The sequence below is a fragment of the Pseudomonas sp. NFIX28 genome (assembly GCF_900107395.1).
Taxonomy (GTDB): domain Bacteria; phylum Pseudomonadota; class Gammaproteobacteria; order Pseudomonadales; family Pseudomonadaceae; genus Aquipseudomonas.
This window is the reverse complement of record NZ_FNPW01000013.1, coordinates 56,388-112,004: the sequence shown is the minus strand read 5'-3', so window position 1 is coordinate 112,004 and position 55,617 is coordinate 56,388. Positions and strand designations below refer to the sequence as shown.

At 62.7% G+C, this 55,617-nt stretch carries 53 protein-coding genes and 1 pseudogene (2 of these 54 running past the window's edge); 26 read left to right on the top strand and 28 right to left on the bottom strand.

Going from position 1 to position 55,617, the window contains the following annotated elements; translation table 11 throughout:
- A protein-coding gene (gene dmeF, locus BLV20_RS22875) for a CDF family Co(II)/Ni(II) efflux transporter DmeF (RefSeq protein ID WP_092304721.1) crosses the window boundary here: on the top strand, window positions 1–361 show its 3' portion. 629 nt of this gene lie to the left of the window's left edge; 361 of the gene's 990 nt are visible here — the last part of the coding sequence; its start codon lies beyond the left edge, outside the window; it ends in the stop codon at window positions 359–361.
- A 2-nt stretch (window positions 362–363) separates the two neighbouring features.
- On the opposite strand, the gene BLV20_RS22870 is transcribed toward dmeF, so the two are convergent.
- From BLV20_RS22870 to BLV20_RS22860, 3 genes are all read right to left on the bottom strand, one after another.
- On the bottom strand, window positions 364–1,338 hold the full coding sequence (locus BLV20_RS22870; RefSeq protein ID WP_092304720.1) for an alpha/beta fold hydrolase: 975 nt from the start codon (window positions 1,336–1,338) through the stop codon (window positions 364–366).
- Between the two features lie 89 nt (window positions 1,339–1,427).
- Window positions 1,428–1,775 (bottom strand): antibiotic biosynthesis monooxygenase family protein, encoded by a 348-nt coding sequence (locus tag BLV20_RS22865; RefSeq protein WP_092304719.1) that lies wholly within the window; start codon window positions 1,773–1,775, stop codon window positions 1,428–1,430.
- On the bottom strand, window positions 1,772–2,917 hold the full coding sequence (locus BLV20_RS22860; protein ID WP_092304718.1) for a cytochrome P450: 1,146 nt from the start codon (window positions 2,915–2,917) through the stop codon (window positions 1,772–1,774). The genes BLV20_RS22865 and BLV20_RS22860 overlap by 4 nt, the downstream gene beginning before the upstream one ends.
- A gap of 81 nt (window positions 2,918–2,998) precedes the next feature.
- On the opposite strand from BLV20_RS22860, the gene BLV20_RS22855 reads away from it, so the two are divergent.
- The 5 genes from BLV20_RS22855 (at window position 2,999) to BLV20_RS22835 (ending at window position 8,392) form a co-directional block, all read left to right on the top strand.
- Window positions 2,999–3,772 carry an ArsR/SmtB family transcription factor gene (locus tag BLV20_RS22855; protein ID WP_092304717.1) on the top strand — a complete coding sequence of 258 codons (774 nt, stop codon included), beginning with the start codon at window positions 2,999–3,001 and terminating at the stop codon, window positions 3,770–3,772.
- Window positions 3,773–3,833: 61 nt separating this feature from the next.
- Window positions 3,834–4,331: a P-loop nucleotide/nucleoside kinase family protein gene (locus BLV20_RS22850; RefSeq protein WP_092304716.1), complete on the top strand. Its 498-nt coding sequence runs from the start codon at window positions 3,834–3,836 to the stop codon at window positions 4,329–4,331.
- Window positions 4,332–5,234: 903 nt separating this feature from the next.
- Window positions 5,235–6,644: a circularly permuted type 2 ATP-grasp protein gene (locus tag BLV20_RS22845; RefSeq protein WP_092304715.1), complete on the top strand. Its 1,410-nt coding sequence runs from the start codon at window positions 5,235–5,237 to the stop codon at window positions 6,642–6,644.
- Between the two features lie 3 nt (window positions 6,645–6,647).
- Window positions 6,648–7,598 (top strand): alpha-E domain-containing protein, encoded by a 951-nt coding sequence (locus tag BLV20_RS22840; RefSeq protein ID WP_092304714.1) that lies wholly within the window; start codon window positions 6,648–6,650, stop codon window positions 7,596–7,598.
- Window positions 7,595–8,392, top strand: coding sequence for a transglutaminase family protein (locus BLV20_RS22835; RefSeq protein ID WP_092304713.1), 798 nt, complete (start codon window positions 7,595–7,597; stop codon window positions 8,390–8,392). The genes BLV20_RS22840 and BLV20_RS22835 overlap by 4 nt, the downstream gene beginning before the upstream one ends.
- Before the next feature lie 126 nt (window positions 8,393–8,518).
- Here BLV20_RS22835 and BLV20_RS22830 read toward each other — a convergent pair whose 3' ends face one another.
- The 5 genes from BLV20_RS22830 to BLV20_RS22810 all read right to left on the bottom strand — a co-directional run bounded on the left by BLV20_RS22830 (window position 8,519) and on the right by BLV20_RS22810 (window position 15,121).
- Complete coding sequence (locus BLV20_RS22830) at window positions 8,519–9,538, bottom strand: branched-chain amino acid aminotransferase (protein ID WP_092304712.1); 1,020 nt, start codon at window positions 9,536–9,538, stop codon at window positions 8,519–8,521.
- Window positions 9,539–10,125: 587 nt separating this feature from the next.
- The gene (gene lpdA, locus BLV20_RS22825; RefSeq protein ID WP_092304711.1) at window positions 10,126–11,517 is read right to left on the bottom strand and encodes a dihydrolipoyl dehydrogenase; all 1,392 of its coding nucleotides are present in this window, start codon (window positions 11,515–11,517) and stop codon (window positions 10,126–10,128) included.
- Between the two features lie 18 nt (window positions 11,518–11,535).
- Window positions 11,536–12,825, bottom strand: a complete 1,290-nt coding sequence (locus BLV20_RS22820) for a dihydrolipoamide acetyltransferase family protein (RefSeq protein WP_092304710.1) — start codon at window positions 12,823–12,825, stop codon at window positions 11,536–11,538.
- On the bottom strand, window positions 12,826–13,884 hold the full coding sequence (locus BLV20_RS22815) for an alpha-ketoacid dehydrogenase subunit beta (RefSeq protein ID WP_092304709.1): 1,059 nt from the start codon (window positions 13,882–13,884) through the stop codon (window positions 12,826–12,828).
- Window position 13,885: 1 nt separating this feature from the next.
- Window positions 13,886–15,121, bottom strand: coding sequence for a 3-methyl-2-oxobutanoate dehydrogenase (2-methylpropanoyl-transferring) subunit alpha (locus BLV20_RS22810; protein WP_092304708.1), 1,236 nt, complete (start codon window positions 15,119–15,121; stop codon window positions 13,886–13,888).
- 185 nt (window positions 15,122–15,306) lie between these two features.
- Between BLV20_RS22810 and bkdR the strand changes: the two genes are divergently transcribed.
- Window positions 15,307–15,795 carry a Bkd operon transcriptional regulator BkdR gene (bkdR, locus tag BLV20_RS22805; protein WP_007923098.1) on the top strand — a complete coding sequence of 163 codons (489 nt, stop codon included), beginning with the start codon at window positions 15,307–15,309 and terminating at the stop codon, window positions 15,793–15,795.
- Between the two features lie 58 nt (window positions 15,796–15,853).
- A complete protein-coding gene (locus BLV20_RS22800; protein WP_256577866.1) occupies window positions 15,854–16,972 on the top strand; it encodes an HlyD family secretion protein in 1,119 nt (372 codons plus the stop codon).
- A gap of 128 nt (window positions 16,973–17,100) precedes the next feature.
- On the opposite strand, the gene copD is transcribed toward BLV20_RS22800, so the two are convergent.
- From copD to BLV20_RS22785, 3 genes are all read right to left on the bottom strand, one after another.
- A complete protein-coding gene (gene copD, locus BLV20_RS22795) occupies window positions 17,101–17,961 on the bottom strand; it encodes a copper homeostasis membrane protein CopD (RefSeq protein WP_092304707.1) in 861 nt (286 codons plus the stop codon).
- A 3-nt stretch (window positions 17,962–17,964) separates the two neighbouring features.
- Window positions 17,965–18,327, bottom strand: coding sequence for a copper homeostasis periplasmic binding protein CopC (gene copC / locus BLV20_RS22790; protein WP_092304706.1), 363 nt, complete (start codon window positions 18,325–18,327; stop codon window positions 17,965–17,967).
- Window positions 18,328–18,420: 93 nt separating this feature from the next.
- Window positions 18,421–18,861: an acetyltransferase gene (locus BLV20_RS22785; RefSeq protein WP_092304705.1), complete on the bottom strand. Its 441-nt coding sequence runs from the start codon at window positions 18,859–18,861 to the stop codon at window positions 18,421–18,423.
- Window positions 18,862–19,100: 239 nt separating this feature from the next.
- On the opposite strand from BLV20_RS22785, the gene BLV20_RS22780 reads away from it, so the two are divergent.
- Window positions 19,101–19,721: a TetR/AcrR family transcriptional regulator gene (locus BLV20_RS22780; RefSeq protein ID WP_092304704.1), complete on the top strand. Its 621-nt coding sequence runs from the start codon at window positions 19,101–19,103 to the stop codon at window positions 19,719–19,721.
- 273 nt (window positions 19,722–19,994) lie between these two features.
- On the opposite strand, the gene preA is transcribed toward BLV20_RS22780, so the two are convergent.
- The 3 genes from preA to hydA all read right to left on the bottom strand — a co-directional run bounded on the left by preA (window position 19,995) and on the right by hydA (window position 24,359).
- A complete protein-coding gene (gene preA / locus BLV20_RS22775) occupies window positions 19,995–21,269 on the bottom strand; it encodes an NAD-dependent dihydropyrimidine dehydrogenase subunit PreA (protein ID WP_092304703.1) in 1,275 nt (424 codons plus the stop codon).
- The gene (locus BLV20_RS22770; RefSeq protein WP_092304702.1) at window positions 21,270–22,637 is read right to left on the bottom strand and encodes an NAD(P)-dependent oxidoreductase; all 1,368 of its coding nucleotides are present in this window, start codon (window positions 22,635–22,637) and stop codon (window positions 21,270–21,272) included.
- A gap of 285 nt (window positions 22,638–22,922) precedes the next feature.
- Complete coding sequence (gene hydA / locus BLV20_RS22765) at window positions 22,923–24,359, bottom strand: dihydropyrimidinase (RefSeq protein ID WP_092304701.1); 1,437 nt, start codon at window positions 24,357–24,359, stop codon at window positions 22,923–22,925.
- 624 nt (window positions 24,360–24,983) lie between these two features.
- On the opposite strand from hydA, the gene BLV20_RS22760 reads away from it, so the two are divergent.
- From BLV20_RS22760 to sigJ, 4 genes are all read left to right on the top strand, one after another.
- A complete protein-coding gene (locus BLV20_RS22760) occupies window positions 24,984–26,471 on the top strand; it encodes an NCS1 family nucleobase:cation symporter-1 (RefSeq protein ID WP_092304700.1) in 1,488 nt (495 codons plus the stop codon).
- A gap of 140 nt (window positions 26,472–26,611) precedes the next feature.
- Window positions 26,612–27,886 carry a Zn-dependent hydrolase gene (locus BLV20_RS22755; protein ID WP_092304699.1) on the top strand — a complete coding sequence of 425 codons (1,275 nt, stop codon included), beginning with the start codon at window positions 26,612–26,614 and terminating at the stop codon, window positions 27,884–27,886.
- Between the two features lie 510 nt (window positions 27,887–28,396).
- A complete protein-coding gene (locus BLV20_RS22750) occupies window positions 28,397–28,837 on the top strand; it encodes a carboxymuconolactone decarboxylase family protein (RefSeq protein WP_092304698.1) in 441 nt (146 codons plus the stop codon).
- Between the two features lie 2 nt (window positions 28,838–28,839).
- Window positions 28,840–29,730, top strand: a complete 891-nt coding sequence (gene sigJ / locus BLV20_RS22745; RefSeq protein ID WP_092304697.1) for an RNA polymerase sigma factor SigJ — start codon at window positions 28,840–28,842, stop codon at window positions 29,728–29,730.
- A 327-nt stretch (window positions 29,731–30,057) separates the two neighbouring features.
- On the opposite strand, the gene BLV20_RS22740 is transcribed toward sigJ, so the two are convergent.
- The 3 genes from BLV20_RS22740 to BLV20_RS22730 form a co-directional block, all read right to left on the bottom strand.
- A complete protein-coding gene (locus BLV20_RS22740; protein ID WP_092304696.1) occupies window positions 30,058–30,819 on the bottom strand; it encodes an HNH endonuclease in 762 nt (253 codons plus the stop codon).
- Between the two features lie 187 nt (window positions 30,820–31,006).
- On the bottom strand, window positions 31,007–32,878 hold the full coding sequence (locus tag BLV20_RS22735) for a DUF2075 domain-containing protein (protein ID WP_092304695.1): 1,872 nt from the start codon (window positions 32,876–32,878) through the stop codon (window positions 31,007–31,009).
- Between the two features lie 24 nt (window positions 32,879–32,902).
- The gene (locus BLV20_RS22730; RefSeq protein WP_092304694.1) at window positions 32,903–33,286 is read right to left on the bottom strand and encodes a nucleotide pyrophosphohydrolase; all 384 of its coding nucleotides are present in this window, start codon (window positions 33,284–33,286) and stop codon (window positions 32,903–32,905) included.
- A 254-nt stretch (window positions 33,287–33,540) separates the two neighbouring features.
- Here BLV20_RS22730 and BLV20_RS31125 point away from each other — a divergent pair, with 254 nt between their 5' ends.
- Complete coding sequence (locus tag BLV20_RS31125; RefSeq protein ID WP_139192733.1) at window positions 33,541–34,785, top strand: hypothetical protein; 1,245 nt, start codon at window positions 33,541–33,543, stop codon at window positions 34,783–34,785.
- Window positions 34,772–35,425: a hypothetical protein gene (locus tag BLV20_RS22725; RefSeq protein WP_139192732.1), complete on the top strand. Its 654-nt coding sequence runs from the start codon at window positions 34,772–34,774 to the stop codon at window positions 35,423–35,425. The genes BLV20_RS31125 and BLV20_RS22725 overlap by 14 nt, the downstream gene beginning before the upstream one ends.
- Before the next feature lie 298 nt (window positions 35,426–35,723).
- On the opposite strand, the gene BLV20_RS22720 is transcribed toward BLV20_RS22725, so the two are convergent.
- Window positions 35,724–36,005, bottom strand: coding sequence for a fructose-bisphosphate aldolase (locus BLV20_RS22720; protein ID WP_092304692.1), 282 nt, complete (start codon window positions 36,003–36,005; stop codon window positions 35,724–35,726).
- 572 nt (window positions 36,006–36,577) lie between these two features.
- On the opposite strand from BLV20_RS22720, the gene BLV20_RS22715 reads away from it, so the two are divergent.
- Window positions 36,578–37,552, top strand: a complete 975-nt coding sequence (locus BLV20_RS22715; RefSeq protein ID WP_092304691.1) for a hypothetical protein — start codon at window positions 36,578–36,580, stop codon at window positions 37,550–37,552.
- Entirely contained in the window at window positions 37,552–38,238 is a 687-nt protein-coding gene (locus tag BLV20_RS22710; RefSeq protein ID WP_092304690.1) for a hypothetical protein, read from the top strand. Before BLV20_RS22715 ends, BLV20_RS22710 begins: the two co-directional genes overlap by 1 nt.
- Before the next feature lie 122 nt (window positions 38,239–38,360).
- Here BLV20_RS22710 and BLV20_RS22705 read toward each other — a convergent pair.
- The 8 genes and pseudogenes from BLV20_RS22705 to BLV20_RS22670 all read right to left on the bottom strand — a co-directional run.
- Window positions 38,361–38,816 (bottom strand): annotated as a pseudogene (locus tag BLV20_RS22705) (N-acetyltransferase family protein); the annotation flags it as partial.
- Between the two features lie 68 nt (window positions 38,817–38,884).
- On the bottom strand, window positions 38,885–39,538 hold the full coding sequence (locus BLV20_RS22700; RefSeq protein WP_092304689.1) for a DUF2931 family protein: 654 nt from the start codon (window positions 39,536–39,538) through the stop codon (window positions 38,885–38,887).
- A 78-nt stretch (window positions 39,539–39,616) separates the two neighbouring features.
- Window positions 39,617–40,273, bottom strand: coding sequence for a DUF2931 family protein (locus tag BLV20_RS22695; protein ID WP_092304688.1), 657 nt, complete (start codon window positions 40,271–40,273; stop codon window positions 39,617–39,619).
- 75 nt (window positions 40,274–40,348) lie between these two features.
- Window positions 40,349–41,002 carry a DUF2931 family protein gene (locus tag BLV20_RS22690; protein WP_081002260.1) on the bottom strand — a complete coding sequence of 218 codons (654 nt, stop codon included), beginning with the start codon at window positions 41,000–41,002 and terminating at the stop codon, window positions 40,349–40,351.
- Complete coding sequence (locus BLV20_RS22685; RefSeq protein ID WP_092304687.1) at window positions 41,002–42,579, bottom strand: phospholipase effector Tle1 domain-containing protein; 1,578 nt, start codon at window positions 42,577–42,579, stop codon at window positions 41,002–41,004. The genes BLV20_RS22690 and BLV20_RS22685 overlap by 1 nt, the downstream gene beginning before the upstream one ends.
- Before the next feature lie 206 nt (window positions 42,580–42,785).
- Entirely contained in the window at window positions 42,786–43,610 is an 825-nt protein-coding gene (locus BLV20_RS22680) for a sulfite exporter TauE/SafE family protein (protein ID WP_092304686.1), read from the bottom strand.
- The gene (locus BLV20_RS22675; protein WP_092304685.1) at window positions 43,607–44,884 is read right to left on the bottom strand and encodes an NAD(P)/FAD-dependent oxidoreductase; all 1,278 of its coding nucleotides are present in this window, start codon (window positions 44,882–44,884) and stop codon (window positions 43,607–43,609) included. The genes BLV20_RS22680 and BLV20_RS22675 overlap by 4 nt, the downstream gene beginning before the upstream one ends.
- Before the next feature lie 34 nt (window positions 44,885–44,918).
- Window positions 44,919–45,803 carry an MBL fold metallo-hydrolase gene (locus BLV20_RS22670; protein ID WP_092304684.1) on the bottom strand — a complete coding sequence of 295 codons (885 nt, stop codon included), beginning with the start codon at window positions 45,801–45,803 and terminating at the stop codon, window positions 44,919–44,921.
- Between the two features lie 240 nt (window positions 45,804–46,043).
- On the opposite strand from BLV20_RS22670, the gene BLV20_RS22665 reads away from it, so the two are divergent.
- The 4 genes from BLV20_RS22665 to BLV20_RS22650 all read left to right on the top strand — a co-directional run bounded on the left by BLV20_RS22665 (window position 46,044) and on the right by BLV20_RS22650 (window position 50,110).
- On the top strand, window positions 46,044–47,363 hold the full coding sequence (locus tag BLV20_RS22665; protein WP_092304683.1) for a sigma-54 interaction domain-containing protein: 1,320 nt from the start codon (window positions 46,044–46,046) through the stop codon (window positions 47,361–47,363).
- 576 nt (window positions 47,364–47,939) lie between these two features.
- On the top strand, window positions 47,940–49,439 hold the full coding sequence (locus tag BLV20_RS22660) for a helix-turn-helix transcriptional regulator (protein ID WP_092304682.1): 1,500 nt from the start codon (window positions 47,940–47,942) through the stop codon (window positions 49,437–49,439).
- 135 nt (window positions 49,440–49,574) lie between these two features.
- Entirely contained in the window at window positions 49,575–49,826 is a 252-nt protein-coding gene (locus BLV20_RS22655; RefSeq protein WP_092304681.1) for a CsbD family protein, read from the top strand.
- Between the two features lie 11 nt (window positions 49,827–49,837).
- The gene (locus tag BLV20_RS22650) at window positions 49,838–50,110 is read left to right on the top strand and encodes a DUF1652 domain-containing protein (protein ID WP_092304680.1); all 273 of its coding nucleotides are present in this window, start codon (window positions 49,838–49,840) and stop codon (window positions 50,108–50,110) included.
- 123 nt (window positions 50,111–50,233) lie between these two features.
- Here the strand turns inward: BLV20_RS22650 and BLV20_RS22645 are convergent, their stop codons facing one another.
- Both BLV20_RS22645 and BLV20_RS22640 read right to left on the bottom strand, forming a co-directional pair.
- Window positions 50,234–51,628, bottom strand: a complete 1,395-nt coding sequence (locus BLV20_RS22645) for a sensor histidine kinase (protein ID WP_092304679.1) — start codon at window positions 51,626–51,628, stop codon at window positions 50,234–50,236.
- Complete coding sequence (locus tag BLV20_RS22640; protein WP_092304678.1) at window positions 51,606–52,289, bottom strand: response regulator transcription factor; 684 nt, start codon at window positions 52,287–52,289, stop codon at window positions 51,606–51,608. The genes BLV20_RS22645 and BLV20_RS22640 overlap by 23 nt, the downstream gene beginning before the upstream one ends.
- A gap of 183 nt (window positions 52,290–52,472) precedes the next feature.
- Between BLV20_RS22640 and BLV20_RS22635 the strand changes: the two genes are divergently transcribed.
- From BLV20_RS22635 to hcnC, 5 genes are all read left to right on the top strand, one after another.
- On the top strand, window positions 52,473–52,811 hold the full coding sequence (locus tag BLV20_RS22635; RefSeq protein WP_092304677.1) for a YdcA family protein: 339 nt from the start codon (window positions 52,473–52,475) through the stop codon (window positions 52,809–52,811).
- A gap of 106 nt (window positions 52,812–52,917) precedes the next feature.
- Entirely contained in the window at window positions 52,918–53,457 is a 540-nt protein-coding gene (locus BLV20_RS22630) for a hypothetical protein (RefSeq protein WP_092304676.1), read from the top strand.
- 211 nt (window positions 53,458–53,668) lie between these two features.
- A complete protein-coding gene (gene hcnA / locus BLV20_RS22625) occupies window positions 53,669–53,986 on the top strand; it encodes a cyanide-forming glycine dehydrogenase subunit HcnA (RefSeq protein ID WP_092304675.1) in 318 nt (105 codons plus the stop codon).
- Window positions 53,983–55,392, top strand: coding sequence for a cyanide-forming glycine dehydrogenase subunit HcnB (hcnB, locus tag BLV20_RS22620; protein ID WP_092304674.1), 1,410 nt, complete (start codon window positions 53,983–53,985; stop codon window positions 55,390–55,392). Before hcnA ends, hcnB begins: the two co-directional genes overlap by 4 nt.
- Window positions 55,385–55,617 carry the 5' portion of a cyanide-forming glycine dehydrogenase subunit HcnC gene (gene hcnC, locus BLV20_RS22615; protein ID WP_092304673.1) on the top strand. 1,024 nt of this gene lie beyond the right edge of the window, so 233 of the gene's 1,257 nt are visible here — the first part of the coding sequence; it begins with the start codon at window positions 55,385–55,387; its stop codon lies beyond the right edge, outside the window. The genes hcnB and hcnC overlap by 8 nt, the downstream gene beginning before the upstream one ends.

The window sequence follows — 55,617 nt, the reverse complement described above, 5'->3', positions numbered from 1 at the left end:
GGTCCTGGCCATCGCCGCGTTGCTGGCGGGGCGTTACCTGGGGTGGGTCTGGCTCGACCCGGTGATGGGCATCGTTGGCGCGGTGGTGATCGCTCGTTGGGCCTACAGCCTGATGAAATCCAGCGCGGCGGTGCTGCTCGATACCACCGACGAACAGCTGGCCGGCGAGATTCGCCAGTCGGTGGAAGCCGCCGGCGATGCGCGCATCACCGACCTGCATGTGTGGCAGGTTGGCCCGCAGGCGCGGGCGGCGATCGTCAGTGTGGTGGCGGCCGCCGGCGTCAGCGCCGAGACCATTCGCCAACGCCTGGCGCCAGTCCACGAATTGTCACACCTCACCCTCGAATATCGCAGCCTGTAACGCTAGGCCCCTGTCTGCACCGCAGGCGGGCAGGGGTAATGCCGGCGCAGAAAATCCAGCAGCCGCCGATTGACCTCCGCGGCTTTTTCGCTCTGGATCCAGTGCCCGCAATCCGCCAGCCGATGCTGTTCCAGGCGCGGCACCTTGCCGGGCATGCGCTCCAGGGTCCGGGCTTCCAACTGGCCCACCGGGTCGCGGTCGCCGATCATAAACAGCGTCGGCTGGCTCACTTGCAACTCGCCCAGGTGCGCGGTGCGCTGCCAGTTGCGTTCGAAGTTGCGGTACCAGTTCAAGGCGCCTCGAAAGCCTCGCCCCGCAAAGGTGCGCCGGTACACCGCAAAGTCTTCCGGGGTACACCAGGCGGGCGGTGCGTGGCGCGGCGGCATGCCCTCGAATAATTGGGCCGCCGGGCTTTTTTCATCCAGCAGGCGTTCGCAGTCGTGCATGAAATGCAGCAGGCTGCGGTCGATGTCGGCGTCCAGTTCCCGCTCGGCGACGCCGGGTTCCTGGAAATACAGGATGTAGTTGAAACGCTCGGCGAACAGCTCGCGCATGATCTCCACGGCCGGGCGCTTGGGGCGGCCGGCGAACGGCACCGAGAGGGTCACCAGGGCCGCGACCCGCTGCGGCTCCAGCAGCGCCAGGTGCCAGGCGACCACGGCGCCCCAGTCGTGACCGACAATGCAGGCCCGCTGCTGACCCAGGGCATCCATGGCCTGTTGAATATCCGCGCACAGCGTCAGCACGTCATAGGCCGCCACTTCCTCGGGGGCGCTGCTGTCGCCGTAGCCGCGCATCTGCGGGATCAGCACCCGGTAGCCGGCGGCCGTCAGCGGCGCGACCTGCCGACGCCACGAATACCAGCATTCGGGAAAACCGTGCAGCAGCCACACCGGCGGCCCGTCCAGCGGGCCGTCGGCATGCAGGTGCAGCTCGATGCCGTTGAGCTTCAGGGCGTGTTGGGTCATCTGGCTCATGATCGTGTCCTCAAGTCCAGGCATGACCCTAGCAGAAGCCCGGTGCGCCGCTGAGCACCATTCATTGGTCGAATAGGCGCCCAGCAGCGTCAGCCGGCATGGGCCTGGCGGCTGTCCGCCGGCGCCTGGTCGCGCTCGGTCAGCCCATAGTCGCGCGCCACTTCGGCGACCCGCAGGCGGTAGTCGGCGAACACCTGGGTGCGTCCCAGGGCCTGGGCGCCGCGATGCCGTTCCAGGGTGCGCCAGGCTTCGACGGCTTGCTCGTCGCGCCAGAACGACAGGGACAGCAGCTTGTCCGGCTCGCTCAGGCTCTGGAAGCGCTCGATGGAAATGAAACCGTCGATCTCCAGCAGCAGCGGCTTAAGCGCGGCGGCGACGTCCAGGTAACGCTGGCGATGTTCCGGGTGTGGCAGGGCTTCGAATATCACGGCGATCATCGGTGGTGCTCCGGCAGGGTGGTAAACAGCGGAATGCGCCCGTTGAGCGAGCGCTTGTAGGTCCAGCCGAGGGGCACGTCGAGGGTCGATTGGCGCAGCAGCGCGTCGACCACCGCACCGGCGATGGTCTGGGCCAGGGCCTGGCCGGGGCACTGGTGGCGGCCGCTGCCAAAGCTGAAGCTGCGCCGTGCCGGGCGTTCGAGCAGCAGGCGATCCGGCTGCGGGTTCAGCTGCGGGTCGCGATTGGCCGAGGCCAGCAGCACCAGCACCACTGCGCCGGGCTCCAGCGTCACCCCGGCGATGCTGCAAGGGGCGGCGACGAAGCGCCGGGTGTTCTGCACCGGCGGATCGTGGCGCTGCACTTCGTCCAGCAGCTCGGCGATTTGCTCGGGAGCCGCCCGCAGGTCCGCGAGCAACTGGCGATCGCCCAGCAAGGCGCAGACGGTATTGCCGATCAGCCCGGCGCTGGCCTCGAAGGTCTGGGACAGCAGGCCGATCAGGTTGGCGAGCAGGCCGTCATGATCCTGGGCGCCGAAGCCGGTGACGATGCGCTGTAGCAGCGGGCTGATGGGCGGCTGTTCGAGCCGCGCGGCAAAGTGTCGGGCCAGTTGTTGCGCCGCACGGTGGGCGGCGGCCAGTTGTGCCGGCTCGCTGGCCGGTGACAGGCAGGCGACGAAGTCCGCGGTCAACCTGGCCATTTCCGGCAAGCGGTGCGCGGCAAAGCCCAGCAGCCCGGCGACCACCGCCACCGGCAGGCGGAACTGGCAGGCCTCAAGCCTCGCCGCGGTGTCGCTCGGCAGGTCCAGCAGCAGGGCGGCGACCCGCTGGGTGACTTCCTCGGCGTGCACCTGGTGCAGGCCCGGTTCGACCGCGGCCCTTGGGCAGCGCTGGCGTTCACCGTCGTTCATCCGCATCAGGCGGCCGAACACCTGGCCCGCGGCGCCATCGACGATGGCCCGGGGCACCGGCTCGTGCGGCGGGCGGACCCGGCAGTCGGGGTGGGCCAGCACCGCGGCCACCGCGGCGGCGCTGCTGGCCAGCCATATCCCCAGGCCGGGGTCGAAAACCAGCCCGCCCCGGGCCCGCAGGCTGGCGTAATAAGGGTACGGGTCGGGGTGGGTGACGGCGGTGATCGGGTCCATGGCGTGCGGCCTTATGAGTGGGGGAAAAGTGTTGCTACTATCGGCAACCTGCGAGGGGCACGATTCGTTCGGGAGCGAAATATGAATGCGCAGCAGCACGACAACGCCGTATCCCAAGTCGCCGCGGCCATTGCCGAGCCGGCGCGGACGAAAATGCTCTGCGCGCTGATGGACGGCCATGCGCGTACCAGCACCGAGCTGGCGGCGATCGCCGATGTCAGCGCCTCCACCGCCAGCGCGCACCTGGGCAAACTCAAGGAACTGGCCCTGGTGCGCCTGCATGTGCAGGGCCGCCACCGTTACTACAGCCTCGCCGACAAGCGCGTGGCCCAGGCCCTGGAAGCCCTGATGGTGATCGGCCATGACGCCACGCCCGAATTCAGCCCGCGCACCCCGGACCGCCTGCAGTTCGCCCGCACTTGCTATGACCACATGGCCGGCACCCTGGCGGTGCAGCTGCATGACCGTATGCTCGAGGCCGGCTGGTTGCAGGCGCCGCGAGAGGGGGCTCGGGAATATGTGTTGAGCACCGCCGGCGAAGGCTTTTTTGCCGGGCTGGGCATTGATGCACAGGCCCTGGCCGGCCTGCGCCGGCGCTTTGCCTGCCCGTGCCTGGACTGGAGCATGCGCCGCCCGCACCTGGGCGGTGCGCTGGGGGCGGCGTTGTTGCAAGAGGCAATCCGTCGCCAATGGCTGACCCAGGACCTGGACAGCCGGGCACTGGGCCTGACCGCCCTGGGGCGCAAGGAGATTGCCCGTCGATTCGCCGTGCAGCTGGTTGAGCCGGACACCTCCAAGGCACGCACCGCCAATGCTGCCGGGGCAGGGCGCCCGGACCTCACCCGGGCCCCATAGCCGCTACCTTCGCGGCTGGCGATGCTGCCAGCCTTCCAATACCGCACTTGGAGTCCTTCCCATGCTCATCGTCTTCAGTGGTTTGCCGGGTAGCGGCAAGACCACCCTTGCCCGGGCACTGGCCAGCCAGCTGCGGGTGACTTATCTGCGTATCGACACCATCGAGCAGACGCTGCGCAACGGCGGCTTGGCGGAGGTCGGCAAGGCGGGGTACGAAGTCGCCATCGCCCTGGCCCGCAGCAACCTGGCCCTGGGCAATTGGGTGGTGGCCGATTGCGTCAATCCGCTCGCCGAGAGCCGCCAGGCCTGGCAGGGCGCCGCCGAGGCTGAGCAGCGCCCGCTGCTCAATATCGAGGTGGTGTGCCGCGACGTCGCGGAGCACCGGCGGCGGGTGGAAACCCGTGCAGCGGACGTGCCCGGGTTGCGCCCTCCGAGCTGGCAGTCGGTGCTCGACCACGACTACCAGGCCTGGACCGGCGAACGCCTGACGCTGGACAGTTCGCGGCTGTCGCCGGCGGAGGTGGTGCGGATCATCGTCAGCCGCCTGGAGGCGCTTTAACGGCGGCGTAGGGCGGCGGCGGTGGCTGGTTCGCGAGCAAGCTTCGCTCCTACGGGGCGGGTGGGGATGTTGGTCAATAATGGAATGAAGATTTCGGCGGATAACTTCGGCGATCGTTAATCTTCCACGCATGAATCGGGCAAAGTCGGAAATACCCGGTTCAATGGGTTCGAGACTTTTACAAACTAGCGCTGGCGAAAAGCGGAAATTGCGCCAATAGTTGGCGCTATTGGGTGTTTCGTTCATCGTTGGTGCGTTTTCCGGACCGCTAATGGTGCGCCGTTCTTTCTTTCGGCAGGCCGCGTCAAATCTTGCTTTGTGCCAAGCGATAACAATGGCTTTGGCAAAAATCCCCGTGTCAGGGCAAAAAACCCTTTCTCGACTGTTTCTGCACTTTTTTCGTTCGCGCCAGTGTTGTGCAAGGCCCTGCGGGCGGCTTGCCGGGTAAAACGTTTCAGCTCCAGCAGCAGGTGCAGGCCCCTGGCTGAATGAAAAGTGTCGCTAATCGGTCATTTTGCCGCCCTGGGGGAGTTTATTTGCGCGGGCAGGGGATTTGGGCACAGCGATTGCTAAAGCAGATATATACAGCCTTTGAATTCCTGCGAACTAGGCTGTTGAAGTTTCGGAATACTTTCAGTTTGAAAGTTCATTAAAACCAAAAAGGAGGTGACGAATTCCATAACCGCATGGACGTCATTGCGGGCGATCCATTGCCGCAAAACAGTGCAGGAAGTTTCGCCAAACGACTGGCGTCAACCAAGGGGTAGTTCCGCCAGCTTCCAGTGGAATACGCACAATGAGGTGCTCAACGGAACAGTTTCTATCGCACAGCGTAAGGCCCGATTTATTGAAATACAGAGCTTAAATAAAAAAGCCGTTTAAACCACGGCGAGGAGTTGGGGTATGTCCCGTGCTTTTTTTAACGAAATGTATGATGCGAGTGGTGGCTGCCGCCCACATTACCAGGAGTTCGCGCGCTGGCTGGCGGACACACCACTGGAGCTGCTGGACCAGCGTCGACGCGAAGCCGACCTGCTGTTCCACCGCGCTGGCATCACCTTCACGTTGTACGGTGACGAGCAAGGCACTGAACGGCTGATTCCCTTCGACATCATCCCGCGCAGCATCACCGCCCGTGAATGGCAGAACGTCGAGCGCGGCTGCATCCAGCGGGTCCAGGCGCTGAATATGTTCCTGGCCGATATCTACCACGGGCAACGCATCCTCAAGGAGGGCATCATCCCGGCCGAGCAGGTGCTGGCCAACGAGGGGTACCAGGTGGCGATGCGCGACCTGGACCTGCATCGCAATATCTATTCGCACATTTCCGGCGTCGACCTGGTGCGTGACGGCGACGGTAGCTACTACGTGCTGGAAGACAACCTGCGCACCCCCAGCGGCGTGAGCTACATGCTCGAAGACCGCAAGATGATGATGCGCCTGTTCCCCGAACTCTTCGCCGCGCAACGGGTGGCGCCCATCGACCATTATCCCAACCTGCTGCTCGACACCCTGAAAAGCTCCAGCCCGCTGGACAACCCGACGGTGGTGGTGCTGACCCCGGGGCGTTTCAACAGCGCCTATTTCGAGCATGCATTCCTGGCCCGGGAGATGGGCGTGGAGCTGGTGGAAGGCGCCGACCTGTTCGTGCGCGACGACCGCGTGTTCATGCGCACCACTTCCGGCGCCCAGGCGGTGGATGTGATCTACCGCCGCCTCGACGATGCCTTCCTCGACCCCTTGTCGTTCAACCCCGATTCCATGCTCGGCGTGCCCGGGCTGATCGCCGCCTACCGTTCCGGCAATGTGGTGCTGGCCAACGCGGTGGGCACCGGGGTGGCGGACGACAAGTCGATCTACCCCTACGTCGACGAGATGATCCGCTTCTACCTGAGCGAGGAACCGGTCCTGAAGAACGTGCCGACCTGGCAATGCCGCAAGCCCGCGGAGCTGTCCCACGTCCTGGCCAACCTGCCGGACCTGGTGGTCAAGGAAACCCAGGGTTCCGGCGGCTACGGCATGCTGGTGGGGCCGGCGGCCACGGCGGCCGAGATCGAAGACTTCCGCGCCCGGCTCAAGGCCCGCCCCGAGGCCTATATCGCCCAGCCGACCCTGTGCCTGTCGACCTGCCCGACCTTTGTCGAGAACGGCATCGCGCCGCGGCATATCGACCTGCGCCCGTTCGTCCTCTCGGGCAGCGAAACCCGCCTGGTGCCCGGCGGCCTGACCCGCGTGGCGCTGCGCGAAGGCTCGCTGGTGGTGAACTCGTCGCAGGGCGGCGGCACCAAAGACACCTGGGTCGTGGAGGGTTGACCGATGCTTTCAAGAACCGCTGCAGACCTCTACTGGATGTCCCGTTACCTGGAGCGCGCCGAGAACCTGGCGCGCATGCTCGAAGTCAGTTATTCGCTGTCGTTGATGCCCCAGGCGGGGCGTAGCGACGGCCATGCCGAGCTGGCGATGTCGCTGCTGGCCGCCGGCACCCTGGACGATTACAACCAGCGTTACGGCGAGCTGAACACCGAACGCATGCTGCACTTTTTCGCCCTCGACGAGACCAACCCGGGCAGTATCTATTGCTGCTTGCGGGCGGCGCGGACCAACGCCCACGCGGTGCGCGGGCGGATCACCGCCGACATGTGGGAAAACATCAACGCCACCTGGCTGGAAATGCGCAACATCGCCAAGAGCGGCCTGGGGCGCTACGGCATCAGCCATTTCTGCGAATGGGTCAAGGAGCGTTCGCACCTGTTCCGCGGCGCGACCTCGGGCACCATCATGCGCAACGACGCCTATTGCTTCATTCGCCTGGGCACCTTTATCGAGCGCGCCGACAACACCCTGCGCTTGCTGGACGCGCGCTACGAAATGTTCGGCGAGGAGTCGGAGGAGGTCAGCGACAACTCCGCCCGCGGCTATTACCAGTGGAGCGCCTTGCTCCGCGCCCTGTCCTCGTTCGAGGCGTTCAACGAGATCTACCGCAATGCCCCGGGCGCCGAGCAGGTCTCCGAAATGCTGCTGTTGCGCGCCGACGTACCGCGCTCGCTGCATGCCTGCGTGGAGGAGCTGGACCAGATCCTCGCCAGCCTGCCGGGCAACAACGGCCGCCCGGCCCAGCGCCTGGCCGCCGAGCTGAATGCGCGGCTGCGCTACACCGGAATCGATGAAATCCTCGCGTCGGGCTTGCACCTGTGGCTGAGCGATTTCATCGCCCAGATCCGCCACCTGGGGCAAACCGTCCACGACTCCTACCTGGAGGTTGTATGAAACTTTCCATACGCCACGACACCACCTACAGCTACGCCGACGAAGTCTGCACCAGCATCCAGTTCCTGCGCCTGACCCCGCAGGACAGCGAGCGCCAGCACATCCTCGAATGGCACCTGGAACTGCCGCGCCTGGTGCGCAGCCAGCTCGACCCCTACGGCAATATCCTGCACGTGCTGACCATGGACGAGCCCCATGGCGCGCTGGTCCTGAGCGCCTACGGCCAGGTGGAGATCGATCAGGCCCGCGAGATGGAGCACGACAGCCAGTCGCCGCTGCCGTTCCTGCGCAGCAGCCCGCTGACCAAGGCCGACGCCGCCCTCGGCGCCTTTGCCGCGCAGCACTGCGGCACCCGGCGCGACCGCGCGGCGCTGATCGAGTTGATGCATGCCCTGGCCGCGCACATCGCCTACAGCCCCGGCGCGACCACGGTGGACACCACCGCTGCCGAGGCTTTCGCCGGCCGTGCCGGGGTCTGCCAGGACCACACCCACGCGTTCCTGGCCTGCGCCCGCGGCCTGGGGATTCCCGCGCGGTATGTCTCCGGCTACCTGTGCACCGAAGACGAAAGCCACCTGGCCAGCCATGCCTGGGCCGAGGCCTGGATCGACGATGGCTGGTACAGCTTCGACGTGACCAACCGCCTGGCGCGGCCGGAGCGGCACCTGAAGCTGGCGGTCGGCCTCGACTACCTCGACGCCTGCCCGGTGCGCGGCATGCGTCGCGGCGGCGGTGCCGAGCACATGCTGGCGCAGGTCCAGGTGAACTCGATGTTCCAGGTCCAGCATCAGTAACCGCGATCTCGCCTATCCATAAGGCCTGGCGCGAAGACCGCGGCGGGCCGGCTGGACGAACAGAGGGCAATAAAAAGCCCGCCGATCACGCAAGTGAAGGGCGGGCTTTTTGCTGCCGGGGTCAGGTCAGACCTTGACGATCCAGCCGGCTGGCGCTTCGATGTCGCCGGTCTGCACGCCGGTCAGCTCTTTGTAGAGCTTCTGGGTGATCGGGCCGACTTCTTTTTCGCTGTAGAACACGTGCAGCTTGTCCTGGTACTCGATGCCGCCGATCGGCGTGATCACCGCGGCGGTACCGCAGGCGCCGGCTTCCTTGAAGTCCGACAGCTTGTCGATCAGCACGTCGCCTTCGACCACTTCCAGGCCCAGACGGGTCTTGGCCAATTCGATCAGCGACAGGCGGGTGATGCCCGGCAGTACCGACGGCGACTTCGGCGTGACGAATTTGTCATCGTGGGTGATGCCGAAGAAGTTGGCCGAACCGACTTCCTCGATCTTCGAGTGGGTCAGCGGGTCCAGGTAGATGCAATCGGCGAAGTGCTTCTTCTTGGCTTCCGAACCTGGCATCAGGCTGGCGGCGTAGTTGCCACCGACCTTGGCCGCGCCGGTGCCTTGTGGCGCTGCGCGGTCGTAGCTGGAGATCAGGAAGTTGTGCGGGGTCAGGCCGCCCTTGAAGTAGGCGCCGACCGGAATGGCGAAGATCGAGAAGATGAATTCGGGGGCGGTGCGCACGCCGATGTTGTCACCCACGCCGATCACGAACGGGCGCAGGTACAGCGCGCCGCCGGTGCCGTAAGGCGGGATGAAACGCTCGTTGGCACGTACTACTTGCTTGCACGCTTCGACGAACTGCTCGGTGGACACCTGCGGCATCAGCAGGCGCGCGCAGCTGCGTTGCATGCGAGCGGCGTTCTGGTCCGGGCGGAACAGGTTGATCGAACCGTCCTTGCAGCGGTAGGCCTTCAGGCCTTCGAAGCACTGCTGGCCATAGTGAAGGGCCGTGGAGCCTTCGCTGATGTGCAGCACGTTATCTTCGGTCAGGGTGCCTTTGTCCCACTCGCCATTACGCCAGTGCGACAGATAGCGCTTGTCTGTCTTGATGTAGTCAAAACCCAGCTTGTCCCAATTGATGCTTTCGTTACCCATGACACCCTCTATCGCTTAACAACCGTCGCAACGGTTCAAGGCTTCTGACGTTTTTTGAATGGGCACAACAATACTGCATTCCAGGGGGCCACCGCATCCCGGGCGATGGGAGGGTGAACAAAAAAACTTAGCCTGCTCATGAGTCCTCCCATCACCGCTTTTACGGATACCCCGCGATCCCCCGGACCTGCACCCGTAGGAGCGAAGCTTGCTCGCGAAAGCGCCCGTGAGCCCGGCACGAATCTTGAGCCGTCTGTGCCGACGTCTTCGCGGGCAAGCCTCGCTCCTACGGCTACCACCGTGATCACCCAGGCCTGCACCCGTAGGAGCGAAGCTTGCTCGCGAAAGCGCCCGCGAGTACGGCAGTAATCTTGGGCCGCCTGTGCCGACGTTTTCGCGGGCAAGCCTCGCTCCTACGGATATCGCTGCCATGACCCGGGCCTGCCTCGCCCCTTGTAGCCGCTGCCGCAGGCTGCGATCGGCCTCGAAGAGGACGTGCTCTTGAGATCCTTGAAGGCCCTGCGGGCCTTATCGCAGCCTGCGGCAGCGGCTACAGGGGCGGGGTGTTGCCTCCCGGTGTTGCGTTTTTACAGATGCAAGGCGTGGCCCAGGGCGCGCAATGCCGCTTCCTGCACCGCCTCGCCCAGGGTCGGATGGGCGTGGATGGTGCCGGCGATATCTTCCAGGCGCGCGCCCATTTCCAGCGACTGGCCAAAGGCCGTGGACAGCTCGGACACGCCGACGCCCACCGCCTGCCAGCCGACAATCAGGTGATTGTCACGGCGTGCCACCACCCGCACGAAACCGCTTTTCGATTCCAGGGTCATGGCGCGGCCGTTGGCGGCGAACGGGAAGCTCGACACGATGCAGTCCAGGCCGGCGGCCTTGGCTTCGTCCGGGGTCTTGCCGACCACCACCAGCTCCGGGTCGGTGAAGCACACCGCGGCGATGGCCGTGGGGTTGAACTCCCGATGCTGGCCGGCGATCAGTTCGGCGACCATCTCGCCCTGGGCCATGGCCCGGTGCGCGAGCATCGGTTCGCCGGTGAGGTCGCCGATGGCCCAGACATTGCGCATGCTGGTCTGGCAACGGTTGTCGATACGCAGGGCCGAGCCGTTCATCTCCAGGTTCAGCGCTTCGAGGTTCCAGCCCTGGGTGTTGGGCTTGCGCCCGACCGCCACCAGCACCTGGTCGGTTTCCAGCTTCAGGCTGTCGCCGTTCGGGTCGCGCACCTGCAAGGTGTGGGTCGCGGCATCGAAACCTTCGACGCTGTGCTTGAGGTAAAGCTTGATCCCCAGTTGCTTCACCGATTCGAGCACCGGCTGGGTCAGCTCGCTATCGTAGGCCGGCAGAATGCGCTCCTGGGCCTCGACCACGCTGACCTCGGCGCCGAGCTTGCGGTAGGCGATGCCCAGTTCCAGGCCGATATAGCCGCCGCCGACCACGATCAAACGCTTGGGCAGGGCCTTGGGCGCCAGGGCTTCGGTGGAGGAGATGATCGGCCCGCCAATCGGCAGCATCGGCAGATTGACGCTTTTCGAACCGCTGGCCAGCAGCAGGTGCTCGCACTGGATGCGGGTGTCGGTGCCTTCGATGTCCACGGTCTTGCCGTCGACAACCTTGGCCCAGCCCTGGATCACCTGGACCTTGTGCTTTTTCAGCAGGGCGGCGACGCCGGTGGTCAGGCGGTCGACGATGCCGTCTTTCCATTCCACGCTCTTGCCGATGTCCAGGGTCGGCGCGGACAGGTTGATGCCCAGGGGCGAGCCCTGGCTGTGGTGCCGGGCCTGGTGGAACTGCTCGGCGACATGAATCAGCGCCTTGGACGGGATGCAGCCGATGTTCAGGCAGGTGCCGCCCAGCGCCTGGCCTTCCACCAGGATGGTCGAGATGCCCAGCTGGCCGGCGCGGATCGCCGCCACGTAACCGCCGGGGCCGCCGCCGATGATCAGCAATGTAGTGTTCAGAGTCTGTTGCATGCCTTGCTCCAGGAATGCCTATTCAACGAAAAGACTGGCGGGTTGTTCGAGCAGGCCGCGAATGGCCTGGATGAAGAGCGCCGCGTCCATGCCGTCGACCACCCGGTGATCGAAGGAGCTGGAGAGGTTCATCATCTTGCGGATCACCACCTGGCCTTTGATCACCATCGGCCGTTCGATGATCTTGTTCACCCCGACGATTGCCACTTCCGGCAGGTTCAGCACCGGCGTGCTGACGATGCCGCCCAGGGCGCCGAGGCTGGTGAGGGTGATGGTTGAGCCGGACAGTTCGTCGCGGGCCGCCTTGCCCGTGCGCGCGGCCGTGGCCAGGCGGGAAATCTCCGCGGCGCTGTCCCACAGGCTGCGGGCTTCGGCGTGGCGTACCACCGGCACCATCAGGCCGACGTCGCTTTGCGTGGCCACCCCGACATGCACCGCGCCGTGGCGGGTGATGACCTGGGCTTCGTCGTCGTAGCGTGCGTTGATCTGCGGGAAATCGCGCAGGGCCACGACCAGCGCCCGCACCAGGAATGGCAGCAGGGTCAGCTTGCCGCGGGTGGCGCCGTGTTTTTCATTGAGGTGCGCGCGCAGCTCTTCCACGGCGGTGACGTCGATTTCCTCGACATAACTGAAGTGGGCGGCGCGCTGGGTGGCTTCCTGCATGCGCTGGGCGATCTTGCGGCGCATGCCGATCACCGGGATCTGCTCTTCGTCGTGACGCTGGGCATAGCCGGACGGCGCCGAGCCGCTGCGTGCATGCTGGGTGCCCTGGGCCAGGTAGGCGTCCAGGTCCTCGTGGAGGATACGGCCGGCCGGGCCGCTGCCCTGCACCAGGCGCAGCTGGATGCCCAGGTCCAGCGCATGCTTGCGCACGGCCGGGGAGGCCAGCGGGCGCTCGTCGGCCTCGCGGGCTACCGGCGCCTGGGGCGCGGGGCGGCATGCGGCGGCGGGTTTGCTTTCCAGCACTGGCGCGGCCTCGACCTTGGGCGCTGCCGCTGCCGGTGCGGCTTCTTTAATAACCGCGGGCTCCTTGACCAGCTGATCGGACGCCTTGAGGTTGCCGGCGCCTTCGACCTCGATGCTGATCAACACACTGCCCACCGCCATCACCTCGCCGGGCTGGCCGCCCAGGGCGATGACTTTGCCGTGCACCGGGGAGGGGATGTCGACCATGGCCTTGTCGGTCATGACGTCGGCCAGCACCTGATCCTCGACCACCAGGTCGCCGACCTTGACGTGCCACTGCGCCAGTTCTACTTCTGCGATGCCTTCGCCGATGTCCGGCATCTTGATTACGTGCGTGCCCATTCAGACCTCCATGACCCGTTGCAAAGCCGCGCCCACTCGGGACGGGCCAGGGAAATACGCCCACTCCTGCGCGTGCGGGTAGGGGGTGTCCCAACCGGTCACGCGCTCGATTGGCGCTTCCAGGTGGTGGAAGCAGTGTTCTTGCACCAGCGACACCAGCTCGGCGCCGAACCCGCAGGTGCGGGTGGCTTCGTGGACCACCACGCAGCGGCCGGTCTTCTTCACCGACTTGACGATGGTGTCCAGGTCCAGCGGCCACAGGCTGCGCAGGTCGATGACTTCGGCGTCGATGCCGGTTTCCTCGGCGGCCACTTGCGAGACATACACCGTGGTGCCGTAGGTCAGCACGGTGACGTCCTTGCCCGGCCGGGCGATGGCGGCGACGTCCAGCGGCACCTTGTAGTAGCCGTCCGGCACCTGGGCCGAGGGGTGTTTCGACCAGGGGGTTACCGGGCGGTCGTGGTGGCCGTCGAACGGGCCGTTGTACAGGCGCTTGGGCTCGAGGAAGATCACCGGGTCATCGTTTTCGATGGAGGCGATCAGCAGGCCCTTGGCGTCGTAGGGGTTGGACGGCATCACGGTGCGCAGGCCGCAGACCTGGGTGAACATCGCCTCGATGCTCTGGCTGTGGGTCTGGCCGCCGTAGATGCCGCCGCCGCATGGCATGCGCAGGGTCATCGGTGCGGTGAACTGGCCGGCGGAGCGATAGCGCAGGCGCGCTGCTTCGGAAATGATCTGGTCCGAGGCCGGGTAGACGTAGTCGGCGAACTGGATTTCCGCCACCGGGCGCAGGCCGTAGGCGCCCATGCCGACGGCGACGCCGACGATGCCGCTCTCCGAGATCGGCGCATCGAACACCCGCGAGGTGCCGTACTTGGTCTGCAGGCCCTCGGTGCAACGGAACACGCCGCCGAAATAACCGACGTCCTGGCCGAACACCACCACGTTGTCGTCACGCTCTAGCATCACATCCATGGCCGAGCGCAGGGCCTGGATCATGGTCATGGTGGTCGTGGTCATGGCGGTTTCCAACTGGATATTGTTGTTGTGGTCGTTCATGTCAGATTCCCAGTTGCTGGCGTTGGCGCTTGAGGTGCTCGGGCATTTCCTTGTAGACGTCCTCGAACATGGTCGCGGCGCTGGGGATCTGCCCGCCGGCGAGGGTGCCGTACTGCTCGGCCTGCTTCTGCGCGGCGATGACTTCGGCTTCCAGTTCGGCGCTGACCGTGGCGTGTTCCTCTTCGGACCACTGGCCGATCTTGATCAGGTGCTGCTTGAGGCGGGCGATCGGGTCGCCGAGGGGGAAGTGGCTCCAGTCGTCGGCCGGGCGGTACTTCGACGGGTCGTCGGAAGTCGAGTGCGGGCCGGCGCGGTAGGTCACCCATTCGATCAGGGTCGGGCCGAGGTTGCGCCGGGCGCGTTCGGCGGCCCAGGCGGAGGCGGCGTAGACCGCGATGAAATCGTTGCCGTCCACCCGCAGCGAGGCGATGCCGCAACCGACGCCGCGTCCGGCGAAGGTGGTGGCTTCACCGCCGGCGATGGCCTGGAAGGTGGAGATCGCCCACTGGTTGTTGACCACGTTGAGGATCACCGGCGCGCGGTACACGTGGGCAAAGGTCAGGGCGGTGTGGAAGTCCGACTCGGCGGTGGCGCCGTCGCCGATCCAGGCCGAGGCGATCTTGGTATCGCCCTTGATCGCCGAGGCCATGCCCCAACCCACGCCCTGCACGAACTGGGTGGCCAGGTTGCCGGAGATGGTGAAGAAACCGGCTTCCTTGACCGAATACATGATCGGCAGTTGGCGGCCCTTGAGCGGATCGCGCTCGTTGGACAACAGCTGGCAGATCATGTCCACCAGCGGCACGTCGCGGGCCATCAGGATGCTTTGCTGGCGGTAGGTGGGGAAGCACATGTCGTCGATGTTCAGCGCCAGCGCCTGGGCACTGCCGATGGCTTCCTCGCCGAGGCTCTGCATGTAGAACGACATCTTCTTCTGGCGCTGGGCGACCACCATGCGGTTGTCGAAGATCCGCGTCTTGAGCATGGCGCGCATGCCCTGGCGCAGGATCTGCACCGGCACGTTGTCGGCCCAGGGACCGAGGGCATTGCCCTGGTCGTCGAGCACGCGGATCAGGCCACGGGCCAGGTCGGCGGTGTCGGCGGGTTCTACATCGATGGAGGGTTTGCGCACCGTGCCGGCGTCGGTCAGGCGCAGGTAGGAGAAGTCGGTTTTGCAACCGGGACGGCCTGAGGGTTCGGGCACGTGCAGGCGCAGCGGTTCATACGCTTGGGTCATGGCTGTCTACGCTCGATCTTGTGAATTTCTTGTAGTGAGCTGGCAATCATTCTTGGGTGAAGAAATCTTGTCCTACAACAATCATAGGCCGGGCCAAGGAGAATATTTATCTCTGTTTCGTTGCGCTTGAGACGATTTGCAGATAAAAAATCTGCATAAACATAAAAAACAGGTTGATTTGTCTCATGCGCAAACTGGACCGTACCGACATCGGCATTCTCAACAGCCTCCAGGAGAATGCCCGTATCACCAACGCCGACCTCGCCCGTTCGGTGAACCTCTCGCCGACCCCATGCTTCAACCGCGTGCGCGCCATGGAGGAACTGGGGCTGATCCGCGAGCAGGTGACCCTGCTGGATGCCGACTTGCTGGGGCTGCACGTCAACGTGTTCATTCATGTCAGCCTGGAGAAGCAGGTGGAGGAGGCGCTGCAGCACTTCGAAGAGGCCATCGCCGACCGCCCGGAAGTCATGGAGTGCTACCTGATGGCCGGCGACCCGGACTACCTGATCCGCGTGCTGGTGCCGACCATCCAGGCCCTGGAGCGCTTCATGATGGACTTCCTGACCAAGGTGCCGGGCGTGGCCAACATCCGCTCCAGCTTCGCCCTCAAGCAGGTGCGCTACAAGACCGCGCTGCCGCTGCCGGCCAATGGCTTGACCCTGGGGAGTTGAGCTTTATTGAGGGCCGCGCAGACACCGCCCATCTCAGAGCGTCCCGCTGAACACCTGGGTGACGCTGCCGGCCAGCCGCACCTTGCCCTGGCCGTCCCAGCTGACGGTGACCGGGCCGCGTTCGCTGCGGGTGCGGATCATCTCGTCCCTGGGGTTCGCCGCGATCGCCATCACTGGGGTAATGATCGTGCTCTATGCCTGGCAGCTGCCGCCGTTCAGCAGCCCCATAGAAAGCACCGAGAACGCCCTGGTGCGCGGCCAGGTGACGATCATTGGGCCGCAGCTCAGCGGCTATATGTTCGAGGTGCCGGTGCAGGACTTCCAGTTCGTCAAGGCCGGCGACCTGCTGGTGCGCCTCGACGACCGCATCTACAAGCAGCGCCTGGAGCAGTCCCTGGCCCAGCTGGCGGCGCAGAAGGCGGCGCTGGCCAATGTCGTGCAGCAACGCAACAGCGCTGAAGCCACCATCAAACTGCGCCAGGCGGCGCTGGCCGACAGCCAGGCCCAGGCGCGCAAGAGCGCCGCCGACCTGCGGCGTAACCAGGAGCTGATCGCCGACGGTTCGGTGTCCCAGCGGGACCTCGACGTGACCCGCGCCGCCAATGCCCAGACCCTCGCCGCGGTGGCCCAGGCCCAGGCGCAGCTGGACATCGCCCGCCAGGACCTGCAGACGGTGATCGTCAATCGCGGTTCGCTGGAGGCCGCGGTGGCCAATGCCGAGGCAGCGGTGCAACTGGCGCGGATCGACCTGTCCAACACCCGGGTCACCGCGCCGCGCGACGGCCAGCTGGGGCAGATCGGCGTGCGCCTGGGGGCCTACGTCAATTCCGGTGCGCAGCTGATGGCGCTGGTGCCGAACCAGCTCTGGGTGATCGCCAACATGAAGGAGACCCAGATGGACAACATCCGCGTCGGCCAGCCCGCGAGCTTCACCGTCGATGCGCTCGACCACCGCAAATTCCACGGCCATGTGCAGCGCATTTCGCCGGCCACCGGTTCGGAGTTCGCCTTGTTGCAGGCCGACAACGCCACCGGCAATTTCGTCAAGATCGCCCAGCGGATACCGGTGCGCATCACCGTCGATCCCGATAAGGCGGAAAGCGAGCGCTTGCGTCCGGGGATGTCGGTGGTGGTGAGTATCGATACGGCCGCGGAAGGGGATACCCGGGTCGAATGACCCGACGCTTGTGTAGGAGCGAGGCTTGCCCGCGAAGGCGCCAGCCCGGTCGATACAGGTCCGGAGTTGGTGTCGGACTCAAGATCCTATCGCGGGCAAGCCTCGCTCCTACCGAAGACGGGCAGGGTTCAGGCGGTGAGAGGCGGCAAGGTGCCGAGCAGGGATACGGCCGCCACCGCGGCGATGCCCAGCAGCCATTCCAGCAGCACGCTGCGGCGCAGGGTGCCCAGGCGTTGCTGGCAGTCCTCGATGCGCAGGCGGTTGAACAGGGCCAGGGCGAACATGCCGCACACCAGCAGCACCTTGATCAGCAGGATCAGGGCAAAGCCGGACAGCAGCGGTGTCGGCCACAGCTGGCCGGTCAGCACCCGCACATTGATCAGCCCGCTGAGGCTCAACCCGGCCACCAGCCCGTAACCGACCCCACTGAAACGCTGCAACAGCGGGCCCAGCGGCAGGCTGTCGGGCTGGCGCAGAATCATCAGCAGCATCAGCAAACCGCCGAGCCACAGGCTGACGCAGCCCAGGTGGACAATCTGGTTGAGGATCAGCAACTGGCCGCTGAGGCCGTCGAGCATGGCGCCGTGGCCCACGGGGGCGAGGGTGGCCAGCAGCAGGGCGGCGAGGGTCAGCCGTAGCGCCAGCCGCTCACCCAGGCGGGTCAGCAGCAGAACCAGCAGCGCGCCATTGAGCAGCAGATGCCAGGTCCATACCTGGCCGAAAAAAGTTTTGCCCAATACCAGTCGCAAGGTCGCCGGGTCCAGGGCCGCGGCGCCGCTGCCGGCCATGCTGGCGGTGATCAGCAGCAACCAACAGATGCCGGTGGCCAGGGCGATTCCGGCCAGCCAGCGGCCGAGTCGCGTCAGGCGGCGATCCAAGGCGGCAACGGGCTCGCGCCCCAACAGCAGGGGCCTGAATACCCAGGCTCCGAACAGCAGCAGGACTGCCGCGAAATGCACGAAGCGGCAGAGCACCAACAGGGTCGACATCGGTTACTGGCCGACCTTGAAGCCGTAGCTGCCTTCACTCTTGTGGGTGTCCACCGACACCGCGTGCCACTCGACCTTGTAGGCGCCCGCCGCCAGCGGCGCCGCCGGGGTCACGACCAGGGTCTTCTTGTCCGCGCCTTCGGTGGCCAGGGCCTTGACGGCGACCGCCGCGCCATCCTTGCTCAGGCTGACTTTAGTGAAGGCCGCCTCGACGCCTTCGGAGAACACCAGGCGCAACTCGCTCGGCGCGCTCACCGTGCTGTCGGCGGCCGGGACCTGGCTTTGCAGGTGGGCGTGGGCGAAGGCCGAGGAGGCGGCGACGAGAGAGGCCAGCAGGGTGCTGGTGGTCAGCAGTTTTTTCAGCATGGGAAATACCTGTTCAATGAGTGTCGGGTAGTCGATGCGCCGATGAGTATAAGGACCGCGGCCGGGTCGCTGGATGAAACATCGGCGCACTGTTCAAGCGCTTTTCAGGCGCATATGGATGATCGGGAACGGCCGGCCCTGGCCGTCGGTTGCCGAACGACCGATGTCTTCGAAACCGTAGTGCCGATAAAAACCATGGGCCTGGGGGTTCTGTTCGTTGACGTCGACGCTGAGCCGCGGCTGCCGGCTGCGCACATGGTCGAGCAGTTGCCGGCCGACGCCCTGGCCACGGCGGGTCGGCTCGATAAACAGCATTTCCACCTTGTCGCCGGCGGTAGCGATAAAGCCGGCCGGGGTGCCGTCGGCATCCTCCAGCAACCAGGCTTCGAGGGCCGGCAGGTAGGTGTCGCGCACCAGGGGGTAGAGCAGCTGGATGTCGTCTTCGGCGATAAAGTCGTGGGTGGCCCGTACCGAGCGTTCCCACAGGGCGGCGAGCTGCGGATCGTCCGTGGCCCGGCGTTTGCGAATGTTCATGGATAAGCTCCATAGCGGCGTTGCAGGATGGCCGAAACGCTCTGGGTTCGGCGGCGAAAGTCCTGCCTGCATGTCCGTGTCGCGAATCAACGCCTGGACGGAACACTTCAGGTGCCCGGGAATAAGGCGGGAGGGATCCTAACCAATCGGTTTTGCCGGGGAAAGTCGGGCGCAGGAAGTTTCGTTTTTGTACGAAGGCCGATGGTAGTCTTGCAGCAGACTGTTTTCAGGGAGCCCTTATGGGCAATCACAAGATCGAGATCCGTCGCAGCAACGTCGAGAAAATCCTCCTGGCGGCGGAAAAGGTGTTCGCCGAAAAGGGTTTCAGCGGCACGGCCATGGCCGATATCGCCGCCGAGGTGCAATTGCCGCGTTCCAACCTGCATTACTACTTCAGCACCAAGAGCGAGCTGTACAGCGCGGTGCTGCTGGAGCTGCTGGAACTGTGGAAACAGGACGCGCTGTGCTTCGAGAGGTTCGACGACCCACGGGTGGTGCTCAGCAGTTATATCCGAGCCAAGATGAACCATTCGCGCAGCCGGCCCCATGGCTCGAAAGTCTGGGCCAACGAAATCATCCACGGCGCGCCGACCCTGGGCGAGGCGCTGGATGCCAGCCTGTACGACTGGGCGAAGATGAAGGAAGCGAAGATCCGCCAGTGGGTCGAAGACCAGCGCATCCTGCCGGTGGAACCCTCGAGCCTGCTGTACATGATCTGGGCCTCGACCCAGCATTACGCCGACTTCGACCACCAGATCATGATCCTCAACGACCACCAGCCACTGTCGGACATGCAGTTCGAAAAGGCCGTGCAGACCGTGACCAGCGTCATCCTGCGCGGTATTGGCCTGGAACCCTGATACGGCAGCGTCCGCGTGTAGCCGCTGCCGAGCGCAGCGAGGCTGCGAACGGTCGCGAAGCGGCCGCAACCCCGGATAACGCACAAGACCTGACACACCGCGGATTCAGGTTTTGCGGCCACTGCGTTGCCGATCGCAGCCTCGCGGGCTCGGCAGCGGCTACGGGGGTAGGCGTCAACGTTTACGTTTATCGCGGGCAAGCCTCGCTCCTACAGGTGCATGCCGTAGGAGCGAGGCTTGCCCGCGAAAGCGTCGGCGTGCTCTGCGCCGGGCCTAAACCGCCTCGCGATACGGATTGCGCGGGTCGTGCTGCCAGTCGAGGAACGGCTTGCCGGTGTCCTGGGGCACCATCTCGATGCAGTCCTGCACCGGGCAGGTGATCTGGCACAGGTTGCAGCCCACGCATTCGGCGTCGATCACTTCGTATTTATGCGTGCCGTCGGCCTGCTTGAGGCTGGCGATGGCCTGGTGCGAGGTGTCTTCGCAGGCGATATGGCAGCGGCCGCAGCCGATGCAGGCGTCCTGGTCGATCTTGGCGATCACCTGGTAGTTGATATCCAGGTACTTCCAGTCGGTGGTGTTGCCCACCGCGCGCCCGGAGAAGTCCTGCAGGCTGTGATAACCCTGGCTGTCCATCCACCGCGACAGGCCGTCCTTCATCTCCTCGACAATGCGAAAGCCATGCAGCATCGCCGCCGTGCACACCTGCACCGCGCCGCAGCCCAGGGCGACGAATTCCGCGGCATCGCGCCAGGTGCCGATGCCGCCGATACCGCAGATCGGCAGGCCCCGGGTCTGCGGGTCGCGGGCGATCTCGGCGACCATGTTCAGGGCAATCGGCTTGACCGCCGAGCCGCAGTAGCCGCCGTGGGTGCTCTGGCTGCCGACCATCGGGTTGGCCACCATGCGCTCAAGGTCGACGCTGGTGATCGAGTTGATGGTATTGATCAGCGACACCGCGTCGGCGCCGCCGCGATGGGCGGCGCGAGCGGCCATGCGGATGTCGGTGATGTTCGGCGTCAGCTTGACGATCACCGGCAGCGAGCAATAGGTCTTGCACCAGCGGGTAACCTGCTCGACGTACTCCGGCACCTGGCCGACCGCCGCGCCCATGCCGCGCTCCGGCATGCCGTGGGGGCAGCCGAAATTCAGCTCGATGCCGTCGGCGCCGGTGGCTTCCACCAGCGGCAGGATGTTTTTCCACGACTCCTCGACGCAAGGCACCATCAGCGACACGATCAGCGCACGGTCCGGCCAGTCCTTCTTGACCTGGGTGATTTCCCTGAGGTTGATCTCCAGGGAGCGGTCGGTGATCAGTTCGATATTGTTGATGCCCAGCACTTCGCGGTTGGCGCCAAAATGCGCCGAGTAGCGCGACGAGACGTTGACCGCCGCCGGGTCCTCGCCCAGGGTTTTCCAGACCACGCCACCCCAGCCAGCCTCGAAGGCGCGGACCACGTTGTAGGCTTTGTCGGTCGGCGGCGCGGAGGCCAGCCAGAACGGGTTGGGGGCTTTGATACCGGCGAACACAATCGACAAATCGGCCATTTACGCAGCCTCCACGTTGAGCATGAGTTGGGCATGCATGGCTTCGGCGGCCCGCTTGCCGTGTTGCACGGCCTGGACGGTGAGGTCTTGGCCAAGGCTGACGCAGTCGCCGCCGGCATACACCCCGGGGATGCTGGTGCGCAGCTGTTCGTCGACTTCGATGCGCTCGCCAGCGCGCTTGAGCTCGCGGGCCAGTGGGTCGCTCAGGGCGGCGCCGTCGAATGCCTGGCCGATGGCCTTGAAGATCGCGTCGGCGGCCAGTTCGAAGGTCTCCCCGGTGGTTTGCAGGCGGCCCTCCACCAGCCGCGTGCGGGCGAAGCGCATGCCGCGCACCTGGCCCTCGGCGTTGAGCAGCACCTCTTCGGGCGCAGCCCAGGTCAGCAGGCGCACCTGATTGGCCTTGGCAATGTCTTGCTCATGGCGAGTCGCGCCCATGTCCTCGATGCCGCGGCGGTACACCAGGTTGACATCGTGGGCGCCGAGCCGGGCCATTTGCACCGCCATGTCGATCGCGGTATTGCCGGCGCCAAGGACGATGCAGCGGTCGGCCAGGGGCAGTTGCGCAAGGTTGTCGGCCTGGCGCAGCTCGCGGATGTAGTCGGTGGCGGCCAGCAGGCCGGGGGCGTCCTCATGGGGCAGGCCCAGCTGTTTGCTGGCGGCCAGGCCCAGGCCGAGGAACACCGCGTCGAACTGCTGGTGCAGCTCGGTGAGGCTCAGGTTGTCGCCGAGTTTGTGCCCGTGGCGGATCTCGATGCCGCCGATCTGCAGCAGGAAGTCCAGCTCCTTCTGTGCGAAGTCGTCCACCAGCTTGTACTTGGCGATCCCGTATTCGTTGAGGCCGCCGGCTTTTTCCCGGGCCTCGAAAATCACCACGTCATGGCCGTGCATGGCGCAGCGGTGGGCGCACGCCAGGCCCGCCGGGCCAGCGCCGACCACGGCGATGCGCTTGCCGCTGGCGGCTTCGCGCTGGAACGGGTGCTGGCTGAAGTGCGCGTTGTCCACCGCGTAGCGCTGCAACAGGCCGATCAGCACCGGCGCGCATTCGTGGGCGTTGTTGCGCACGCAGGCCTGCTGGCAAAGGATCTCCGTGGGGCATACCCGCGCGCAGCTGCCGCCGAGGATGTTGGCCGAGAGAATTTTCTGCGCCGCGCCCTGGACGTTGTCGGTGTGGATATGGCGGATGAACGAGGGAATGTCGATCTCGCTGGGGCAGGCGTTGACGCACGGCGCGTCGTAGCAATACAGGCAGCGCGAAGCTTCCAGGTGCGCCTGGCGGTCGTTGAGCGGCGGCGCCAGGTCGCTGAAATGGCCGGCGAGGGTGGCGCCATCCTCATGGGGGTGGGGCAAGTGGTTCAGGGTCTTGATCACGGTTTTGGCCTCACGGTTTTTTATCGGTGCCTCTGGCGGGCATTGTTTTCACAACGAAGCTGTGGCTGTCGTTGTAGCCGCTGCCGAGCGCAGCGAGGCTGCGATCGGGCGCGAAGCGGCCGCCACCCGGACAACCCATGCAACCTGATGCATCGCGGATTCAGGTTTTGCGGCAACTGCGTTGCCGATCGCAGCCTCGCTAGTGCTCGGCAGCGGCTACAGGGATCGCAGGGACCGCGGGATCACGTGGATCACCGGGATCGCAGGGATCTCGGGTCGTCGGGTTCAGCGTTTGACGGCGGTTGGTTTGTGCGCCTCGGCGCGTTTGCTCAGCAGGTCGAACACCGCCGGGTAGGCCGGGCGCTCGATGTAGCGGCCGGCACCGCGTTCGGCGCGCAGGTCGCCGTCGGCCCAGACCAGCTTGCCCTGGCTGATGGTGTGGCTGGGCACGCCGCGCACGGTCTTGCCTTCGAAGATGTTGAAGTCCACCTGCTGGTGGTGGGTCTTGGCGGAGATGGTGCGGCTGCCTTGCGGGTCCCAGAGCACCAGGTCGGCATCGGCGCCGACGCGGATCGCGCCCTTGCGTGGGTAGAGGTTGAAGATCTTCGCGGCGTTGGTGGAGGTCAGGGCGACGAAGTCCTGCATCGACAGGCGCCCGCTGTTCACTCCTTCGTCCCAGAGCACGGCCATGCGGTCTTCGATGCCGGCGGTGCCGTTGGGGATCTTGCTGAAATCGTCGCGGCCGGCGGCTTTCTGCTCTGCGCAGAAGCAGCAGTGGTCGGTGGCGGTGGTGTGCAGGTTGCCCGACTGCAGGCCATGCCACAGCGCCTCCTGATGGCCGCGCGGGCGGAAGGGCGGGCTCATCACGTAGCCGGCGGCGGTCTGCCAGTCCGGGTGGCGGTACACGCTGTCGTCCAGCAGCAGGTGCCCGGCCAGCACTTCGCCGTACACCGGCTGGCCCTTGCCGCGGGCGTAGGTGATTTCATCCAGGGCCTCCTGGGTCGAGACATGCACCAGATACAGCGGCGTGCCCAGGGTTTCGGCAATGCGGATGGCCCGGCTGGCGGCTTCGCCTTCAACCTGAGAGGGGCGCGACAGCGGATGCGCTTCCGGCCCGGTGATGCCCTGGGCCAGCAGCTTGCGTTGCAGGTGGTAGACCAGCTCGCCGTTCTCCGCGTGCACCGTCGGCACCGCGCCGAGTTCCAGGCAGCGTTCGAAGCTCGCCACCAGGGTGTCGTCGGCGGCCATGATCGCGTTCTTGTAGGCCATGAAATGCTTGAAGCTGTTGACCCCGTGCTGGTTCACCAGCTCGGCCATTTCCTCGCGCACCTGCTCGCTCCACCAGGTAATGGCCACGTGAAAGCCGTAGTCCGAAGCCGCCTTCTCGGCCCAGCCGCGCCACTGGTGAAAAGCCTCCAGCAGCGATTGCTGCGGGTTGGGAATCACGAAGTCGATGATCGAAGTGGTGCCGCCCGCCAGGCCCGCCGCGGTGCCGCTGAAGAAGTCTTCGCTGGCCACGGTGCCCATGAAGGGCAGTTGCATGTGGGTGTGGGGATCGATGCCGCCGGGCATCAGGTATTGGCCACTGCCGTCGAGCACTTCGCAGCCTGCGGGGTCCAGATTCTGGCCGATGGCCTTGATCACGCCGTCGGCGCACAGCACATCGGCTTTATAACTTTCATCATGGGTAATAACGGTGGCGCCACGGATCAACAGAGACATTCCGAGTTCCTCGCAGGCATGACCGGCTTATGCCGGTTCTAGTGTTTTTGTAATCAACATGCTGCGGAATGTTTATTCCTGTCAGCGGTGTCAGGAATAAAAACTAGCTGGTGTTCAATCAATCGGCAAGATTATTTTTTATAAGCTTATATCGATATCAAGTCATTGAAATATAAGGATTTAAAGCGAAAATCCGCAAAATGGTGCAGCCTTTCACCATTTTGACGCACTTGACAGGATCGAAATATGAGCAAGATTTTCTATGTGAAATCAGCCGCTTGAAGGAGGCCTGTGGCCCCATACAAAAGTTTGAAAAAAGTTTGCGTGCACCAGATTGAGTCCTGACCCGATGGACAACTTGCCCGGCATTCGGCCTGAGTGAACCGGCAAGTTATTCGGAGCAGGAAGTTGTTCAAATAAAACTGAAGAAACATCAGTTGTTTACATGGATTTTACCGACCGTGGAACACGGTCGACGGGCAAGCCGGCACGCTTATTGAGTGCCGCCGTCGACAGGGTGGCCGGTCGGTAAAAGTCGTAAGTTCTCCGGCCATCGCCGGGTGCGCGGCCCGTTCGCCCATCCGCTTGATGAGCAAAAATAATCAGAAGAACAGTGGAGCGGCCATGCAACAGAACAGATCCCAAGTGACCGAGCGTGCCGGCCTGTACGAGCTGGACGCCGGCAGCGACGTGCTCGACAGCCCGCGTTACAACCACGATATCGCGCCGACCAAGGTCGCCGATCGCACCTGGAACAAATGGCACATCACCGCGCTGTGGGTCGGCATGTCGATCTGCGTGCCGACCTACACCCTGGGCGGCGTGCTCACCGCCTATTTCGGGCTGACGGTGGGCGAGGCGCTGTTGGCGATCCTGCTGGCCAATATCGTGGTGCTGGTCCCCCTGACCCTCAACGCTTTTGCCGGCACCAAGTACGGCATTCCGTTCCCGGTGCTGCTGCGTTCGTCCTTCGGCGTCATCGGCTCCAACGTGCCGTGCCTGATCCGCGCCCTGGTGGCCTGCGGCTGGTTCGGCATCCAGACCATGTTCGGCGGCCTGGCGATCCACCTGTTCCTCGGTTCGATCTTCGAGGGCTGGAAAGCCCTGGGCGGCACCGGCGAGGTGATCGGCTTCATGCTGTTCTGGACCCTCAACCTGTGGGTGGTGCTGCGCGGCGCCGAGTCGATCAAATGGCTGGAAACCCTGTCGGCGCCCTTGCTGGTTTTGGTGGGCGCGGGGCTGCTGGTGTGGGCGCTGCCCAACGTGTCGCTGAGCGAGCTGCTGGCGCAACCGCCCAAGCGTCCGGAAGGCGCCAGCGTCTACAGCTACTTCTTTGCCGGGCTGACGGCGATGGTCGGGTTCTGGGCCACCTTGTCGCTGAATATCCCGGACTTCAGCCGCTACGCGAAAAGCCAGAAGGACCAGATCCTCGGGCAGATTTTCGGCCTGCCGCTGACCATGTTCCTGTTCGCCGCGCTCGGGGTGGTGATGACCGCCGCCTCGGTGAAGCTGGTGGGCGTCACCGTCTCCGACCCGGTGAGCCTGATCGGCCATATCCAGAGCCCCGGCTGGGTGGCCCTGGCCATGGCGCTGATCATCATCGCCACGCTCTCGACCAACACCGCAGCGAATATCGTCTCGCCGACCAACGACTTCCAGAACATCGCGCCCAAGCTGATCGGCCGCACCAAGGCAGTGATCCTCACCGGGCTTGTCGGCCTGGCGCTGATGGCACATGAGCTGCTGAAAAAGCTCGGCCTGCTGGTCTCGGAGGTCAGCCTGGAAACCGTGTATTCCAACTGGCTGCTGGGTTACTCCAGCCTGCTGGGGCCCATCGCCGGGATCATGGTGGTGGACTATTTCATCATCAAGAAACAGCGCCTGGACCTGGCCGGGCTGTACCGCGACGACGTTTACCCGGCGTGGAACTTCAACGGTTTCATCGCCTTTGGCGTGCCGGTGGCGCTGACGCTGCTGTCGCTGGGCAGCGACCTGTTCAGCTGGTTCTACAGCTACGGCTGGTTCACCGGCTCGGCGCTGGGCGGCTTGCTCTATTACGGCCTGTGCAGCATGGGCAACCCGCGAACCGCGACGGCCAAGACGCCGGTGTAAGCATAAAAGCATCGCGGGCCAGAAGCGACGCATACCCCGTAGGAGCGAGGCTTGCCCGCGATGCGATCCGCCAGACACCACTGCACCCAAGACGAGCCCGACCTCGTCACCGACAACCAGAAAAGCCTGAGGAGATCACCATGAACGCTGCCGTCGACGTTCTGCAATCCAGCCACCGGCACATCAACCGCGACCGCCTGTGGCAGTCGCTCATGGAGCTCGCGAAGCTCGGGGCCACGGTCAAGGGCGGGGTCTGTCGCCTGGCCCTGACCGACCTCGACCGCCAGGCCCGCGATCTGTTCGTCGCCTGGTGCGAAGAGGCCGGCTGCACCGTCACCGTGGACGGCATCGGCAACATCTTCGCCCGCCGCCCCGGGCGCAACCCGCAGCTGCCGCCGGTGATGACCGGCAGCCATATTGACACCCAGCCCACCGGCGGCAAGTTCGATGGCTGCTTCGGCGTGCTGGCCGGGCTCGAAGTGCTGCGCACCCTCAACGACCTCGGGGTGCAAACCGAGGCGCCGCTGGAAGTGGTGGTGTGGACCAACGAAGAAGGCTCGCGCTTCCCGCCGTGCATGATGGGCTCCGGGGTGTTCGCCGAAAAATTCACCCTTGAGGAAACCCTGGCCAAGACCGATGCCGAGGGCGTGAGCGTCGGCGATGCGCTGAACGCCATCGGCTATGCCGGCAACCGCAAGGTCAGCGGGCACAAGGTGGGGGCCTACTTTGAAGCGCATATCGAGCAGGGGCCGATCCTCGAGGATGAAAACAAAACCATAGGCGTGGTGCTCGGCGCCCTTGGCCAGAAGTGGTTCGACCTGAAGTTGCGCGGCGTCGAGGCCCACGCCGGCCCGACCCCGATGCACCTGCGCAAGGACGCCCTGGTCGGCGCTGCGGCGGTGGTGGCCGCGGTCAACCGCGCCGCCCTCGGCCATCAGCCCCATGCCTGCGGCACCGTGGGCTGCCTGCAAGCCTATCCCGGTTCGCGCAACGTGATTCCGGGGGAGGTACGCATGACTTTGGACTTCCGTCACCTGGAACCGGCGCGGCTGGACTCGATGATCGCCGAGGTGCGCCAGGTGATCGACAGCACCTGCGAAGAGCATGGCCTGAGCTTCGACATGCAGCCGACCGCGGACTTTCCACCGCTGTATTTCAACAAGATCTGCGTCGACGCGGTGCGCGAGGCGGCTCAGGGGCTGGGCCTGTCGCATATGGATATCGTCAGCGGTGCCGGGCACGACGCGATCTTCGTCGCCGAGCTGGGCCCGGCGGGGATGATCTTCGTGCCCTGCGAAGGCGGCATCAGCCATAACGAAATCGAAAACGCCGACCCCGACGACCTCGCCGCCGGCTGCGCGGTGTTGCTGCGGGCGATGCTGGCGGCGTCCCAGGCCGTGGCCAAGGGCATGTAGGAGCGAGCTTGCTCGCGATAAACGCACAAACGACGCGGTCCATCCGGCGGACCGCGTTATGGTTGCCGGCCAATCGCGAGCCATCGAGCGTCGACCGGCGGCTCCTGCAGAATGATGCGAGGCATCCCTCCGTAGCCGCTGCCGCAGGCTGCGATAAGGCCCGAAGGGCCTTCAGCCATCGTGAGTCCACCACAGCCGCATCGGCCAATCGCGAGCAAGCCCGTTCCTGCAAGAGAAGAAGGTGTCAGCACTGCTGACACAATTACCCAGGGCCTGAGCTGAATGCTCATTGAACCGGCCGGTAACAGTCGCACCACGGGTGCGACAAATTCATTCCGAGGTTTTGTTCCAGGTTGCACTCAAAGCAGGAAGGGGGTAACCGCTGTTCGTTGTGGACGAAGTGGTTTTATCGGGCGTGGAGGGGGCATTGAATTTATTTTCATCACCCCGTCACAAACCGCCCACCTGGCCCGTCATGTCGGTGTATCCCTCAATTAACGGAGCCACCCCATGCCATCCAGCCACCCGACCCAAGCCGTCAACCTGCTGCAAACCATCCCCGAGATCTTCGAAAGCCTGGGCCAGGTCCACGGCCTGATCGACGCCCATGGCCTTGCACGCAAGTTGCACCACCTGGTGGTATTGCGCGCCTCGCAGATCAACCAGTGCGGCTTCTGCGTGAAGATGCACACCCGCGAAGCCCGTGAAGACGGCGAAAGCAACGAGCGCCTGGACCGCCTGGTGGTCTGGCGCCATGTCAGCGATTTCAACGCCGCCGAACGCGCCGCCCTGGCCTGGACCGAAGCCCTCACCGTGCTGCGTGAAGACACCGACTTCGGCCCGTTGCGCTCGGCCCTGCGCGAACATTTCAGCGACGCGCAGATCGCCGCCTTGACGGCCGATATCGGCATGATCAACCTGTGGAATCGCTTGCAGGTGTCGAGGCACTGAGGATGGATCGAATCGATGAAACGACGGTGTTCGAAAGCCGTCGCAGCTTCCTGCTGGGCCTGGCCTACCGCCTCCTTGGCTCGCGCGCCGAAGCCGAGGACGTGGTGCAGGACCTGTTCATCAAATGGCTGGAGGCCGACAAGGCCTCCATCGCCACCCCGGCCGCCTGGCTGACCACCGCCTGCACCCGGCACTGCATCGACCTGCTGCGCTCGGCCCAGCGCTCGCGCCTGGACTACGTCGGCACCTGGCTGCCGGAACCGATCCACAGCCTGCATTACGACTCCCCGGAACAGAGCCATGAACTGGCCTCGTCGCTGTCCACCGCCTTCCTGCTGCTGCTGCTCGAACGCCTGACCCCCAAGGAACGCGCCGCCTACCTGCTGTACGACATCTTCGACCTGGACTACCCCCAAGTCGCGCAAACCCTCGGCGTCCAGGAAGCCACCTGCCGCAAACTGGTGTCCCGCGCCAAAGCCAGCCTGGGCAACACCCAGGCACGCTACCAACCGGAACCGTCACGCCAGCAACAACTGCTGAACGCCTTCCACAACGCCATCACCAGCGGCTCGACCCAAAGCCTGGCCGCCATGCTCTCCGAAGACGTCGAGCTGTGCGCCGACGGCGGCGGCAAAGCCAGCGCCATTCGCGAGACCTTGTATGGGTTGGAGGCGGTGCTGGGGTTTGTGGGTGAGTCGTTGAGCCAGTACTGGCGGGAATATCAGTGGCAGGAGGTGGAGATCAATGGGGGGCGGGGGGGGGTGTTAAGAGGAGAGGGGGAGGTGGTGGCGGTGGTGAGTTTTGGGTATGACGCGGGGGGGCGGGTGAACCGCGTTTTTATCATGCGTAATCCGGAGAAGTTGGGGTTGTTGGGGAGTGGTTCGTTGGCGTGACGTTTGTATCGCGCCGACCTGAGTGCTGCGGATTAGCAAACCTGGATCACTACTGCCGATCAGCTAGGCGAAGGTGATCCACTGTAGGAGCGAAGCTTGCTCGCGATGGTCGTTAACGATAACCGTGTACTGATTGGATAAACGCGGCGCTTTCAAGCCCATCGCGGGCAATCGAGCCTCGGCCAATCTCAGCCAAAGCGACCAAGTAGGCGATCAAGTAAGCGACTAAGTAACCCACTGCCGTGGGTAGCCAATAACCAGATGATCCAACCCATGAGGTTGGGTGACTCAATGGCTTCCATATTTTGATAATGGTGCGATTGCCGCTTACTCGCGATTGGTTTGGTAGCGCGCCTTTACCTCAGCCACACTCAGCCACTTACGTCGTGAATGCACCACGCGGTGACAATTGGCACATAGCAATACCAGGTCAGTGAGCTTGGTTTTATCGCCGGGCTGGAGCGTATGCAGTGGCTTAGTGTGATGAATATCGATAATGCCTTCGACATCCGCACCATAGGTTTTGCTGAAGTTGAAATCACAGGCTTCGCACTTGAGTTCACCGTGCTTTTTAAGGGCTTCGTCCTTTTTGTGTTTGACGAGCTTTTTGTCCCTTTCCCGTACCCGATGCACTCGGGTGAGCACTTTGCCTTCCTCAGCCTCGAAGAAGCCCGGTTCTTCCTCTTCATTTAAATTTATGGCTGTAGTCGTGCCGGGCTCGACGTTGGCGTTGATGGCGGCCACTACTTCGGCGAGTCGTTTGGGGTTGTTAGCGAACTCCAGCCATACCAACTCTTCATCCTTGTTGCCTTTCGCAAGACCAGTACGACCGGAGTGGGTGTAGCTCGGGTCCCAGCGCCGAAAATTGTTGAGCTTCATGTAAACACCATTGGTGTTGCGAAAGCTCTGGTTCTTACTCACGGCAGTGGCGTTGCCAATGAGGTTGAGGCTCTGTGATAAGGCTTGGACCTCCGGATGGTTCTTCCCGGGCAAACCATCTCGATGGCGCAGGTAAAGGTCCAGGGCTAGGACAAGTTCGTCGCGACTCCAAGGGGGATTGGATTGATTACTGGTGATTGAGGAGGGCATCGGGCTATCCGTAGGTTTCCCGTTTCTTTGTGGGAAGAAACGCAATATTCAGTAAGAATATTCTCGTCTGATAGCGTTTGGGAATCATGCGGTGTGCGAATGATGGTTGCTGGAAGGGGACGCCCTGATAGGTGCTTCCCGAACACAGCCGCTTCCTTGAGTGCTGTGTTCGGGTTAGTACCATCGATTAATTGTTGCTTTGCTCGGCTAGCCGGCTTGCAAAATATTGCGCAGTCTCTGGATCGGTACAGTACAGGTAGCAACCTTTCATCCCACGGGTCATCAAGGTTCGATAGGTGTTTTTGATGATCAGGTCCGTCTCTTGCTGCGCCAGAACAGGCTGCTCCTTCATCAACTTTTTCCAGCCACGAATCGACTTGTCGTACTTGTCCCGCTCATGGGGCGAAGTCACTACCTGGCCATTACGCACGATCAAATCCGGCCCGATGATTACGCCGATGTAATCCACTTCCAGCCCTTGGCAGGTATGGATGCAGCCGACCTGTTCCACGGAGTTCTCCGCGATGATCCACAAGCTGCCGTCCTGATCCAGGTTCCATTGGCGGGCGTAGTGGTCACCGATCTCGATATCCTTGGCCTTGGAGTCTTTCTTGCTACGCCATGGCCAGCAGTAACCGGCGACAACCCGCGCTTTGTTTCCATGATTCTTTTGCTCGATGGCCTCGTGCATCGCTTGCGGGGAGTCGAACACCTTGAACTCGTACTCGCTGGCATCGAGCAAGGAGTTGGCGGTCTCGCGAATACCCAGTACGTCATCCAGCCACGCCAAGTAGCCATCGGAACCACTGCAACGGAACTGGGAAGACAGGGTGTATTCCTCCACCGTTGCCTCTCTAGCCTCGGCAAATGCGCGGATCGCTTGTTTGCTGCCAATATCCTTTAAGGTCACACGCTGATCTTCGTCGATAAAGAACACTGTGCATTTAGCGGACCCAATCAATTCCTTGATCTGGTTGTCGCCCTCGTTGCCATAAAAGCCACTTTTTTCATTGAGCCTGTGGGCTTCATCAACGATCAGCGCGTCATAAAAGTTGGGCTTAATCTCCATATAGGCGCCCGAACCGGAAAACAGGCTGGAGAACTTGGTTGGCTTGATGGTGCCGATCAGTTTCTTTTCGTATACGGCTCGTGGCGCGGCGTTTTTCGAGACGTACCTGCTCATCAGTTGTAAGGCGGTGAGCCTTACCAACAGATTGATGGCCACGACCGTTTTTCCGGTACCTGGGCCGCCCTCAATGATCACGACCTTTGGAGCCTCGGCAGAGGCTTCTTTGACCGAAGCCAGTACTGATTCAAAAACTTCCTTCTGATCATCAATCAGCACGAATTCAGGCTTGCCCTCCATCAGCCCACTAAGTGCCTCAGCCAAAGCCTTGGACGGGCGGATCTTGCCGCTGGAAAGCTCGTAAAGCACCTCTTTGTTGTCGCCGTAATAGATGTGCTGCTTGAGGAAGCTTCTCAGCTTCGTCAGCTCATCTGGGCCCTTAAGGAACAACGGTGCCTTGCTGGTATAGGCGTCGTAGTGAGCCGAGTCGATAACGCCATCGCTGACATAGTTATGCAGATAGGCGCAGGGGCGGACTTGGATGCCTTTGTCATAGACGGCTTCATTGAAACCCTCCAGCAAAGTGGCGTACGACCACACCTGATAGGACGGGTGGATGGTTTCCACATGACTACCACCTAGCGCCGTTTTCACTATTGCGTCTTTATTGGTGGCGCTGGCTTTGCTCCACTGTTTCAGTTCGACCAGCACTGCATTTTTGGTCTGATGTTGATCGTGGCCTGTCAGCAAGAAATCGATGCGTTTCATGGATTGCGGAATGTGGAGCTCAATGGCCACGCCGGCGTCGTCCGGCAGATCCTTATCGCGCAGGGCCTTGGCCATATAAGTCAGCGAACCCTGCCAAGATCTGATCTCCGAGGCGGCCACTTTCTTGCCTGTGGCCTCTTTGAAGTGCTTGAGGATGACCTCTTCGATATCGTCGTTATCGCAAACGTCGAGGAATTGCTGTTTGGTCGCGGCGTAAACGATCACGAATAGTCCTTAGAGCCCAGAGGGTCAGAGTTGGTCGTACTTCTTGCTGGTGCTTTTGGCTTTGTCGACGGGGTACTTCTGGCCGTTCAACGCGAGTTTGTTGGTCACCGCTTCGTTGAGGTCGACGCCCAGCACAGTGCTTAGGCGCACCAGGTACATCAGTACGTCAGCCAACTCATCCTTCACCGCTTGAGCGGTTTCTGGGCGCTTAGCTGCGTCCATGGCATCGGCTTCGCTCATCCATTGGAAGATTTCGCAGAGCTCTCCGGTTTCACCAGTAAGGGCCAGGAGTAGGTTCTTGGGGGAGTGGAACTGCTGCCAGTCGCGGTCGTCGGCAAAGCGCTGTAGCGCGGCTGCTAAGCGGGTGATGTCGAGTAATGGGGTGGGGGAGTCAACAGCGGTATTCACAATCTCGCCTCTTGGTTGACTACAGCTGGCGCGACTGGGAGCTGTGTCAGAAATGGGAAGGGGGATTGTAGGAGATTTCGTTTTTTGGGGAAGGTTTTTTGCTGGTGTTCGTTGAGAGGCCTTGCATGAAGCCCCACTGCACCGTGTATGGCTATCATCGTGCCACCCTGTCATTATCCACCCCATATGACTATGGGATAGACCTGACTCCACCTTCGCCATTTAGAACAAAGCCTGAAGTAAAGGGATTTAACATGCTGCAAAATCTGAAGATTGCTCTCCTAACTAAAGATCAAAATGTATGGTTCATACGTGCAGAAAAAGGAAGGTATGCCAAACACTTTCGTGCAGGAGGTGTAGTTGCAATTGAACACTTGCAAAGAGCGTATGACGAAAATATTCCCAGCGAATTGCCCACTGAGGAGTTTCTTAGGGCTCAATTGTTACTCAACGAAAAGTACAGTGAGTTTCGGGATAATACAGACGGAAAGGAGAGTCGAAAGCTAAATAGGTCAGGATTCAATGTTCTAAATCAAATAAAACGTTTTGCGAACGAAATAAAGTGCGGAGATTTAATTGTTACGCGAAACGAAAAGGATGATGGCTACAGTTTTGGTATCTGCAGCGAAACTATTCCTTATATTGATCACGCCCCCATTCGTGTGCCAATTACAAAAAAAGATGGTACGCCCGGGTTTGAAAGGTCCACCTTAACCTATAAGCTCAGGAAACGTGTGGTTTGGGGGCCGTCAATCTCTCGATCTGAACTACCTGGCGCGGTTAGAAAAGCTACAGGTGGGCAGCAGACAGTTACATGCTTAAATAATCACAAAGAAAAAATCTTTCATTTGATTTACCCATTTTTCACAGATGGTGAGTCACTATTTTTTTCAAACAAAATCAAAACCAATCATCGTGTAAATGCCCTTGCTATAGGTAAGCTATTTCAAAATGTTGCGTTAATAAAAGGTCTTAGTGAGGCACTTCTTAGTGAAGGGGCTTTTGATATTAATCAGCTGTCAAGTTTAATTGAGGGTGCAATACTTCTAGGGAAAAGTGATATAGTCACATGTCAAGCTGAGTTTATGTCTCCTGGTGATATGTGGTGCAGAATACCACTTGTTGGAGACGCTCTTGCAAATCAGCTTTTTGCTTGTGTTTTAGCCTGCCTTTTGCTTACTGGTCAAGTAAACTCTGCGGAGATAGCCAATTTGACGAGCAATGAGGCTACCCCCACACTTGCTATAAAAAATGATACAAGTGACATATTCTCTGACAGATATAAAACGCCAGCCATATCTCAAAAGCTAAAATCAATCGCAAAGGCTGCTGGTTCTCAAGCTGAAAAGATAGAAAATAGTGAAAGTCAAGAGCACTCAATCATTGAGGTAAAGAAAAGCTTAAGTCTAAGTGTTACAAAAGTAGATACTCAAAAGCTCGAAAGTTTCGAGTTCGGCATCAACGTATTAGAGATAGGGAGATCTCATGAAAATCGTTGAACCAATTAGTAGTGCTCTATTAATAACTGGGTGTGTCTACGCTGCAGGCATAAGCCAAAATAGTGCATTTATGCGTGGATTCGGTATTAACCCAGAGTTCAGTCAGCCATCCATTGACAAAATATTATATGATGGAGGGCTCATCACGTTTGAAGTTTTCTATGAGCATTTGAAATGGATTTCATTGTTCGTTCTAGTTATTTTGCTTGTTATGGCTTTTGTTTGGGGCGTGATGAGGTTTATAAGTCCTGGATCGGTAACTACTGTAGTCGCTAGTGTGTTGAGCCGGGTTGATCAAATAAAAGGCGCATCAAGCTACGCGCCAGTCGGTGTTCTTTTGCTCCTTTATATAATGTATTTGTGTTTTTCGTCATACCAAAAGTCTCAGGAGGTCGGAGTAAAGCTTTCAGAGGTATTTATGGAGAATTGTCATTGGGTGATTTTAAAAGATAAGAAAAATACTACCAAAGCTTGTGCGTTCAGAAAGGATAAAGACTCTATTTGGTATTACACCATTAAAGAGGGAGATTTGAATATTAATTCCAAGCTGCTGGCAGGGCTAGACCAGGTCACCTATTTGGAACCTCAGAAAAACTCAACTAGCTCGGAGCCCGCTAAAGACAAGAAAGAGAGCTTGTAGGTTTTTAAAATCTGAGTGTATCTATATCTACAGATGCACAAAAATCTATTTTTAATTACGTGTTGGGTGAAACTAAAAGCTATCAATAGAATCGGCTGATAATTTCTATTTATGATGATTTTTCAAGGTGTCGTGAATATTGAGTGTTCGACAGGATTTACTAAATTCAAGGCATGTTCATAATTGCGCGATCTGTTTTTTCTCGACAAACCTTAAGCAATATCTTTGTCCGTGAGTCATTTTTTTAGGTTGGGGGGAATATAAAGCCGGGCTATGCCGGCTTTTATATTCCTCTAATTCATACGTGAAAGGCCCGTATTTCAATTGCTGCCAACACATCCCGAACATCCTGCAGCAACAACCGGGCGGTATTGGTCACGGTGCTAATGTCCTTTTCGCTGGAGTCTCGCAACGTAGTGCAGGCCATCAAATTCAGGTAGTCGAGCGTGGTGCGCAAACGTTCGCTGGCACACGCATGCAAATCCACCAGCGACGCATGGCTATCAATAAACAGCACCGGCCCATCGCTCGCGATTGGGGTGAGGGGAATAAAGCGTTCGGATGAATCTTGAGTTTTCATGGTGTCGTCCTTTTCAAGAATGAAAAAGTTGCCACCTGATTGCTGCGAATCAATTGGGTGGCAGCTGTACGCGGGTTCGCAGACCGAGGAAAAGAAGAAACCCGGCAGACCCGGAGGTCTCCCACGCACAGCCGCCATGAAGCGAAACGCAGGCGAAGTTTGCCTGAGTTGTCATTGACGGTGTAGTTCGACTTTTCTGTTGGGCTGCGAAACCCTGTCGCTGACCGAAATCAGCAGACCTGAAAACTATAGGTCTGGGCCGCTCTAGGAACAACGGCAGGGCTGTAGGAAAGGTCTCGATTGTGGGTAGGGCGAGGCTGAGTCGTTGATCCTTGTCGCAAGCAGAATGGTTGCTAACGCTCCGTAGCGGTTACCGCAGGTCCAGGTCGTGGCGCCATTCAGTCGTTGAGGTGTAGCTGGATAGTCGGGGTGTGCCGGTTTGGGGGCGCTGCGCGCCCCATCGCAGCCTCGCGGGCTCGGCAGCGGCTACAGGTCGGCAGCAATAACGCCATCTGATCCCCACCTGATTTTGCTATCCTGCGCGCCTTTTACCCATTGCAAGGAGCGCAGGCATGACCCAGTCCGTTGGTGGCGGGAGGCGAGTAGGGGCAGGGACGCGGGGTGGTGTGTCTCGCTTGCAGCATTTTCTATCCCGGTGGGCGCCGGCACTGTTTGTGGGTTTGGCGCTGAGTGTGCCCACGGCCAGCGCCAACCCGGTCACCACCTATCGCGGCACGCTTGGCGATACGCCGGTGGAGCTGGCGCTGGTGTATGACTCGCAATACGGCGGCGGGATGTCCGGCTATTGGTTTAGCGGGGCCGAGCGCTTGCCGATGCCTTTGGAGCTCACGCCGTATCGTCCGGACAGGGGGCTGCTGATTAATATCATGGATAACCCGACCTTGCCGGCGGCGGCTGTGTCGTTGCAGCCCTTTGCCGAGGGGGCCGAGGCGTTGCAGGGGGTCTTGGTCGATTTGCGCACGGGGGTGCAGCAGCCGTTGCGGTTGCAGCGGGTGATGCGTTTTGGCGGGAGTCAGCGCGAGGCCTTTGACGGTGAGTTGTTGCAACCGGCGGCCGACCAGCAGTTCTATTTCAGTGTGCATGCCGTGCGCAATGCCGGGGAGGACAGGGGGCGGGTGGACACTATCCGGGTGCTGAGCCGGGCCACCGGCGAGGTGGTGCAGGAGGTGGGCGGGCAGTGGTGCCTGGCTCCGACCGGGACCCGCACCCTGACCTTCGAGCATTTCGATGCCGATTCCACCCTTGATTTCCAGGTGCAGGGCTACAGCTTGAACGGCCCGTACGGCAGTGTGCTGTGCGCGCCGACCCAGTATTACCAGTACCACCCACAGACCCAGGCGTATCTGCGCCATCCGCAGCTGGAGCAGTTGGCCGCCGAGGGCACGGTGCGCTTTGCCGGCGGGCAGATGGAGTTCAGCAAGCAGGACTTTATCAACTTCAGTGCGGGCACCCAGCGTAGGGACTATTACCGCGTGATCAGCCCTGACCGGCTGGAATTCATTCAGTCTCTCGAGGGGCGTTTCTGATGCGGCGGGTTAATCTTTTTCGCGGGCTGGCGGCGGTGCTGCTGGTGTCATGGCTAGTGCCGGCGCAAGCGGCCCATGGGGTGTACCAGGGCACCTTGGGCAAGCAGGCCATTGTGCTGACGCTGGGCAGCCAGAATGCGCTGTACCAGGGGACCTATGCCTACCAGCGCTATCGCACGCCGATCCGCCTCAAGCCGACCTTCAGTTTCAGCAATAAGGTGCTGGCCATGGACGAGCTGGACGAGCAGGGCCTGCCGGTGGCGCGCTTGCAGTTCAACGACCTGATGGTCAGCCGCCAGAGCGAGCAGGTGCGCGGCAGTTGGACCAGTTATCGCACCGGCAAGACCTTGCCCATCGCCTTGAAGCTGGTGGCACTGGTGGACTCGGACTACTCGTGGCCGCAGCCGAACACCACGCTGTTGCAGAGTGCGTCGACCAAGCGCTGGTATTTCCAGGTGCCGATGCAGGGCAATGACCAGCGGATAACGGCGATCGAGGTGGTGGACAAGGCCAGCGGCAAACCGCTGCAGACCCTGACGCTGGCGGCGCCGGGTTGTCTGTATCAAGGGGTGGATATGTTGCAGGTGCAGGCGGATGGGCAGAGCCTGCGGCTCAGTTTGAGCGACTGCAAGTTGCCGGGGTTTCAGTGGAATGAGGGGAGTGGGCGGTTTGAGGCTTTGCCTTGAGCCGGGCTCGGTTTTGTAGGTTGGCTTGGGTGTTTATTCAGATAGGCCGTGCTTGCAGGTTTTGCGACTGCTGCGCAGTCGATCGCAGCCTCGCGCTGCTCGGCAGCGGCTACGGTGTGCGTCGTCTGATCTAGCTCGCGTTGCATGATCAGGGTGCGTTCTTCGCCGTGGTGTTGCTCGCGCAGGGTGCGAAAGCCCAGGTTGGCGTAGAAGCCTTCGGCGGTGATCGAGGCGGGCACGGTCAGCTGGGTGAGGCCGGCGCCCAGGGCCTGGCGTTCGAGCTCGGCCATCAGTTGGCGGCCGATGCCCTGGCCTTGCCTATCCGGGGCGACGAAGACCGAGCGCACTACATGGCCGTCGAGGCTGGCGGTGCCGACGATTTCGCCGGCCATCTGTGCCACCCATACCTGGCGTTTGCTCAATAGCTGGCGCACGGCGTGCGGGCTGAAGTTTTCCTGCACCTGGGCGATTACCGCGGCGGGGTAGTCCTGGGCGTTGCTGGTCTGCAGGGCGGCAACGATCAGGCGGCTGATGGCGTCGGCGTCCTGCTCGTGGGCGGGGCGGATTTCACAGTCCATGTGGAGGAGTCCTTTGAGGGGGCAGGTCTGGACACTAGCCTTGGTGGGGATTGTTCGCTAGGGGGGGTTTACCAACTGCCATAGGGAATGCCGTATTTCTCTATGTAGCGCTTGGAGCTCTCGGGTAGCGGGTAATAGTGCCCGTTTGATTTACCGAGGTGCGGCCCCAACGGTTCAATTTCAGCTTGTGCACGAGCTACCTTGACCGTGTTGCGGCATTCATCTCTGACCCAGGCTTGCACGATGCCACCCGGAGTTAGACCTAAATAGACCGATGCCATATAGCGAGCAGTCTGATGCGGAGTTTCTGGGCAGCGTCGGTTAGTCGAGGTGGTCATTATTTTCCGGGCCTCTTCCGGGATATCCACCCATGCTCGATAGGTCTGTGGTTCTACGACCGATTGCCAGCGTACGAAAATGCGCTTGGGCAAGTCAGCACCAACTACTGACTTAGCGCTACCTCCACCCCCACCACCCCATCCTCTGGCCCACTCTTTGTCGTAACCCATATCACCACCCGCAGCGGAGCCACCGCCAGTGCGAAGGAATAGCTTGCCGTTGATATCTTCAACTGCGCTGTCTTCGACCCAAACTTTCATATAGAACGGCTCGATGAAGCCCAGCTCCCACCAAGGATCTTTGGGGTCGTTTTTTCCGGATAGCGGGTCGGTCTGACAGCCAGTCAACAGCAGTGCGCCGAGCAGGGCGATGAATGCTCTCATTACCGAAGCGTCCAGCCAGGCGCATGAGAGGACAGGGCTTATTAGCAAAGCGCTCTTCATATACAGAAGGGAAGTTGCTTACCAACTGCCATAGGGAATTCCGTATTTCTCTATATAACGTTTGGACTTCTCGCTGACCTTATAGGCGTAACGCCCATTGTTTTTTCCTTGGTCCGGTCCTAGTGGCTCAACTTCTGCTTGGGCCCGGGCTACTTTGACAGAGTGACGGCATTCATCCCTTACCCACACCTGAACGATGCCGCCAGGGGCCAGGCCTAAATAGACCGATGCCATATAGCGTGCAGTCTGATGCGGAGTCTCCGGGCAGCGTCGGTTAGTCGAGGTCCACATGATTTTTCGGGCTTCTTCCGGGATATCGACCCAGGCGCGATAAGTCTGTGGCTCTACGATGGATTGCCAACGCACGTAAATTCGCTTGGGAAGGTCTGCGCCAACTACTGACCATCCACTTCCTCCAACTCTATCCCCCCAGCCTCTGGCCCACTCTTTTTCGTAACCGAGGTCGCCACCCGCAGCGGAGCCGCCACCAGTGCGAGTGAATAGTTTGCCGTTGATGTCCTCAACGGCGCTGTCCTCGACCCAGACCTTCATGTAGTACGGTTCGATGAAGCCAAGCTCCCACCAGGGATCTTTGGGGTCGTTTTTTCCGGATAGTGGGTCGGTCTGACAGCCAGTCAACAGCAGTGCGCCCAGCAGGGCGATGAACATTCTCATTACCAAAGCGTCCAGTCAGGTACGTGAGGGGACGTGATTGTTGAGCAGCGCGCTTCGATATCAGAAGGGACCTGCCTACCAACTGCCATAGGGAATGCCATATTTCTCTATGTAGCGTTTGGAGTTTTCGGAGAGGGGGTAATAGTGCCCGTTTGATTTACCGAGGTGTGGTCCCAGCGGTTCAATCTCCGCCTGGGCACGGGCGATTTTGATCGGATGACGGCATTCGTCTCTGACCCAAACCTGAACAATGCCTCCCGGGGCCAGCCCCAGATTGACTGAGGCCATATAGCTTGCGGTTTGCTTTGGAGTCGCCGGGCAACGTCGGTTGGTTGCCGTGCGCATCAGCTGTCGGGCCTCTTCCGGGATATCGATCCATACCCGATAGGTTTGTGGTTCTACGACCGACTGCCAGCGCACGAAAATGCGTTTGGGTAGGTCGGCGCCTACTGCGGGATAACCATCACCTCCCACGCCATCCCAGCCTCTGGCCCATTCTTTTTTGAAACCAGGATCGCCGCCTGCTGCAGTCCCCCCTCCTATACGACGAACTAGTTTTCCGCGGATATCCTCTACTGCGCTTTCTTCAACCCAGACTTTCATGTAGTAGGGCTCGGTAAATCCGAGATCCCACCAGGGGGCCTTGGGATCATTTTTTCCGGAAAGTGGGTCTGCGGCTTGGCAGCCACTTAACAGCAGTGTGCCCAGCAGGGCGATGAATGCTCTCATTACCAAAGCGTCCAGTCAGGTACGTGAGGATGTTGCACGCGCACGGCATCCACCGTGGGGGCATTGATATAGACGACTTTAAGGCTACCTCCATCCTGTTTGCTAAGCGGGTGGTTCCAGTGGGCCGAGAGATGGATGTAACGCAGCTTGAGCATGGTTTCCTCGGTTGGAGTCGTACTGTAGTCACCGGCGACGAATCTGTCACAAAGGGCCTGAAGTTCTAGGGGAATGGCATAGTCCGGATCCTGCTCGTCAATAACGTTGAAGCGCACGCCGTTCTCCTTGGCCAACTCATACATCACATGGAGATACACCCTCGATAGTCTGTTGCTCATCGGTCTCTTGAGCTGTACGCCGGCATATACCCGTTTTTTTTGTAAACCGAGACGGTCCTGTGAATCCTGCGGTAGCAACAGCGGTTCCGGCGTGACGATCTCCAGCCATTGTGCGGGCCAGCCCTCGCTCAGCCAGCGTTTTCTCGCCTGGACCGCTTCCCGGTAAATTGAGGTCTGTGTCACGTCGGTATTGATAGGCACCTCCAGTGCCTGCATCGGGCTAACCAGCACACATTCCTGCGCCTCATCCAAATAGCCTCCGCCGATATCCGAGTGCGCGCCGGGCAGGGCAATCTCGAGGTGGTCGGGCTTGACCCGGCTCAGGGCAAAGTTAGCCCGGTACTCGTCGCGAGCGACCAGTTGGACCACTGAGCGAAAGTAGCGGCGGTCGAGGTGCAGCTTGATGCCCGGGGCAATGGCGCTGCGCACGTTGCCCAGATTGCTCAAGCCGGCAACCGACGGCACTGTGTCGAACAGGCCGATAAATCCCATATCAACATCGTTACCGTACTGTCGATTGAAGCTAGGGCAAAAAGCGTCGGAATGACTGTGCAGAATCAGTTCGAGCGGACCCAGCCAGCGTACGACTTCATTGGCAAAGTGCCGGGCTGCGGCGGCGCCTCGGCTAAAGCCGAAAGCGTCAAAAGTCAGAGATGAGATTTCGGATTCGGGATTTTGCTCGAAGAAGAAAACAATACGTTCCTCGATTTCACGGAATGCCCTCTGCACACACCCTGATATTCCTGTATCGCCACGCCCTGTGCCCGAGGTAATCAGGCTGTCCTTCTCGCCAGTCCGCGTTCCGATCCCCTCGACATAGATTGAGCGATAGGCGCGTCTTTGCAGGCCTTCGCCTTCGGCTTTCTGCGGGGAGTAGTACAGCTCCCTCAGCCTTTTGACGTTGCTCACATCATTCCCATAACTACTCTCCGGATCCCTCATATACGGCTTGCAGCTGCCATCGAGATCTTTGGCCTCAATAGGGTGCTGGGCGCCACAAACCTGGCCCATGGCCGAGTTGCTGGCGTTGTTGCCGGTGCCGTCGAAGAACACGCCGATGCGCAGCGCCACCTGGACCTTGTCGGGCGGTGGTGCGGGTTCTTTGGCGTACTTCTCGTATTGGGCCCAGAGCTGTTCGCCGTAGCTGGGTTGGTCGGTTTCGGCGGCGCGTTCGGCGGGGCTTTGGTTGGGATTGGCGGGCCGTAGAAGGTTGGGCATCGGCCCGGGTCCGTTGCTGGCCATGGCGGGTCCTGGTTCAGGCAAAAGGGTTGCTGAAAACCGTACCGGGAATGGCGGGGCAGGGATTTAGGAGGAATCTGCAAGCGTCGACGCAGTGGCTGATTTGGTTGTAGGAGCGATTGATTGCCGGGATGTTTTTGTTGCCTGGGCGGGCGCTATCGCGAGCAAGCTTCGCTCCTACAGAAGAGCGTTTGCTCGCGATTGCGGGTTCAACGCCAGGCGCCGAGTGCTCCCAGGCTGAGCAGTACCGCCGCCAGCATGCCTACCAAGGCAAACAGCTGCTGCAAGCGCGGCCCCGCCAGGTAGCGGGTGACCTGCCGGCCGGCGATCAGCCCCAGCACTGCGCCAAGGGCGAAGGGCGCGCCCACCGCCCAGTGCATCACGCCGCTGAGGCTGGCGGTGATGACGCTGCCGGCAGACACCAGGGCGATCACCGCCAGGGAGGTGGCGACGATGCTTTTGCTGTCCAGGTTGGTGTAGCGGGTCAGCGCCGGGATGATCACGAAGCCGCCGCCGACCCCGAGCAAGCCGGAGAGCAGCCCCGAGAGCAGGCCGGTGACGGTCAGCGCGCGGGCGCAGGGCAGGGTCCAGCGCAGCCGGCCCTGCAAGGGGTTGAGCACGCAGGGCTGGAAGGCCGCGCGGGGCGCCGGTTGGCCGTGGCGCAGTTCGCGGCTGGCCTTGAGCAGGATGCGCCCGCAGGCGTACAGCAGCACCGCGGAAAACAGCAGGGCCAGCGGCAGGTTCGGCAGGCGGTGGGCCAGCCACAGGCCCAGCGGCGCCATAAGAATGCCGATGGCGGCGACAAAGCCGGCGGCGCGGTAACGCACGATGCCTTCGCGCAGCCCCAGCACCGCGCCCACGGCGGCCGCCAGGCCCACCGCGAGCAGGCCGATGGGCGCGGCCTCGACCATGCTCAGGCCGAGGCCGAACACCAGCAGCGGCACCGCGAGAATCCCGCCGCCGGCCCCGGTCAACGCCAGGATCGCGCCAATCAGCGCGCCGAGGCCTGCGCCCAGCAAGTTGTACTCACTCATGATTCCGGCAGGTCCGTCACCAGGCTGGGGCGCGCCAGCCACTCATGGCCCTTGAGCATGCCGCGCCAGTACAGCGGCGGCAGGATGCGTTCCTTCAGCCACCAGGCGCGGCGGGTCGGCTGGCGACCGTCGAGCAGCCAGGCCGGAAAGCTCGGCGCGACCTTGCCGCCGTAGGTGAACTCGGCGAGGACGATCTTGCCGCGCTCCACGGTCAGCGGGCAGGAGCCGTAGCCGTCGTATTGCGCCCGGGTCGGCAGGCGCTTGAGGTTCACCAGCACGTTGGTGGCCACCACCGGCGCCTGCTTGCGCGCCGCCGCGGCGGTTTTTGCGTTGCTGGTATTGGTCCCGTCGCCCAGGCCGTGGATATTGCTGTAGCGCTTGTGCCGCAGGCTGTGCGGGTCGACGTCGATCCAGCCGGCGGCGTCGGCCAGCGGGCTGTTGCGGATAAAGTCCGGGGCGGTCTGCGGCGGCACCACGTGCAACATGTCGAAGGGCAGTTCGACGCGTTCCGGCTGGCCGTCGGCGTTGTTGCGCACGAACGTCGCCCGTTTGCCGGGGCCATCCACCGCCACCAGGTTGTGGCCGAAATCCAGGGCGATGTTGTATTTCTTCACGTATTCCATCAGCGCCGGCACGTAGTCCGGCACGCCGAACAGCACGCCGCCGGCATTCAAAAAGCGCGTGTTGATCTGCCCCAGCCGGCCGTTGCGCAGCCAGTGGTCGCAGGACAGGTACATGGCCTTCTGCGGCGCGCCGGCGCATTTGATCGGCATCGGCGGCTGGCTGAACAGCGCCTGGCCCTGCTTGAGGTTCTGCGCCAGTTGCCAGGTGTAGGGCGCCAGGTCGTAGCGGTAGTTGGAGGTCACGCCGTGCTTGCCCAGGGTTTCGTCCAGGCCGTCGATGGCGTTCCAGTCGAGCTTGAGGCCGGGGCAGACGATCAACTGGTCATAACCCAGCACGCGCCCGTCGTTGAGCAGCAGGGCGTTGTGCTCCGGCTCGAAGCTGCTCACCGCGGCCTGAATCCACTTCACCCCCTTGGGGATCAGCGAGGCCATGCTGCGCGCGGTGTCTTCGGCGCGGAACACCCCGGCGCCGACCAGGGTCCAGCCGGGCTGGTAATAGTGGGTGTCGGCCGGGTCGATGATGGCGACGTCAAGGTGCGGTTCGCGGCTGATCAGGCTGGACGCGGTGGCAATGCCGGCGGCGCCGCCGCCGACGATCAATATCTGGTGGCTGCCGTTGACGGCACGCAAGGTGGGGGAAATAGGGCGCATGGCATCGTCTCCTGGTGGAGTGGCGTTATATTTTTCAAAGGGCATTGAGCGGGATCTTCAGGTAGCTCACGCCGTTGTCGTCGGGTTCGGGGAACTGGCCGCTGCGCATGTTGACCTGCACCGAAGGCAGGATCAGCACCGGCATGTCCAGGGTCGCATCGCGGGCTTCGCGCATGCGCACAAAGGCCTCTTCGTCGATCCCTTCATGAATGTGGATATTGTGGGCGCGCTGCTCGGCGACCGTGGTCATGTACTGCAGCTCGCGGCCGTTGGGCAGGTAGTCGTGGCACATGAACAGCCGGGTCTGCGGGGGCAGGGCGAGGATCTTGCCGATGGAGCGGTACAGGGTGCGCGCGTCGGCACCGGGGAAGTCGCAGCGGGCGGTGCCGTAGTCGGGCATGAACAGGGTGTCGCCGACAAAGGCCACGGTCTCCTCACCGACTTGCACCAGATAGGTCATGCACGCCGGGGTATGGCCGGGGGTATGCAGGGCGCGGGCCTGGAGGTTGCCGATGGCGAAGCGGCTGTCGTCTTCGAGCAGCACGTCGAACTGGCTGCCGTCGCGGGCAAAGCCCTGGCCTTCGTTGAACAACTGGCCAAACACCTGCTGCACCACGGTGATCTGGTTGCCGATCGCCACCCGCGCGCCGAGCTGTGCCTTGAGGTAGGCCGCGGCGGACAGGTGGTCGGCGTGCACATGGGTCTCGAGGATCCAGTCGACCTGGGCGTCCAGTTCGCGCACCCGGGCAATCAGCTTGTCGGCGGACTCGGTGCGGGTGCGGCCGGACTTGGCGTCGTAGTCCAGCACGCTGTCGATCAGTGCGCAGCGCCGGGTGTCGAGGTCCATGACCAGGTAGCTGATGGTCCACGTCTGGCTGTCAAAAAAGGCTTCTACACACAGCGATGCGCCGATGATCATGGGGTTCTCCGAGCAATAGGGTGACGTCGGCCAAGGCAGACAGTCGTCCCTTGGACTGTCAATAAACGTGCCAATCGGCGCGTGCTGGTTTTACTGCCTATTCATTGAATTCAACGGCTTGGGGTGGGCGTTTCGGCTGTCACTGCCAATTTTTGGTGGCAGTCGAATGGCAGTTTCTGGCAGAAAATGGCAGAAGCCGAGTTCATGGTTTAAGCTGCCGCGCAACGCCCAGGAGTTGCCATGCCCCAGCCCCCCAATGCCCTCGCCAGTGCTGAAATGTTAGCCCTGATGTCCTATCTGGAACATGACGCGCAGCCGACGATTCTGTTAGATACCGACTACAACATCCTCGCGGCCAACACCGCCTACCAGCGCCAGTTCGGTGTTGAGGGCAAGCCCCATGTAGGCGCCAAGTGCTACCGGGTCTCCCATCAGTTCGCGGTGCCTTGCGACCAGGCCGGCGAGCATTGCCCGATGCGCAAGGCTTTCGAGACCCGCCTGCCGGAGCGCCTGCTGCATATCCATCACACCCCGCGCGGGCCGGAGCACGTCGATGTCGAGTTGCGGCCGATCCTCGGCGACACGGGGCAGGTGGTGGCTTATGTCGAGCGCTTGAGTTCGGTGGCGGTGGCTTCGGTGCAGCCGCAGCAGAAGGGTTTGGTGGGGCGTTCGCCGGCCTTCAATGAGGCCTTGAGCGCCTTGCAGCGGGCGGCGCCGTCGCAGATCCCGGTGCTGTTGCAGGGCGAATCCGGCACCGGCAAGGAGCTGTTCGCCCGCGCCCTGCACGACGGCAGCCCGCGTGCCGGCGGGCCGTTGGTGGTGGTCGATTGCACCGGCCTGACCGAGTCGTTGCTGGAGAGCGAACTGTTCGGCTACGAGAAGGGCGCCTTCACCGGCGCCTTGCAACGCAAGATTGGCCTCGCCGAAGCGGCCCATGGCGGCACGCTGTTTCTCGACGAGATCGGCGAAGTGCCGCTGGCGATGCAGGTCAAGCTGCTGCGGTTGATCGAGTCCGGCAGCTTTCGCCCGGTGGGCAGCCTGCGCACCGTGCATTCGGATTTCCGCCTGGTCTCGGCGACCCACAAGCCGCTCAAGGAAATGGTCGCTGCCGGCACCTTCCGCCAGGATCTGTATTACCGCATCAGCGCTTTCCCGATCCGCCTGCCGGCCCTGCGCGAGCGCAGCGACGACCTGCCGCTGCTGATCGACAGCCTGCTGCAACGCCTGGCGCCGGGCGCCGTGCCGCGAGTCGCGCCGCAGGCCCTGGAGCGCCTGAGCCTGTATGCCTACCCGGGCAATATCCGCGAGTTGCGCAATATCCTCGAACGGGCGCGGCTGTTCAGCGACGACGGGGTGATCCGCGTCGAGGATCTGCCCGAGGAACTGCGCGCGGGCAGCGCCGCCCCGGCAACCCCCGTCCGACGCCGCGCGAACAAAGACCTGGAACAACTGGCCCACGCCCTGGAAGTCTTCGAAGGCTCACGCAGCGAACTGGCCAAGGCCCTGGGCCTGAGCGAACGCACCCTGTACCGCCGCCTGAAGGCCCTGGGCATTTCCTGAGCCCATTCGCCCCGGGCTGTGTTCCTCACGACGTTTATGCGTGCGCCTTGTAGCCGCTGCCGAAGGCTGCGATCGAGCGGCACGCTCGCGGCGATCTTGCCGGCGCCGGAGACCCTGCGGGTCTATCGCAGCCTCGCGGTGCTCGGCAGCGGCTACAGGGTTGCGTTCCTTGCGACGTTTATGCGTGCGCCTTGTAGCCGCTGCCGAAGTCTGCGATCGAGCGGCACGCTCGCGGCGATCTTGCTGACGTCGGAGCCCCTGCGGGTCTATCGCAGCCTCGCGGTGCTCGGCAGCGGCTACAGGGGCAGTGCCCGGCACGACAATGGAGCCGTTCCACGCTTTGTGTAGCCGCTGCCGCAGGCTGCGATCGAGCGGCACGCTCGCGGCGATCTTGCTGACGCTGGAGACCCTTCGGGTCTATCGCAGCCTCGCGGTGCTCGCCAGCGGCCACGGGGAAACGCCCCGGCGGTAGGGGCGGGTTAGCTCCAGGGCACGATGGCGAAGCGCCGTGGTCGTAGTTTCTGCCCGCCTTTTTTCGACGTCACGCCAGTGGCGCCGGGCCTTTGAGGAGTTGCCATGAGCCAGGATCTACTCGCCACCGAAACCAATCGCCGGCAGCTGCAGCAGATCATTTCCGGACTGTCCGACGGGGTCATCCTGCTCGAGGCGGACCGGCGCATTGTCTGGGCCAACGACGCGGCGCTGGCCATGCACGGGGTCGAGGAGATCGCCGAGCTGGGCGCCGACGACCAGCAATACGCCGAGCGTTTCGCCCTGCGTTATCGCAACAATCACCCACTGGCGCTGGAGAACTACCCGATCAACCGGGTGGCCGCCGGGGAGACTTTCAGCGATGTGGTGGTGGAGGTACGCAGCGGCGAGGGCGAGGAGCAGCGCACCTGGGTGCATCGGGTGCGCAGCATGATCCTCACCGACCGCGCCGGCGAGGTGGAATCCCTGGTGCTGATCCTCAGCGACGCCACCGAATGGGCCAGCGCCGAACAGCGTTTCGAGAAGACCTTCAATTCCAACCCGGCGCCGGCGGTGATCTGCCGCCTCAGCGACCTGCGCTACATCAAGGTCAACCAGGGCTTTTTGGAAATGACCGGCTATGCCCGCGACCAGGTGATCGGCCGCTCGGTGTACGAGGTGGATGTGCTGGAAGGCGCCGAGCGCAAGGACCTGGCCATCGAACGCCTGAACCAGGGCGCGACCATCCCGCAGATGCAGGCCGAGCTGCGCCTGCCCGAAGGCGGCAGCAAGCTGGTGATAGTCGCTGGCCAGCCGCTGGATATCAACGATGAAGACTGCATGCTGTTTTCCTTCATGGATCTGGAGCCGCGGCGCAAGGCCGAGACGGCCCTGCGCCAGAGCGAAGAGCGCTTCGCCAAGGCCTTCCGCCTGACGCCGGTGCCGACCCTGGTCTGCGGCGCCGACAGCCAGCAGATCGTCGACGTCAACGAGGCCTTTCTCGACAGCACCGGTTACGCCGCCGAAGAGCTGCTGGGCAAGACCGTGGAAGAGGTCGGCTTCGTTGCCAGCCCGCAGGCCTGTGCCAGCCTGTTCGCCGCCCTGGAGAAAAGCGCCGATGTGCGCAGCGTCGACCTGCGGGTGCTGAAGAAGGGCGGTGAACTGCTCGATTGCGTGGTCTCGGCCGACACCGTGGACATCCAGGACAAGCCCAGCTACCTGCTGGTGCTGATGGATATCACCGAGCGCAAGCGTTCCGAGCTGGAGCTGGTATCGGCGATCGAAGAAGTGATGCGCGATGCTTCGTGGTTCAGCCAGACCCTGATCGAAAAGCTGGCCAATGTGCGCAGCGCCAACCAGGCCGAGCAACCCAGCGCATCCTTTACCGACCTGACCGCCCGCGAGCGCGATGTGCTGGGGCTGATCTGCGAGGGCCTGGCCGACAAGGAGATCGCCGCGCGCCTGCAATTGGCGTCCAGCACGGTGCGCAACCACGTGGCCACGGTGTATTCCAAGCTGGCGGTGCACAGCCGCGCCGAGGCCATTGTCTGGGCGCGCGAGCGCGGGCTGTTCAGTGGCGACCGCCGCAACAAGGCGCAGCGCTGACAAGTACAAATGCACCAGTGCCACCAGTACAAATGGCGCTTTTGCGGTGTCATGGGGTTTCTTAGGCTGGGTGATGTGCGGTGCCGTGGCTGACACGGGCCGTTCACCGAACATCATCAGCTGAAGGAATGCACGATGCGTAGCGAACAGATCACGGGTGCGGTGGGCACGGCGGCCGGCAAGGCCCAGGGCGTGGTGGGCGAGCTGCTCGACGATGAGCAGATGCGCCTGCAAGGCGCCGCCCGCCAGGCCGCCGGGCAATTGCAGGAAACCTACGGCGAGGCGCTGGACCGCGTCGCCAGCTTTGTCCGGGACAAACCCTTGGCCAGCGTCGCCATCCTCGCCGGGGTCGGCTTGCTGGCCGGCCTGTTGTGGCGTCGCCGTTGAAGGAGGCCTGGGTGATTTCCCTGGCGCAGTTGCGCCGCTACATCGAACAGGGCTTCGCGCCCCTGGCCTGTGCCTTCAGCACTGGCTCCGATTCCACCCTGACCCTGCGGATCTACGAGCCGCAAAGCGGCCGGGTCGACCTGGTGGTCACCGGCATCAACCTGCGCGCGCTGGAGACCGACGCCGACGTGCAGGCGATGATCGAGGAGCTGCGCTACGAACTGCGCAGCAATTCCATCAGCCTGCTGCATCTATCCTGCCCCCCACCGACCTGCTCTTCGTAGGAGCGAGGCTTGCCCGCGAAAAATGGCCAACGATAACGCGCGGGACCTGACGCCGCGCGTTGCCGTGAGGTTTTTTCGCGGGCAAGCCTCGCTCCTACGGGGAGTGGCGTGGGTAGCTGCGCTTCAGCTCTTGGCGATCAGGCTCGGCCGGCAATCGAGGCTCAGGCGGGCGCCGCCGCGGTCGCTGGTGCCGACGTCGAGCTTGAAGCCGTGCAGGCTGACGATGGCGGCGACGATCGACAGGCCGAGGCCGAAGCCGCCGTGGGAGTTGCTGTCGTCGACCCGGTAGAAGCGCTGGAACACCGCCTTGCGTTCGGCCTCGGGAATGCCCGGGCCGGAGTCGAGCACCTCCAGGCGCGTACAGCCGCCATCCTCGACCCCGCGCAGAATCACTTCGCCGCCCGGCGGGGTGAACTTGATCGAGTTGCTCAACAGGTTGGCCAGGGCCTCGAACAGCAGGGCGCGGTCGCCGGTCAGGCTTGGCAGCGCGCCGGGCACGTCCAGGGCCAGGCTCAACTGGCCTTCCTCGGCCAGCGGCAGGTAAAAGTCATACAGCTCTTGCAGCAATGGCAATGGGTCGAGTTCGACGAACCCCGAACGGCGCCGGCGATCCTCGATTTCGGAAATCCGCAGCAAGCCACGAAAACGCGCCATCAGCCGGTCGGCCTCGGCCAGCACCTGGTCCAGCTGCAAGGCTTCGGGGGTGCCCTCGGGCGCCTGTTGCTGCATGCGGTACAGCTGCGCGCGCAGGCGGGTCAGCGGGGTGCGCAGGTCATGGGCGATGTTGTCGCACACGCCCTTGACCTCGTTCATCAGCCGTTCGATGCGGTCGAGCATGGCGTTGACGATGGCGGCCAGCATGTCCAGTTCGTCGCGGCGGTTGGAGAGTGGCAGGCGATGGGTCATGTCGCCGGCGACTATCGCCTCGGCGCTGGCCTGCAGGGCGCGGATCCGCCGCAGCGGCCGGCGCCGGAGCAGGTGCCAGCCGGCGACGCCGGGAATGATGGTCAGCGACACGCCCCACAGCAGCGCGTGGAGAATGATCCGCGTCACCGCGAACAGCGAGCCGTTGTCGCGCACCAGGATCAGCCAGCGGCCGTCGCGGGTGTAGGTGGCCACCGCATCGCAACTGTCGCGGGGCAGGCTGGGGTCGTCGGAGTCGATGCAGCTCTTGAGCTCGTGGATGCGCCCGTCCAGCGGCAGGTCCTCGGGGATCTCGCGGATCTGCCCGCTGAGGTAGCGGCGCTGCTCGTCGAACAGGCCGAAGGCGTCGATGGCGCGCCTGTCGAAGGTCATGCTGGTGGTCAGCGCTTCCTCCAGCTGTTCGCCCTGGAAGCGCGCGAACAGGTGCTGGCGCTGCATCAGCGAGTGCTTGGCCAGGCTTTCCAGATAGCTGGACACCTCGTAGTACATGACGCCCATGAGGATGCAGCTCCAGGCCACGAACAGCGCACTGTAGAGCGCCAGCAGGCGGCTGCTGGACGAGCGCCAGCCCTTAGAGGGGTTCAGCAATGACATAACCCGAGCCTCGCACGGTGCGGATCAGCGGGGTCATGCCGGGCGGGTCGATCTTCTTGCGCAGGCGGCCGATATGCACGTCGATCAGGTTGGTGCCCGGGTCGAAGTGATAACCCCAGACCTCCTCGAAAATCATCATCCGCGAGAGGATCTGGCCGGTGTTGCGCATCAAGAACTCCAGCAGTTTGTATTCGGTCGGCAAAAGGCTCAGCAACTGGTCGGCGCGGGTTGCCTCGCGGCTGATCAGGTTCAGCTCCAGGTCGGCGACCCGCAGGCTGGTTTCCCGTTCCTGCACCGTGCTCTTGCGCCGCAGCAGCACCTCGACCCGGGCCGCCATTTCATCGGAGGCAAAGGGTTTGGTCAGGTAGTCGTCGCCGCCGGCGCGCAGGCCGCGCACGCGCTCGTCGACGTCGGACAGGGCGCTGATCATCAGGATCGGCGTCGACACGCCGATGGTGCGCAGGGTGGTGACGATCGCCAGGCCGTCCAGCTCGGGCAGCATGCGGTCGAGGGTGATCAGGTCGTAGTCGCCGCTGACGGCGCGCACCAGGCCTTCGCGACCGTTGTCGACCCAATCCACGTCCAGCCCGTGGCTGCTCAGTTCGGCCACGATTTCGCGGGCTGTTACGGCATCGTCTTCGATGGTCAGAATGCGGCTCATAAGGGCTTACCTGCTTGGGATTGCATGACACAGGCCGGCATTTTGCCAAGAAATCGCCGCCAGCTTTCTAAAAAATCTTTCATCTTCATGCCAGTACGCTGGCCCACGGAGGGTAGCAGGCGCGCCGGCTCGGGCTATCGTTGATATCATCCGGCTACTATTGGCTGGCAAGGAGGCTGCGCAATGTACCTACCTCATTCCATTGATTGGAAAGCCCTGGGCACCTGCCTGTTGCTGCTCGTGGCGATGCCGGCGTTCGCCGCCAACCAGCCGTGCTCGGGCAAGAAAGGCGGGATCGCCGGCTGCGACGGCGAGTTATTCCTGTGCAACGACGGCTCCATCAGCGCCTCCAGGCAAAACTGCGCCGCGCGCTTCGGCGCTTCGGGCCAGGCTGCTCGCCCGCAGACCTTGTTGAACGGCCCGGATGGCTGCTCCTGTGGCAGTGGCAGCTTCTGCACCGGCCCGCGGGGCGGTGTCTATTGCCTGACCCCGAGTGGCAACAAGAGCTACAAGCGTAAATAAAAGACAAGTGCGCGACAGTCCGGCGCTACCGATTGGACAGCGCCGGACAGCTCTACTAGCGTTGCCGGCACGGCGCCGCCGGGGGCCGGTATCGGGGGCAGGACGGATGGATAAGAAGCAAGCCAGGCGCCAAGTCATCGCCAGCCTGGAAGCGGGGCGGTCCAAGGGCGAGACCTTTGCCGCGTTTGCCGGCAGCGGGATCAAGGAGCGCTTGCTGGCGTTCTGGATTGCCGCCTATTGCGACCCGCGGCTGTATGCCCGGCATCGGCGCAAGGTCCAGGTGCTGCTGGCAGTGATGTTGTTGCAGGCGGCCGTCGGCGCGGTAGCCGGGTTCTTCCTCGGCTCGGCCATCGGCCCGAAGGCGGCCTGGGTATTCACGCTGTTGGGCGGCGTGGTGCCGCTGCTGTTCGCCTGGGGCTTTCATAAGCCGTCGGTGAACGCCTACAGCCTCTATGGGATTCTGACCCTGTCGCAGTTCCCGCGCTTGTTCGAAGGCTATGCCGAGGACCCGCTGGGCACCCTGGTCGGCGCGGCCATAACCCTGGGCGTGGTGTTTTTCGCGCTGTACGTGCGCCGCCTGATCTTTCCGGATTTCGCCTTTATCGGGCCGCGCAAGGTCAAGGGCCGCTACGTGTTTTCCAGTTAGGGCAGGACGCGCCAAACACGTTGCGCGGCCTGCCGCTTTGCTTGGCCCAGATCAATATTCTTGTTCGACAAAGCTACTAGATTGGCGCGGTGTTCAGCCCCGAGGAGCTGGCGCCGCGCAACCGCTGGAGCGGGCCGATGGCCGGGTCCATGGCGATGCACAGCAGGACGCTGGCATTCCTCTTCACCCCTTTTCAAGGACGAATTACCCGATGCGCCACACTGAGCGAACCTTCGATATCCAGCCGCTGCAACAGGCGGACATGACCATCAGCCTCAATGGCCAGCCGGTGACGGCGGCGATTGGCGAAACCGTACTCAGCGTCATCCAGTCCGTGGGGCTGCGCCAGGTCGCGCGCAACGATCACGGCCAGCTGGCCGGTGCCTATTGCGGCATGGGTGTGTGCCATTGCTGCCTGGTGCAGATCGACGGCCGGCACAAGCGCCGGGCCTGCCAGACCCAGGTGCGGCCGGGCATGCAGGTGCAGACCGAGGTCAACCGCATCGCTGTCGCGCAGGAGGTGCTATGAGCCTCAATCCATTGATCGTCGGCGGTGGCCCCGCCGGCATGGCCGCGGCCATCGAACTGGCCGAGCACGGGGTGCGCAGTACCCTGGTCGACGAGGCCTCGCGCCTGGGCGGCGTGGTCTATCGCGGGCCGCTGCGCGACGGCGTGCAGCTGGATTACCTGGGGCCGCGCTATTGCGAAGCCCTGGCGACATTGCACGGGGCCTTTTCCGACTGCGAGCAGATGATCGACGTGCGCCTCAACCACCGGGTGGTGGGCGCCGAGGGCAATAACAGCCTGATCCTGCTGGACGCCGACGAGCAGTTGCAGGAAGTGGCGTATCCGCAGTTGCTGCTGGCCGCCGGTTGCCACGAGCGCAGCGTGCCGTTTCCCGGCTGGACCTTGCCCGGGGTGATGCTGCTGGGCGGTTTGCAATTGCAGATCAAGAGCGGCGTGGTCAAGCCGCGCGGGCCGGTGGTGATCGCCGGCACCGGGCCGCTGTTGCCGCTGGTGGCCTGCCAGCTGCACGCCAGCGGCGTGAGCGTGGCGGCGGTCTACGAGGCCTGCGCCTTTGGCCGCATCGCCAAGGAAAGCCTGGCGCTGCTGAACAAGCCGCAGCTGTTCCTCGACGGCCTGAGCATGCTGGCCTACCTCAAGCTGCACCGCATTCCCGTGCATTACGGCTGGGGCGTGGTCGAGGCCCAGGGCAGCGACGGGCTGGAGAGCGTCAGCGTGGCGCCGTACTCGGCCCGTTGGGAACCGGACCTGAGCCGCCAGCAGCGCGTCGCCGCGCAGACCCTGGCGGTGGGCTACGGCTTTATTCCGCGCACCCAGCTCAGCCAGCAAATGGGCCTCAACCATGGTTTCAGCCACGACGGCTACCTGCGGGCCACGGCCAACATCTGGCAGCAAAGCAGCGAGCCGCATATTCACTTGGCGGGCGACATGGGCGGGATTCGCGGCGGCGAGGCGGCGATGCTCACCGGGCGCATCGCCGCGCTGTCGATCCTGGTGCAGCGCGACGTGCTGAGCAACGAAGCGGCCCTGGCGCGGCGCCAGAAGTACCTGAACAAACTGGGCTCCATCACGCGTTTTCGCGCCGCGGTGGACCGCTACACCGAACGCGGTACCGGGCAGATCGAATTGCCGGCCGCCGATACCCTGATCTGCCGTTGCGAGCACGCGACCCGTGGCGACATCGATCGCGCCCTGGAGCAGGGCGTGCAGGACATGGCCAGCCTGAAGATGCGCACCCGGGTGAGCATGGGCGACTGCCAGGGCCGCATGTGCGTGGGCTATTGCAGCGACCGCCTGCGCCAGGCCACCGGACGCCAGGACGTGGGCTGGCTGCGGCCGCGCTTCCCACTGGACCCGATTCCCTTTTCCGCTTTCCCTCAACCGAGCAAGGATGCTTTGAATCATGAGTAAGTTCTACGACGTGGTCATCGCCGGTGGCGGTGTGATCGGCGCTTCCTGCGCGTACCAGCTGTCCAAGCGCAAGAACCTGCGGGTGGCCTTGATCGACGCCAAGCGCCCGGGCAATGCCACCCGCGCCTCGGCGGGCGGCCTGTGGGCCATCGGCGAATCGGTGGGGCTGGGCTGCGGGGTGATCTTCTTTCGCATGATGTCGGCCCGCAACAAGCGCCAGGCCAC

Bases quoted from the DNA above. Each gene is read 5' to 3' on its own strand.
- BLV20_RS22870 (WP_092304720.1), bottom strand. From the start codon at position 1,338: ATGAGCCAGATGACCCAACACGCCCTGAAGCTCAACGGCATCGAGCTG.
- BLV20_RS22865 (WP_092304719.1), bottom strand. From the start codon at position 1,775: ATGATCGCCGTGATATTCGAAGCCCTGCCACACCCGGAACATCGCCAG.
- BLV20_RS22860 (WP_092304718.1), bottom strand. From the start codon at position 2,917: ATGGACCCGATCACCGCCGTCACCCACCCCGACCCGTACCCTTATTAC.
- BLV20_RS22855 (WP_092304717.1), top strand. From the start codon at position 2,999: ATGAATGCGCAGCAGCACGACAACGCCGTATCCCAAGTCGCCGCGGCC.
- BLV20_RS22850 (WP_092304716.1), top strand. From the start codon at position 3,834: ATGCTCATCGTCTTCAGTGGTTTGCCGGGTAGCGGCAAGACCACCCTT.
- BLV20_RS22845 (WP_092304715.1), top strand. From the start codon at position 5,235: ATGTCCCGTGCTTTTTTTAACGAAATGTATGATGCGAGTGGTGGCTGC.
- BLV20_RS22840 (WP_092304714.1), top strand. From the start codon at position 6,648: ATGCTTTCAAGAACCGCTGCAGACCTCTACTGGATGTCCCGTTACCTG.
- BLV20_RS22835 (WP_092304713.1), top strand. From the start codon at position 7,595: ATGAAACTTTCCATACGCCACGACACCACCTACAGCTACGCCGACGAA.
- BLV20_RS22830 (WP_092304712.1), bottom strand. From the start codon at position 9,538: ATGGGTAACGAAAGCATCAATTGGGACAAGCTGGGTTTTGACTACATC.
- lpdA (WP_092304711.1), bottom strand. From the start codon at position 11,517: ATGCAACAGACTCTGAACACTACATTGCTGATCATCGGCGGCGGCCCC.
- BLV20_RS22820 (WP_092304710.1), bottom strand. From the start codon at position 12,825: ATGGGCACGCACGTAATCAAGATGCCGGACATCGGCGAAGGCATCGCA.
- BLV20_RS22815 (WP_092304709.1), bottom strand. From the start codon at position 13,884: ATGAACGACCACAACAACAATATCCAGTTGGAAACCGCCATGACCACG.
- BLV20_RS22810 (WP_092304708.1), bottom strand. From the start codon at position 15,121: ATGACCCAAGCGTATGAACCGCTGCGCCTGCACGTGCCCGAACCCTCA.
- bkdR (WP_007923098.1), top strand. From the start codon at position 15,307: ATGCGCAAACTGGACCGTACCGACATCGGCATTCTCAACAGCCTCCAG.
- copD (WP_092304707.1), bottom strand. From the start codon at position 17,961: ATGTCGACCCTGTTGGTGCTCTGCCGCTTCGTGCATTTCGCGGCAGTC.
- copC (WP_092304706.1), bottom strand. From the start codon at position 18,327: ATGCTGAAAAAACTGCTGACCACCAGCACCCTGCTGGCCTCTCTCGTC.
- BLV20_RS22785 (WP_092304705.1), bottom strand. From the start codon at position 18,861: ATGAACATTCGCAAACGCCGGGCCACGGACGATCCGCAGCTCGCCGCC.
- BLV20_RS22780 (WP_092304704.1), top strand. From the start codon at position 19,101: ATGGGCAATCACAAGATCGAGATCCGTCGCAGCAACGTCGAGAAAATC.
- preA (WP_092304703.1), bottom strand. From the start codon at position 21,269: ATGGCCGATTTGTCGATTGTGTTCGCCGGTATCAAAGCCCCCAACCCG.
- hydA (WP_092304701.1), bottom strand. From the start codon at position 24,359: ATGTCTCTGTTGATCCGTGGCGCCACCGTTATTACCCATGATGAAAGT.
- BLV20_RS22760 (WP_092304700.1), top strand. From the start codon at position 24,984: ATGCAACAGAACAGATCCCAAGTGACCGAGCGTGCCGGCCTGTACGAG.
- BLV20_RS22755 (WP_092304699.1), top strand. From the start codon at position 26,612: ATGAACGCTGCCGTCGACGTTCTGCAATCCAGCCACCGGCACATCAAC.
- BLV20_RS22750 (WP_092304698.1), top strand. From the start codon at position 28,397: ATGCCATCCAGCCACCCGACCCAAGCCGTCAACCTGCTGCAAACCATC.
- sigJ (WP_092304697.1), top strand. From the start codon at position 28,840: ATGGATCGAATCGATGAAACGACGGTGTTCGAAAGCCGTCGCAGCTTC.
- BLV20_RS22740 (WP_092304696.1), bottom strand. From the start codon at position 30,819: ATGCCCTCCTCAATCACCAGTAATCAATCCAATCCCCCTTGGAGTCGC.
- BLV20_RS31125 (WP_139192733.1), top strand. From the start codon at position 33,541: ATGCTGCAAAATCTGAAGATTGCTCTCCTAACTAAAGATCAAAATGTA.
- BLV20_RS22725 (WP_139192732.1), top strand. From the start codon at position 34,772: ATGAAAATCGTTGAACCAATTAGTAGTGCTCTATTAATAACTGGGTGT.
- BLV20_RS22720 (WP_092304692.1), bottom strand. From the start codon at position 36,005: ATGAAAACTCAAGATTCATCCGAACGCTTTATTCCCCTCACCCCAATC.
- BLV20_RS22715 (WP_092304691.1), top strand. From the start codon at position 36,578: ATGACCCAGTCCGTTGGTGGCGGGAGGCGAGTAGGGGCAGGGACGCGG.
- BLV20_RS22710 (WP_092304690.1), top strand. From the start codon at position 37,552: ATGCGGCGGGTTAATCTTTTTCGCGGGCTGGCGGCGGTGCTGCTGGTG.
- BLV20_RS22700 (WP_092304689.1), bottom strand. From the start codon at position 39,538: ATGAGAGCATTCATCGCCCTGCTCGGCGCACTGCTGTTGACTGGCTGT.
- BLV20_RS22695 (WP_092304688.1), bottom strand. From the start codon at position 40,273: ATGAGAATGTTCATCGCCCTGCTGGGCGCACTGCTGTTGACTGGCTGT.
- BLV20_RS22690 (WP_081002260.1), bottom strand. From the start codon at position 41,002: ATGAGAGCATTCATCGCCCTGCTGGGCACACTGCTGTTAAGTGGCTGC.
- BLV20_RS22685 (WP_092304687.1), bottom strand. From the start codon at position 42,579: ATGGCCAGCAACGGACCCGGGCCGATGCCCAACCTTCTACGGCCCGCC.
- BLV20_RS22680 (WP_092304686.1), bottom strand. From the start codon at position 43,610: ATGAGTGAGTACAACTTGCTGGGCGCAGGCCTCGGCGCGCTGATTGGC.
- BLV20_RS22675 (WP_092304685.1), bottom strand. From the start codon at position 44,884: ATGCGCCCTATTTCCCCCACCTTGCGTGCCGTCAACGGCAGCCACCAG.
- BLV20_RS22670 (WP_092304684.1), bottom strand. From the start codon at position 45,803: ATGATCATCGGCGCATCGCTGTGTGTAGAAGCCTTTTTTGACAGCCAG.
- BLV20_RS22665 (WP_092304683.1), top strand. From the start codon at position 46,044: ATGCCCCAGCCCCCCAATGCCCTCGCCAGTGCTGAAATGTTAGCCCTG.
- BLV20_RS22660 (WP_092304682.1), top strand. From the start codon at position 47,940: ATGAGCCAGGATCTACTCGCCACCGAAACCAATCGCCGGCAGCTGCAG.
- BLV20_RS22655 (WP_092304681.1), top strand. From the start codon at position 49,575: ATGCGTAGCGAACAGATCACGGGTGCGGTGGGCACGGCGGCCGGCAAG.
- BLV20_RS22645 (WP_092304679.1), bottom strand. From the start codon at position 51,628: ATGTCATTGCTGAACCCCTCTAAGGGCTGGCGCTCGTCCAGCAGCCGC.
- BLV20_RS22640 (WP_092304678.1), bottom strand. From the start codon at position 52,289: ATGAGCCGCATTCTGACCATCGAAGACGATGCCGTAACAGCCCGCGAA.
- BLV20_RS22635 (WP_092304677.1), top strand. From the start codon at position 52,473: ATGTACCTACCTCATTCCATTGATTGGAAAGCCCTGGGCACCTGCCTG.
- BLV20_RS22630 (WP_092304676.1), top strand. From the start codon at position 52,918: ATGGATAAGAAGCAAGCCAGGCGCCAAGTCATCGCCAGCCTGGAAGCG.
- hcnA (WP_092304675.1), top strand. From the start codon at position 53,669: ATGCGCCACACTGAGCGAACCTTCGATATCCAGCCGCTGCAACAGGCG.
- hcnB (WP_092304674.1), top strand. From the start codon at position 53,983: ATGAGCCTCAATCCATTGATCGTCGGCGGTGGCCCCGCCGGCATGGCC.